The sequence below is a fragment of the Stenotrophomonas sp. PS02298 genome (assembly GCF_029959445.1).
Lineage (GTDB): Bacteria > Pseudomonadota > Gammaproteobacteria > Xanthomonadales > Xanthomonadaceae > Stenotrophomonas.
In genome coordinates this window covers 1-50,735 of sequence record NZ_JASCOR010000011.1, presented here as the reverse complement: position 1 = coordinate 50,735, position 50,735 = coordinate 1, and the positions used below count along the sequence as shown (strand labels likewise).

Here is a 50,735-nt window from a genome sequence, read left to right as displayed (position 1 = left end):
GTGCCGAGCCATGCTCGGCAAGGGGCCTTCCCGATAAAGCTCCAGCCGAGCATGGCTCGGCTCTACAGGGGTTGCGGATCCAACGCAGGCAGCCAAACAAGCCATGTGAAAGGAATTGTTAAAAAGCGCTGGCGTGCCCCTGCCGAAGTCTGTATGATTCGCCCACACCGCGGGAATAGCTCAGTTGGTAGAGCGCAACCTTGCCAAGGTTGAGGTCGCGAGTTCGAGTCTCGTTTCCCGCTCCAAATCGGAAAGGGCCCCCGCAGCGGGGTCTTTTCATGTCGAGGTGGTGTAGTGCTTCGGCGGTGCAATAGTTTGGCCTGGTAGCAGAGTGGTTATGCAGCGGATTGCAAATCCGCGTACGCCGGTTCGATTCCGACCCAGGCCTCCAAGTAGCAAGCAAAAAGCCCTGAGAGATCGGGGCTTTTTTGTTTCCTGCGATTTGTCGCTGGTTGCCAGGTTGCCAGGTTGCCAGGTTGCCAGGTTATCGGGATTCGGCGGTGAAGCGCCCAGTTTGCCGCGCACTATCGAGCGCAGAGCATGGTATCGCTGCACCAACTCGCCCATCGCAATCGGCTGGGCTCCACGGGGCGTTGTGGGCATACCGATGACCATGCAACACGCCCTGCGCTTGAGCCTTGCGGCTTACACCGCCCCTGCAATGCTGGCGCCGGTGAATATCGCCAGCACGCTGCACAGTAGCGTGATGCAGGCAAACACCAGTGGCTTGATTCGCAGTCCAGAGATGACGGCATCGCCATCGTTTGCCGGACGGGCGCGAAGGATCAGATCCAGTGGGTAGTGCTTGCTGGCCATTGCATCGTCACAGGCGTCCATGCAATTGCCGCATTCGATGCAGCTGCTGGAGCGGCCATTGCGGATGTCCAGGCCGATCGGGCAGGCGGCAACGCAGGCGCCGCAATCGGTGCAGTCTCCGAGGTGAACCGGGCTGAAGTTGGGCATGGCGCCGGCAATGGCTGGGTGGGCGGCGCGGAAGACATAGTCGGCCGCAGTGCTTGCATCGAGCAGGCCGCGTGAACGATGCAATACGCTGGCGTTGTCCTGGCCGCGTTCGCCGCGCGGCTCCCCACGTGGCGCGTTGTACTGGATGCAGGGCGTGCGCGCATCGGCAATCAACGGTTGGATGCGGCTGTAGGGGCAGAGATAGCTGCAGACCTGTTCATGCAGGTACACCACGTTTGCCCAGGTCGCCAGGCCGTAGAAGCTGATCCAGAAGAATTCCCAGCCGCTGAGCGTAAGTGTGAGCAAGCCCTGCGCGAGCTCCCCGATGGGCGTGAAGTAGCCCACAAAGCTGATGCCGGTCCACAGCGAGATTGCCGCCCACAGTGCGTGTCGAAGCGGTGTTGCCAATGGCTTCGCCCTGCCTTTGAAATCGGTCAGGCGGGTCAGTCTACGGAACAGGCGGGTCAACACCGTCTGCGGGCAGGCATAGGTGCACCACAGGCGCCCGTAAAGGCTCGTGGCAAGGCAAAGCAGGGCCAGCGCGGCCAGCGCAAACCATAGCAGCGGCAATGACTGCTCCGGTTGCATCGAAATACCGGTAACCTGGAATTGGCGCGCATCAATGTCGAGCAGCAACCAGGGTTTACCGCCCCAGTGCAGCCAAGGCAGGCCATAGAACGCAGCCAGCATTGCCAAGCTGGTGAACTGGCGGAATCTATCGCGCTTGCGAACGATGCCGGCGCTGGCTTCGCCGATGCTGCGCACCGGGTTCATTCGAAGACTTCCTCCTGCTCGCTTGCCGGGCGCATCAGCAGCGCCGTCACCCCGCACGCGCACAACGTGCCCGCCCAGAACATGAAGAAGCCCAGCGAATAGCCAACTTCACGGCTGATCACGTGCTGCGGGAAGCTGATCTGCTGCAGTTCCAGCGGGTCGATGAAAGCAAAAAAGACCGCCGACATCACCGCTGCTGTAAAGAAGCTGGGCCACACCACGGCGCCCAGGCGTTGGATCATTGGCAGTGAGCGGCGGGTGCTGGCGTCGGCAGAAGCGGTCATTGTGGATTCCTGGGTGCCTCGTGGCGAAGGAATAGAATCGGGTGGGCGGCTCGGCGGTATGGCCGCAGCTGGCAGCCCGGTGTGCAAGGCTAGGGGGTGTGCGGATGGGCGTCGTTGATCCTGATCAAGCGGGCCTTGGCCGGGCGTAGTAGGTTCTGACTAGGTGGCAGGAGGTGGGTTGTGCGGGCTGGGCCGGATGTTTGCAGTGAGGAAGAGGTGGACCGGCTGGTGCGGCGCTTCTACGCGCGGGTGCGCGAGGACGCGGTGCTTGGGCCGATATTCGAGGCGCGGGTGCATGATTGGGAGGCGCATCTGCTGCAGCTGATTGATTTCTGGTCGGCCCTGCTGCGTGGAACCTCGCGCTTCAATGGCGCGCCGATGCCCAAGCACCTGGCGATTCCCGGACTGGAGTGGCCGATGTTCGAGCGCTGGCTGGCGTTGTTTGCACAGACCACGGCAGAGATGGGCAACCCGACGATGCAGACGTTGGCCGATGAGGCAGCCGGGCGGGTGGCCGGCTCCATCTGGCGTCGATACCACGCCCCTTCGTTCCCGATACTCTGAACGGATGCCGGGTTGGGCCCGTTCATGAATGGGTGAATTGATCTAACTCAAGGCGATGATGCCCGGGCGGGGGCAAGCTGGCGCCATGAACATGCCGCTGCCAACCTCAAATGCTCTGGGCTGGACTTTCGATGCGGACCTGCTGCGCCGGCATGACCGGCCGGGTCCACGCTATACCTCCTATCCAACCGCTCCGCATTTTCATGATGGTTATGGGCAGGCGCAGTTCTGTGCGGCAGTAGCGCGCAGCAACGCGGCGGGGCGGCCGATGTCGCTGTATGTGCATGTGCCGTATTGCAGCAGCCCGTGTTTCTACTGTGGCTGCAACCGCGTAATCAGCCGCGACCGCAGCAAGGGTGAACGCTATGTCGATCAGCTGCTGGTTGAGGCGGACTGGCTTGCGCCGCTGTTTGCGCGCGAACGCGAGGTCGTGCAGCTGCATCTGGGCGGTGGCACACCCAATTTCCTGGAGCCTGCACAGCTGCGTCGATTGATTGGCGGACTGGAGAAGCTGTTCAATTTCAGCCACAGCAGCGCGCGCGACTTCTCGATCGAACTGGATCCGCGCTCGGTCAGCGTCGACGACATCGGTGTGCTGGCAGAGTTGGGTTTCAATCGCGCAAGCCTGGGTATCCAGGACTTCGACCCGCAGGTGCAGCAGGCGATCAATCGCGTGCAGGACGTGGATGAGACGATGGCCATCATCCAGGCTTGCCGTGACCATGGCATGCGTTCGGTCAACGTGGATCTGATCTACGGTCTGCCGCTGCAGACGCTGGCCGGGTTTGGCCGGACCCTGGACACGGTGATAGCCGCGCGTCCGGATCGGTTGGCGATTTACGGCTACGCGCACCTGCCGCATATGTTCAAGGCGCAGCGGCAAATCCAGGATCGCGACCTGCCTGATCCGGAGCAGAAGCTGGCGCTGCTTGGGCTCGCTGTCGAGCGATTGTCAGCCGCCGGATACCAGTACATTGGCATGGATCATTTCGCGTTGCCGGAAGAAGACCTGTCGCGTGCGCAACGTGCGGGCAGCCTGCATCGCAACTTCATGGGCTATACCACGCACGCTGACAGTGACCTGCTGGGGTTGGGCGTCAGTGCGATCAGCCATATCGATAGCAGCTACAGCCAGAACCCGCGCGATCTCAAGGATTGGGAGGCAAAGATTGCCGAAGGCGGTGTGCCGGTATGGCGCGGGCTGGAGCTGGACGACGATGACATGCTGCGTGCTGAACTGATCCAGCAGTTGATGTGCCACGGCAGCGTGGATGGCCGCGCGCTGGCACGGCGGCATGGTGTCGATTTCGACGTCTATTTCGCCGAGGAGCTGATTGCCTTGCAGCACCTGCAGGACGACGGTTTGGCCAGTTGCGATGATGGCGTGGTCATCGCGACCGAACAGGGGCGGCCCTTGTTGCGCCTGATAGCCATGTGCTTTGACCGTTATTTGAAGGCCGCACAGCAGCCTGCGCGTTACTCGCGCGCCATTGGTTGAGATCACATTGGCGGCGGGTTCAGCGCCCCCGCCAATTTTCGCGATTCACAATTGGGCTGCAATCAGGCACGCTATTGCGATGCCCGGATGGCGAAACTGGTAGACGCATCGGACTTAAAATCCGCCGGCCGCGAGGCCATGCCGGTTCGATTCCGGCTCCGGGCACCATTGCAGCACAAGGGTTTCGTCCATTTGTGCTGCAACTATCGAAAAACGGGGTGTGCAGTTTTTGTGCAGCTCACGCCAATTTCGCCATCGCATCAGCCAGGTGTTCCGGCGCAAGGTGCGCATAGCGCCGAGTCATGGCGGTTGATGTGTGGCCCAGGATCTCGGCGACAGTGTGCAACGGAACGCCGGCCTGCACCAACCATGACGCACACGAATGGCGCAGATCGTGCCAGCGCACCGACTCCATGCCCAGGGCGGAACGCGCAGCCTCCCACGAACTGCGCACCCCATCCTCGGTAATCGGCAGCGGCAGCCTCTTTGCAATCTCCAGCACCTTGGGGTGCAGCGGCACCATCTGTAGGGTGGATGTCTTACTGCTGCGATCGAGCCGGATAAAGCCGTTCTGCACTTCATGCTTGGTCAGGCGGAGCAGGTGGCCACGTCGAATGCCGGTGTATGCAGCCAGGCGCACGTAGTCGCCGGCCAGCGGGTTGGGGCAGGCCTGCGCCAGCGCCTCCACCTGAGCAGCAGTCAGGAACGTCTCTCGGGCCTTCTCTGGCAGCAGGGTGATTGCGGCCGGGCGCTCCACCCAACCCCATTCGCGCCACGCCATGCGTGTGATCTGGCGCAGGATTCGGGCCTTGTGGTTGACGGTTGCCGGCGCTTTGTCCATTTCGGCGGCCTTGATCTCCGCCCATACCTGCGAAACCTCGGACAGCTTCCTGCCTGCGATGTAGGGAAGCAGCGCCCGGCAGTGCGCCTTGGTCTTCGTCGCTGACCGCAGGCGCGGCACGTGGTCCAGCAGCCACTTCTCCAACGCATCGGCAATCAGGCGTTCCGGCTCACGACCAGCCGCAACGTCTTTGACGGAGGCGAGCCACTTTCGCTCGTAGGCTTTCGCGTCCGCGTGGCTCCAGTGCCGAGAAGTCTTGCGATACGTTCGTCCGCCGTAGCAGACGGTGACTTGATAGTGGCCGTTGGAACGTTTGGTGACTGGCATGTACTTAGCTTCCTTTTTGCCCACCAGATTTTCAGGTCGATAGGGTGAATACGATCAGATTTCGCGCTGGTCCCGAGTCGGGAGGCATCCAGCTCGCCGGCATCGATGGCTCGTCTGAGCGTCTTGGTCGATACCCCCGAGCTCTCCGCCGCCTGGGACAGCGTCAGCAACCTCTCAGCCGTGCTCATGGGCTTCTCCTTCCAGCGCCGCGCGGGCGCTCTTGATTCGGTCTTCGTTGGCCAGCTCCTGGGCGCGGAGCCGGATGATCTCGTCTGCGGCCGCGGCCAACTGCTCGCGCAGGAAGTCCTTGGGCGGCTGCTTCATGCGCTTGGCCGGCTTGGGGAATAGCTGTGGGACGGTCATGCGACAGCCCTCTGCCGGTAGGTGTGCGCTATCTGGATGCGTTCGCCGATCCACGTGATCACCGGTACCGCGAAGCTGTTGCCCAGCATCTTGTAGCGCGGGCCGTCGGCCATCGGCTTGCCCTTTGAGTTTGGCACCAGTGTCCAGTCGTCTGGAGCGTCCTGCAGTCGTTCGCACTCGCGCGGGGTCAGGCGGCGGACCTGCATGCCTTGCTGCACTGCCAAGTGGCCACCACCGTTCTGATGGCTGTTGGCGTGACCCATGCTGCGCATCGTGCTGGCGATCTCGCCGACGCCGAACCCAGCCTGGCCGCTCGACTTACAGTCGAACGCCACTGGGACCAGTGGCGTGCCACGTCCAGTACCGTCTTCGCTGGCGTCGAAGCCATCGGCGCGCAGGGTGTGGGATACCTCCGGAATCAGTCGGCCGGTGTATGCGTCCTGGCCGGTGTATGCGCCTGGGTGGGTGTCTGCGCAAAGGGTGCCGCAGGTTTCCGGTACTAACTGACCGCGCTCGCCGTCCTCTGCACCGCGCTCTCCAGCGCTGCGCGTAAGGGTGCCGGCAATTCCTTCCCCCGCTTCTCGGCGCGGCGCAGAATCCCCGCGCAGGCTGTCTGGCTCAAGTAGTACCGGCGGTCGACCGGCCCAGTCTCCAGTATCGAGGACAGCGAACACGCGACGGCGCCGCTGCGCCACTCCGAACCACTGCGCGTCCAGCACGCTCCATTCGACAAGTCCGTTCGGGCCGAGCGCCACGCCTTCGTTGCCCCAGCCGTCACGGGGGACATCGAGTTCGCATCCTGCCAATGCCCCAGCCACGACAGCAAAGTCTCGCCCGCGGTTGCTGCTGAAGGCCCCCGGGACGTTCTCCCAGACGAGCCAACGGGCGCCGCAAAAAGTCCGAGCTGCATTGAATATCCTCAGTTGTTCGTGGAACAGTCCGGAGCGCGCGCCGGCCAGACCTGCGCGGTTGCCAGCGACGGATAGGTCTTGGCACGGGCTGCCGCCGATGACGACATCGATGCGGCCCAGTGCCGCTATCTGCTCGTCGGTGATGTCGGTGACGCTGCCCAGGTTCGGGACATGCGGCAGGCGATGTGCAAGCAGCGCACACGGCGCTGGATCAATCTCGGCAACGCCGACGCATTCCCAGCCGAGTGGCGCCCAAGCCAAGTGCGCGGCCTCCATTCCTGAGAACAGCGACAGGTAGCGAATCGCGCTCATACCGCATACCTCGGCTGCGGCCGCACAGGCCCGAACCACAGGGCAGCGGCGTTGTTGATGCGGACCTGCTCGATGTCAGGCACCAGGTCAGGCAGCGGAGCACGCAACCTCCGCATATCATTCGTGCACGGCACGCACACGCTGGACCGACCTTGCTTCCCTGCGCGGTTGAACTGCTGCAGCGGCAGGGAGCGGACGCATTTGGTGCAGGTCTTATGCATCGCTCGCCTCTTGCGGGCTGGGCAGCAGTTTCTGCTGCTGGACATGCTCTATGACCGACAGGCCGGACGGCAGCAGGATGTGCGAGAGGAACGCCGCCTCGAAGGTCAGCATGCCGATCTCAATGGCCGTGACTTGGCCCTTCACCCAGTCGCGCAAGATGGAGTACACGGCGATACCGCCGATCTTCAGCGCCTTGGCTTCGTGATCGGCACGGGTGCCCCGCATGCGGCTGCTGTACGGATGAGCCTTCAGCCAAGCAGCGCCGTAGCCTTTCGCGCTGGCCTTCAGCTGCACCATGCGCCCGCGATGCTCGAACTGCACGAACAGCTCGCCGGTCTCCCAGTCCTCACCAGTGGCGAACCGTTGGCAGCCGAAGGCGCGGAGCATCTTCTGGATTTCGCCGATGGCCTTGTCGCCGCTGGTTGCGTTCTCGTAGGGCAGGGCCATATCACTTCACCCCCTGCGGGCGGGCGGCGGGGAACGCAGGCAGATCTAGCCACCACTGGTAGGGCGGCTGTTCCTTCGGCATCTGGCTGCCGGGCGGCGCGACTGCGTGAGCATGCTCAACGCAATCTTCGTGCTTCGCCCAGAGCCCATCCTCCAGATAGTCGAACTCGTAGTTCTCTGGGTAGTGCGAGTCTTCGGTGTCCAGCCAGCCAACGACCACTAGTCGGCCTTCCGGTGCCGTCTGGATTGGGTTCCACTCCGGCGCGGCGCGCAGGGCGGCAGTGATTGCGCGGATTGCACGATGCTCCATCTCCGTCAGCATTGCTTCGCGGCGAATGCAATCCGGAACGTGCGTGATGCCGTCGCACTCGTACTCTTGGGCCAGCAACTCCCTGGCGCGCTGCTGGTCATCGGTCATGGGTGCCTCCGAACACAAGAAGAACGCAGTCCACCGGACTGTTATGGCCCTTGCCCTCGTACTCCGGCAGCTCGAACTTCGGTCTGCCTTGGAAGAAGCGAGCGCGAGCCCCAAGCTCCAGTGCGCGGTGAAACCACACGACATTCGTGCGAGCCGGTACGAGAAACACGACCAGTTCGGCCGAAGGGGCCATCTCAACGAACGGGCGGATGTTCGACCAAGGCGGGTTGCAGAACACGCGATGGCCGGTCCAGTCGATGGGGCTATCCGCCGTCGAAGCCAGCGGCAGCAGGCCATTGCCAGGCTCGCTTGCTCCGTCGAGCGTGAACCCATATTCGGCATGCAGCGCATCAAACATCCCGCGTGGAGTCCGCCAGTTCTGGTGACGGCCTTTGCCGTACCAATCAACGTATGCGCTGCCGTCAGCCATTGGACACCCCCGCGCCGTGGCTGGTGGGCTGCTTGTCGATCAGCGACTGGCCCAGATCGGTGATGCGCAGGAACCGACCACCTGCGCCAGTTGATTGCACAATCCCCTTGCGGATCTGCTGTTTCACCCAGCGGTCGAGGTCCTCCTGATAGTTGAATGAGCCAAGCAGCTCAGAGGGGAGCTTGCCGCCGGTGTAGCAGGGAAAGGAGCCCTCAACGTTGGTGCCGGAGGTCCACGCCAGCAGAGCCTTCTGGAGTTTGCCGAGCCTCACGACCCCACCTCGGCGCTGGTGGCCTGCAACTTGAACTCCACGTGCTCGGAGAACTCGCTGCCTTCGGGGGCGGGCTTACGGCTGCCTTCGACCTCGACGCACTCGCCCAGCACGACGCCATAACAGATCTGCGGTGGATCATCGGTCCAGCCGTTTTCGTGCGCCTCGTCCCCTGCATCCGACAGCATCGACTCTGCGCTATCGATAGCTGCCTGCAGCGTGTCGTGTGTGGTGAACTCACCAAGCGCCGGATCAGCCGAGAAGTAACACGCATCGCTGCCGCCCTTGGGGCTGTCCGGCAGTCCGTGTGCGCCAGCGCCGACGTACTGACCGGCTTCCAGCTTCGCCATGCGCTGCGACCAGTCGTGCATGTTCTCGCCGCCCTTGGGGCTGGCGTCGATCAGGGCGAGCAAATGCGCGTAGTTGGGCTTAATTCCAGCGGCACGCTTATCGAACATCACAGCAACAGTTACAGCCTCGCGGAACTGCTCAAGGTCTATCCCCGGCGCTGCGGGGGTGCTTGCAGACAACTCGCGAATGCGTGCGCCCCTGATATCAAGCTGTCCGCGCACAACGGCTGCCAGCTTCTCCAGCCCGTTGCGATACAGCCACTGAGCTGCAAGCTCGCCACTGGCAGGATCATAGGCGTCCAAGTCAGGCTCAACCGGCGCTGCGGCGACGGGGGCGGCTGCATAGCCGTCGATCCCGTATGTGCCAATGATCGCCAGTGCATGGCGGCCCTTCGGCAATCCCATAAGCTGCTCTTCGGGCAAGTCGCTGCCGAGGTCAAGATAACCACCTGCGCCAATGTCGAGATACGCCACCGCCTCCTGCGCTGCGGCGGGCTTCGATGCTTCTGTGGTCGTGTTGGTCATTTCGTGATCCTCAGCTGGATGCGCCGGCCTTCGTGGCGGGCAGAGAATTTGCGGGGCTGAGCTGCGGTGCGCAGCCAGGGATATCGGGTGTGCACACCGGACATAAGCCGGTGCGCGTTGGCATGTCGCAGGTGGCCGCCGAAGCTGGAGATGCGCGCGGCGATCTGCCGCAGATCCGCCGGCGTGGCGCGCACTGTGTCGCCTTGCACGTGCTTCCCCTCCCATTCGGCCAAGGCCCGCTGCAGATGGGCCACGACACGCCGGCGGGCGAGGGTGTGGGTCGGGTAAATGACGTAGCCCAGGAAGTCCAAGCCATCGGTCAACCTGCAGAGCTTCTGCTCGGCCTTTAGCTGCAGGCCAAGTCGCTCCTGCAGGAACGCCTCGATCTGATCGCGCCAGGCTGCCAGTTGCTCGCGGTCATGGTGGAAAAGCACGAAGTCATCGACGTAGCGCAGGTAGCGCTTGGCCTTGAGCTGGTGCTTTACGAACTGGTCCAGTGCGTCCAGGTAAACGTTGGCGAAGAACTGGCTGGACAGGTTGCCGATCGGCAGGCCCCGTCCCACCGGTGCATTCGCGAGCCGCTTATGTGGCGGAACCTGCGCGACCTCGGCAGCGGTTGCCCGGCACTGAACCCCGGCATGCAGTGGAGAGTGGCGCAGAAGCGCGTGGGCGGCCTGTTGGACGCGGGCTGGCACCTTGCGTGCGGTCATGCGCTTGCGCAGCACCTGCCACAGCGTAGGTCGGTGGATGCTGTTGAAGAAGTTGGCCACGTCCAGCTGCAGGTACCAGCCGCCACGCTGACCGCTGTGAACCTGTCGTGTGAACTCCTGGGCCCGGCGCACGGCTGCATGGCTGCCGCGGCCCTTCCGATTCGCGTAGCTGTCGTGGATGAAGCTCGGCTCCCAGATTGCCTCCAGCTGCGGCACCAGCCAGTGGTGTACGACGCGATCGGCAAAGTCGGGGGCGTGGATCTCCCGCGCCTTGGGGCGCAATGCAACGAAGCATGTCGATGGACCTGGCTGCCATTGCCCGGCTAGCAGCTGCCGCTGCAACTCCAGCAGGCCCTCGGCCCACCGGTAATCGAAGCGCAGCTGGTTGAAGCTTGGAACCTTCTGGCGGCGTGCACGCCGCCATGCCTGATACAACTCCTGCAGGCTTACATCTCCCTGAAACTCACCGGCACGACGCACGGCCAACGCGAACCCGTTGTTGTTGCGGTGGTTGTTGTTGACGTTGCCGTTGTTGAAATTGACGTTCCACGCGGACGCCGAAGAACCGGCGACCGCCTCCCCGTACACTTGCGACCATGCCGCACAGCCCGGGTGTGGATAGCGCGGCTTCGTCATGGATTGACCCCCGCAGGGGTGGCACGGGTACTCAGTTTCTGGCCGCACTGCGCTACGCGGTTGGCTTGCGCATTCTGGGCATTGGGAGTGCTGAAGCGGCGTTTCCACCCGCCGGCCTGGGCGCCAAGCTCTGCGGCAAGGCGAATCAGCATTTCGAATCGGCGGAAGCTGTTGAAGGCGCGCAACAGCTTCGCCAGCTGCAGGTGTTGCTTGAGCGCGTCGATATCCCATACCAGCTGCGCCACGAGCTCGGCTTGCCGGGCGCGATCACTCCACGCCCTATTGGCGTTGCTGTAGACGGTCATGGCCTGCCGGCGCAGATCCGCGCCCACCTGATAGCGGTGGTACCGCGGGAACTGGCGCACGGCCTTCTCAATCTCTACGAGCAGGAACTCGGCGGCCTTGATGATCGGTGGCGGCTGGTATCGGGATGTCATGGGTCAGCTCATCAAAGACTCAAATCACTGACCGGCACGACGCACGGCCAACGCGAACCCGAGGCCGTAGCGGGGGCCGTTGAGGACGTAGCCGTAGTAGAAACTGACGAGCCACGCGGACGCCGAAGAACCGGCCTCATCCAGTGACCAGGCGGTGGGAGTTTTGCTCCAGTACCAGTCGTTCTGAATGTCGCGGAAAAAGTCGGTGTTGATCGCAGGTGAATAGCGGGTGCGGTCGATCAACAGGGACAGCTCGTCGATGGTGGGCAGGTCCCAGTCGCTGTGGCCGGCAATCGTGAGGGCCTTGGCAGCGGCTTCGCACTGTTCCAGCGGCACGTCCGTATCGACGATGCTGGTGCCGGTGAAGGTCAGGCCGTGCTCCGGCAGTTCGACGGCGACCCAGTCGGTGGCATCGTTGGGCAGTTGCTGGCCGTCGTCGCCGATCTTGATGAACTTGATGTTGCTCATTCGGTAGTGCTCCAGATGATGATCAAAAAGGCCAATTACTGACCGGCACGACGCACGGCCAACGCGAACCCGTTGGCGCTGCGGAGGCCGTAGTTGACGTTGCCGTTGCCGAAATAGACGTACCACGCGGACGCCGAAGAACCGGCGCAGGGCGTGCTCGTCCAGTGCCAGCGAGGCTCGACGCCGGGGAACAGCGAGGTGTCGATTGCCGGCTCGTGGCGGGTGTCATCTACCAGGGCAGCGAGCTCGGCGCGGGTCGGCAGGCGCCAATCGTTCACGCTCAGCAAAGTCAGTTCGCGGCAGCGGGCTTCGCAGGCTTCCTGAGTCATGCCTTCGTCGGCGTCATCCTTGCTGCCCAGCGACTCAACGGACCACATGAGGCCGGTGCTGTGGTCGATCAGGGCTATGTGGTCGGTGCGGTCGCTGGCTTCCGGCAGCTCGGTGCCGTCGGCCAGAATCTTGGTGAACTGGCGGACGCTGTTCGCCGCTGCGGCAGTGGACACGAAGTCGGCGCTGGACAACTCGGCCAGCAGCGGCGTGCTCGGTGAGGGCGCGTGGATGTTCACCGTGCCGATGTGGAGGTGCAGGCTTTTCACGTGGTGTGTCCTTTCGGGTTGATGGTTGGCCGGCGGCCGGGGAATGAGGTGATGGGGTCGTCGAAGTTGTGGGGCAGCACTTCGGGCTGTTTGCCAGTGCGGGCCATCCACTGCTCGATGGTTTCCGTCTGGATGGTTGGGGTTTGTTTCTGCGGAGTGGGCTCGCCGGCGAGGCGCGCGGTTGCGGCAGCCAGGCGAGCGATTTGGGTGGACTGCTTCTGTGCGCGCAGGGCGGCACGCTCAAGCGCAGCGCGCTGGCGGGCGGCCAGGCGTGCGTCATGCTCACGCTTCTGCTGTGCGATGCGCTGCTCGCGGGCAAGGCGGCGAGCTTCGGCACGCTGCTCCTGCTGTGCCTGCCTCTCGGCGTGGCGCTGCAGTCGGTCGGCGGTGCGCTTTGCGTTGTCGCCACGCGGTAGGTGGCGCGGCGCGTTCGTGGGTTTCGGGTCGCGCAGCCAGCGGTAGCGAAGCGGGCGGCCCTGGATGCGCTCCAGCATGCCGTCGCGTGCCTGGTTGTGGATGATGGAATACATGCGCACTCGGCCCACTTCCGGCGTAAGACCGAGCGCGGTGTAGATCTCGTCTGCGGAGGCTTCACCAAGCTGCTTGACGATCTGCCGCACGCGCTCGCCGATGGAGCGTTTGTCGGCAGCGGTGTCGTCGCGCCATTTCAGATAGGCGGCTTCAGCGTTCTTGTAGGCGGTGGCTTGCTTCTCTGCCCATGCCTGCGCACGAGGACGTACCACTGCGCGGTAGTTGCGCTCTTGCGGCTCGCGCAGAATGCTCCATCGTGGCGGATGGGCGCCTTCGGAGCGGCTGACAATGCCATCCTGCTTCATCGCGCGCATCGTGGAGCGCACTGCTGCGCGCGTGTAGCTGTCGGTGATGCCCATGGCGAGGCAGATTTCGTTGGTGGTCATCGGGCCGCTGGCGCGGAGTACTGCCCGAATGCCCGCAGAGCGATTGGTGGTGCCGCGAATGTCGCAAGGCTGCAACAGGGGCGCGCTCATTCGTCACATCCCTTGCCGATCTCACCACGACGCCCTTCGCCGGCGGCGGTGAACTCGCGCCAGCCCACCCAGCCACGCTGAGGGCAGTGGAAGCCCCAATCGCGAACTACGGGAGAGGTGATGAACAGCGTCCAGCACGGGGAGGGGCCATTGCTGAGCGAGTTCCACAGTTCTACGCGGTGCGCAGCACGTGGGCCGGACAGCTTGAGGCTACCGCGTGTGCGTACGGTGCGCCGATGGATGCCGCCAGCGCTGATGGTGTGCTCCACGTAGCTTCCGCGAAGCAGCAGGGAAGCCCATGCCCAGGGGTGATCGTGCAACGCCCGGTCGTCATCGCTTCTCAGGAACTTGTGCAGATACACATTGGGCAGCCGCATGCTCAGCCAGACGGCGAAGCGCTGCCAGCGGGTGCGCTGGTCCTCCGGAATCGACCGGTACCAGCCGCGCCAAGGGGTGAGGTACCACCGGAGTAGGTAAGCGCCAGCGGGATCGTTGGCGCCAACGACGAAGTCTGCAGGGCGGCGGCCAGCAACGCGACTGATGAGTGCAGTTGAGAGCAGGCCAATCACCTGGCGGCCTCCCGTGCTGCTGCTTCGCCAGCCAGCGCGGCGTACGCGGCGCGGTCCTGGTGGTCGTCGGGGTGGTGTTTGCCGCCGGTTGCGCGGGCGTGTTTCAGCAGTTCCATGAACTGCCAGCCCTGCACCTCGGTGAGGCACGTGCCGTGAAGCGCATTGAAGGCGGCAATCGCACGGCTCATAGAGCGTTCGCCGGTGGGTTGGTCGCGGAGAGGGCCGCGCTGGGCGATATCTGCCCCGGCGGCGGCAAGGATCTGGTCGGCGGTAACGGCGCTCACGCGGCCACCGCCTTTGCGCGCTCAAGCAGGGCCTTGTTGAAAACGTGGTAGTTGCCACGCGCAGCGATGCGCGGATCTGGATTGCTGGTCAGTACCAGTGCATCGAAGGTGGGATAAGGGCGGCTGCCGTCCCAGTCATCAACTATGCTGGTGAGGCCAAAATGCTCTCGCAGCTGCTCGGCGTGTGTGGTCTTGCCGCAGCCTTTCGGACCGCAGACGATTACGGAGCGCTTGCTCACGATGCTTTCTCCATGGCGGCGTGCTGCGCCAGTAGCTGCTCTGCGTGGGCGATACCACGGGCATTGAGCGTTACGGCGTGCGGGAAGTCGGGGTCATCGAACGTCACCAGATAGGCGTCATCGAGCCAGTTGATGACGCGGCGGGTGAAGACTTGGGTGGTTACCGCGCAGCTTGTCTTGATCTCAGCGGGTAGCCCTGCAAAACCGCCGCGTGTGCGGCGAAGGCGCTTGCCTTGAGATGCGTAGGCCGCGAGCAGCGCGGCGATAGCCTTGGGTTGAAGGTGCACTACCGGGCTCCCTGGTGAAGTGCGGCGTAGGCCTGCTCGCGGGCGCGCGGCAGGAGCGATATGGGCACGCGTTTGTGCGTGTGCTGGTCAGTCCAGCGGGCTTCGGCGAGCGCGAAGTTGGGATGCGGCTCGGTCGCAATCCCGCAGCGCTGGCACTCGATGTGGAACATCGGCGGGCACGGCTGGCCAATTGCATGGCCAACGGGTGCTCCGTGGGTTTCCACAATCTGCGGCCGGTGGCCGGGTGCGCAGAGCGGTACGTCATCCGGCAGCGGGCGTGATGTCTGGCGCATGGTCAGCACCTGCCGTCGCTGCAGATAATTGAGCCTGCGACCATTGCAACGGCGATGAGGTTGATCAGCAGGGCGATCAGCATTGCCAGCCCTGAATCCCTGCCTTCCGGGTCTCGATAGTTCCGGTCACGGCTCATGCAGCACCATCCGTCTTTGGCGTGCGCAATGTCTGGCGCGCAGCGCGGGCTGCGCCGGCGACATCATTCAGCACCGACTGTCCCGACAGGCCTTTGGCCTGGGCCTCCCGCACCTGTGCGAAGGCATCGAGATAAGGGAGCCCGGCACGGACGGCATGGGCGCGAACATCGCGAAACGTGCTGAAACTCAGAATGTTTGAACTCATGAGTGCTGTTCCTTGATGGTGATGCCCTGGCGGCTGAGCCAGCGGCAGGCGCGCTTCAGGGCACGCGGGTGGAGCGCGAAGCGCTTGCGGCCCAGCTGCAGGGCGCCGCGATGTGCTGTTGCGCGGCGAGCCGTCGTTACGCCGATCTCGTCCGGGGTTCGGTTGGTGCAATCGGCGTATCGACCGGCCCAGATGAAGCCGGCACAGACCAGGAGCACCAACGTCTGGTTGCCGGTGCCGGTTGGAAACGCGGCCTCAACGGGCAAAGCGGTGGCGCTCATGCGTTTCCCCGGGCATGCACGCGCCTCGCAAGGGCGAAGGCCTGCTTGGAATAGCTGCGCGCCAGATCGGCATGTACCTTCGATGGCCCCAACTTGTCTGCCGCCAAGCAACGAGCGGCGTCGCGGGTGTGGACCTCGCATCGCAGGCCCAGCTGCTGCAGCTGTTGGATGTCAGTGCTTGTAACGTTGACAGTGCTCACTGGCGAACCTCGGCACTGATATCGCGCGCCACTGCTTCGGCGATGCGGCTGGCAACGCCCATGCGACGACTGCGGCGCTTCTGGTTGCGGCTGTGTTCGCCGGCACTGCGCTGGCGGAGAATATTGGCGCGTGCGTGCTCGCGGGCCGCGATGCCCAAGAGGCAGTGAATGACCAACAGCGGCAGTTGCATGCGTGCCGAGTTGGCGTCGATGTAGTTGCGGTTGGCCATAGCTGAGTCCTCAGGGCGTCAAAAAGGCCAATTACTGACCGGCACGACGCACGGCCAACGCGAACCCGTTGAAGCTGCGGTGGAAGTAGCTGACGAAGCCGAGGTAGAAATCGACGAACCACGCGGACGCCGAAGAACCGGCGCACAGGTCGCTCGTCCAGAACCAGCGGGACGGAAAGTCAGGGAATGCGTCGGTGTCGATCGCGGGGCTGTGGCGGGTCAAGTCGACCAGCGTGAGCAGCTGCTGACGGCTCGGCAGGGCCCAGTCTTCGTGGCCGCCCACGCGGCAGCCGGTGGCTGCGTCAGTCGCTACCTGGTGGGTGATGTAGTCGTCGGACAGTGGCTTGGCCGTCCATTCCAGACCGGTGGTGCTGTCGATGACAGTCAGCAGGGCGCCGGCGGCGTCGTGCGTCTGGGTAAAGCGGTTCTGCTCGGCTTTCATGGCGCTCTCCGGAAGAAGGAGGGCGCCGGCGGGTCATTGCGGCCTGGGGAGTGGCCTGCTGCCGGTCAGAGGAGGGGCCGGCAGCCTGGCGACCCGCCGGTCGCCCGCCGGCTTGGAGGGCCGGCGGGGGTATTTGTATGCGCCTTCTGCATATGTGTCAAGCGCATATTGCAGGAAGGCCCATGTTGCGGGTGCAGGGGCGCTCACCTGCCGTTGTCGTTAGGCTGGCGGCTCATGGAACTTGGGGGCTGTTATGGAAGGCTGCTTTGGTGTCGTGCGCTCGGGAATTGTGTGGCTGGTCGGCGGGTCATTGGTCATCGCGTTGGGAGCGGCGTTCTGGTTCGCGGATAGCAGCCCTGGGAGCGGTGAGCCGGTGGCTCCAGCAGAAGCTCGCGAGCGCATAAGTGCTGACGTTTTCACGCCGTATGAAAGGACTCAGTATCCAAAGCTGGCGGCGAAAGTTGGCAACCGCTGGGGTGAGCTGCAGGCGATGCGAGAGGCGGCTGCATCTCAGGCTTTGACGCGGCCAGGATGCCGGGAAGTGACGACGGCTGAGATCAGCGTTGAACGCAGTACGCGCGATCAGGTGCAGGTGTTCGTATATTGCGACGATTCGCTGGACCGCATCGACTACTCCGAATCGGAGCTTTCGGCCGGTCCCAGATAGCGGCCTGGCGGAATCCAGAAGCCGACTGATCAGCCGATCAGCGGCTTCTCGGCGCGGCTGATCACGACGCCGCAGATGCGCGTGCTCTGCGTCACTTTGATGGTGACGTACTGCGGATTCAGCGGCACTAGGAAGTGCTGGCCGCCGTCTGAAATCAGCTTCTTGAAGGTTGTTTCGGGCTCGCGTTCGATCTGTGCAATCACCAGGCTGCCGCTGGTGGCGGCCATCTCCGGTTCAACAATGATCTTCTCGCCTGGAGGGAACGAGGGTTCCCCGCGCGGGTTGATCATCGATTCGCCGACGACGGTGAGCGCGAAGGCGCGGCTGCTGACGCGGGCCGAGGTGTACACAAACTCGGTCGGCTCAATGTGGCAATCCTCGATGTTCTGATCGGTCCATTCGCCGGCCTGCACCCAGCCCAGCAGCGGTACTTGCCGGGCGCGGAACGATGGTTCGTAGGCGGGATGTTGATCCTCGCGCACTGATGGCCCGTCAACTGCCGCCCATATCTCCGATGGGTGGACGCCGAGCGCGGTGGCGAGGGCGACGAGCTGGGAGTCGGTCACGCCCTGACGGCCGTTCTCAATCCGCGAGATGGCTCCCTGATCTATTGATGTGGCCTCCGCGAGCTGCTCCTGCCCGAGGCCGAGCCTCTTGCGGAACTTGCGCACTGCAGCACCGAGGGATTTTCTGTGGTCCATGCCCAGATGATGGGCTGGCGGCATGCGATTATGAATCGCACGCATAACATGGGCTTGACTTGAAATATGTTCTACGCGCATATTTGCGCCCCATGCATAGTCATCTCCGCCCCGCACGAAAGAAACAGGGCCTCACGCAAGCGGAAGTTGCCGCTCGGGTGGGGCGCGATCAGGCCACGGTTGCGAAGTGGGAGCAGGGGAAACACCCCGTCCCCTCCGACATCGCCCCGGCGCTGGCAAAGGTGCTGGGCCTCACGGTTCTGCAGGTGCTCTACGGGGATACCCCGCAAGTTGACGAGGTGGCCTGAATGAACCGCAGCCTGATTCCCCTGCCCGATGACGTTGGCAACACCGAGATCAGTGTGCTGCTCGACGAGCCTCTGATCGAAGGTGCCGCCGGCTTTGAGCCATGCCTGACCAGCGACCAGTGGTCCTCCCTTATCCAGCAGCGTCAGGCCGCCGGCCGCCCGCTGCATCTCGCTGAGGTGCGCTGATATGCGCCGCTTAAACACTGCGAAGACCCTGCGGTTTGCGCTGGCCACCCTGCTGCTGGGCATCGGCATCGGGTTTCTTGTTGCCGGCGGTATTGGCCGGCTGGAAGAAGACCGCGACGACGGCACCCGCACCGGTGAGCACGTGGAACCGCCGAAGCGTGGTGAAGCAAAGCGGGGCTGGGTGGTTGGTCATGGAAAGCGATGCTCTGCGCAATCAGGTGCGCGCGCATGAAGGGCGTCCGTCAGTTTCTGCCGCCCCGTCAATCCGTGGTCTACGCACACACGCGCCGCATGCTCGATGCCACGGCCAGCAACTACACCACGTTCGCGATGGACGTGGCGCAGCGATACCTGGCGATGACCGCGCCGGATGTGCGGCAAGTAAAGCTGCGCACCGGCGAGGGTGCAGACCTGATCAAGGCCATGGAGAACAACGCGCAGATCCTGCGCCGCTACATGGACGGTACGGTTAAGACGCTGCCTGCGGATCTCGAAGACGCCTGGGTAATGAGTCTGCCGGAGCCCTTCCGGGGTGATTGCGAACGTGATCTGGCGCGCCGCCGCGGGATGCTTGCGGTGCAGATGCCAGCAGACGATGAAACAGCGCAGGCGGTGGGCCTTGCTCGGCTTGCGCATGAGTTCGGCGAGCTGATGTCCGCGCTTGCGCCAGCTCTTGCAGACGGAAAGCTGGACGCGGCTGACCTGCCGTTTGCACGGCGGATCCTAGACGAATCGGACGATCTGATCAGCGCGGTGGTGGCCTTGCGCCGCCAAGTGCAGGCCCTAGTGCCCCACAGTGGAGTGATGGCATGAGGCGCAAGCTGGCCCCCGCCCTGAGGGCGCTGATTCGTCGGCGCTGGAAGCCGGCGGACATGCCGGCTTGCCGCGCGCAGATCGCCGCCGCTGCGGCGGCACTGAGCGACGATACGGCGGGTGTACAGGGCGCGGATGCCTTGGCCCTGCGTGAGCAGCTGCGTGCGGATGCGGAGTGGCAGAAGCAGACGGCTTTGCCGCTGGCGTCTGCCCCGGCCCCCTGTGATGGCGTGGAGCCTACGCGCGCGGCTGGTTCAGTAGGGGTGGGTGGCTATCAGGGTTGTTCAGGTTCGCCAGTCGATGGGTCCTCCCTAGGTACCCCTGTCGCGGGTAATTCGGACCCCGTTTCCTGTGTAGATAGCGGTCGGGGAAGTTACTGAACATGGCGGTCAACTATGACGACGTTCTGTCGCAGCTCCAGTCCGCTGGTCTACTGATCACATCAATAGAGCCCACCGGCAAGATGGTCCGCGCCCGAACCGAAGGCGGCGGGCGTGAGAAGCGCGGTTGGTACGTGCTACATACCCTGAACTGCGACAACGGCGACCAGCTGATCGTTGGCACCTACGGAACGTGGCAGGGTAACGAAAACGGCGCACAGAAGGTCGAGCTGAAGAAGCGTGACCAGGCGTTCACTGCAGAACAACGGGAGGCGCTGAAGCAACGGCTGGCAGAAGATCGCAAGCGCGCAGAAGCCGAGCGCCGCCGGCAAGCAGGGCGTGCGGCAGCGATGGCCGCGCGCGTGTGGGGCAAAGCGAAGGAACAGGGAGAGGCTGATTACCTCCACAGCAAGGGTGTCCAAGGGTTCGGCATCCGCTATGGCAAGACCGGTGCAGCCATCCTCCCGCTGCTCGACACGCACGGCAGCGTGCACGGGCTGCAGGTTCTCCGAAGCGCTGCCCAAGCAAAAGCTGCGAACAAACCAGCCAAAGAGTTTTTCCCGCCGGGGTTGGTGAAGAAGGGCCACTTCCATCTGATCGGCGGCACGCCACAGTGGATCCTGCTGGTAGCCGAGGGCTATGCCACCGCGGCCAGCCTGCACATGGCCACCGGATATCCGGTCGTCGTCGCGTTTGATGCAGGCAATCTGTTGCCTGTGGCCACTGCGTTGTCCAAGCACTACCGCGGCATCAAGCTGCTCGTGTGCGCAGATGACGATACGTTGCAGAAGTGCGCCTGCTGCAAAGAACGCTTGGTTCTATCCGATCACCCGATCACATGCCCAACATGTGGCGAAGACCACAAAGCGAAGAACGCGGGCCTACTCGGTGCCGACGCTGCGGCGTTGGCCACCCATGGCGCCACGGTGCTACCGGTGTTCGTGGATGAGATAGGCCGTCGATCACGGTTCATCGACAGTGGTAGCAAAATCACCGACTTCAACGACGTGCATGCCGCCGAAGGCCTGCACGTCGTGCGATCGCAGATCGAAGCCCGCATCACGGAGCTTTCGTGGCGCTCCCCCATAGAGCCTACGCGCGCTTCGATCACCACAACTGGGGGCGCGGGGAAAGCAAATCTCAAGCCCATCGGGTCGATCGAAGAACTGCACGAGCGCTACGCGCTGGTGTATGCGCAGGGAGGGACGGTGTTCGATCGGCAGGAGCACATGTTGCTGTCGCTGTCCGACATGCGTGACCTGTGCCTGCGTCGCGAACTTCATCGGGCATGGATGGAAAGCCCTGGGCGAAAGACGGTGCGTGTGCAGGAGGTGGATTTCGATCCGTCCTGCACAAAACGGAGTGTCACCTGCAACCTGTTCGGCGGCTGGCCTACTGAGCCGAGGCAAGGCAACTGCGACAAGCTGCTGCAGCTGCTTTGGCACATGTGCGGCAACGAGGCAAACCAACGTGCCCTGTACGAATGGGTGCTGTGCTGGTTGGCGTACCCGCTGCAGCATCCGGGCGCCAAGATGAAATCGACAATCGTGATCCACGGCCCGCAAGGCACCGGCAAGAACATGTTCTTCGATGAGTACATGAAGCTCTACGGCGAGTATGGCCGCGTGCTCGACCAGAGCGCACTGGAAGACAAATTCAACGACTGGGCCAGCCGAAAGCTGTTTCTTCTGGCCGATGAAGTGGTTGCGCGCACCGAGGTCTATCACCTCAAAAACAAGCTCAAGGCGCTGATCACGGGCGACCGCATCCGCATCAACCCCAAGAACATCCAGGCCTACGAAGAGGACAACCACGCCAACATGGTGTTCCTCAGCAACGAGGCCATGCCGGTGGTACTGGAAGAGGACGACCGGCGGCATGCGGTCATCTGGACACCAGTGAAGCTTCCCCCAAGCTTCTACGCGGAAGTGATGGCTGAAATTGCCGCTGGCGGAACCGCCGCGCTTCATCACCACCTGCTCAACCTGGACGTGGGCGACTTCACGAACGGCAGCCACCCGCCGATGACCGATGCCAAGCGCGAGCTGATCGGCCTTGGCGTGGACAGCCCTGAGCGCTTCTTCGACCAGCTGCTCGGCAACGACATCCCCGGCCTCAAGCCGCGCCCTGCACTGAGTAAGGAGTGGTACGACGCATACAAGCTTTGGTGCTCAAAAGAAGGCATCAAGAACCCAGCGCCGTCACACAAGTTCATCAACGCACTGGTGCGAAAGCGGGAAGTCACCCATCCAGATCGGGCGCGTAAGCGATACCTGCTCATGACTGAGCCAGAGGGGCCGCACGGCTTCCTGATGATCGGCGACTGTAGCCCCAAAGATGGCAAGACGGAGACGGTGTTCCTTGGCGAACAGGTGGTTCTGTTTCGCTCCCAGCTCAACGACTACCGCGGGGGGCGCGCATGACCTGTGATGTGCGGGACGTGCGGGCAGACGTGCGGGCCAATGTGCGGGCTGAAACCCTTGTGGCAGTAGTCGTGTGCGGGACGTGCGGGAACTCCCCCTCATGCGGGCGCACGCATGAAGCGGTAAACGCCTGCCATACGGTTATCAATCAAATCATTCCTCGCACGTATGTAATCCCGCACGTCCCGCACGTCCCGCACATCTCTTGTGCCGCAACGATTTCGAGCGACTTGGTGCCTGCACGTAGAGGCGCACGTCCCGCACGCATCTTCGCGCGCGCGTTTTTTCCTGCCTATGGCTTGTCGAAAGAAATGAAGAGAGGGGATTTGGCAGTATGAGTGCTGGAACCTTGGTTTCTGGAAAGGAGTTGGCTGCGCACATCGGGTGCCGGCCGTCCTACATCGTCCAACTCAAGCGCGAAGGTCGTGTCGTGCCGGCTGACGGAGGCAAGGGCTATCTACTGGAAGCCTCGGTTGCGCTCTTTCGCGACACCCGCAGCCCCGCCCATGCCGGTGTAGCCCAACGGCACGCCAGCGGCCGCAGCGCGGCCCCAGCCGCTGCTGGCGAAGAGTTGGGGGAGGATGATGACGATGCGATTATCGATAGCTCGGCGGCGCCGGAAGGAAGCTCTCAGGCCCGTCGCTCACGCGCCCTGGCCGACAAAGCCGAGGTGGATGCCAAGGCTGCCCAGCGCGATCTGGACATCAGCCTCGGCCTGTTGCTTGATCGGCGCGACGTAGAGGCCGTGCTCGGCCAGGCTGCAGGCGCATTGCGCGCTGAGCTTGAGCGCATGGCAGACACGCTGGCCCCGCAACTGGCCGCCACGGTTGATGAGGTCCGTTGCCGCGAACTGGTGTGGAACGAAGTCAGCCACAGCCTGGAGGAGCTGAGTCGCGCCTTCCGCGAAGTGGCGCGCCCCGGCGAGGTGACCGCGTGAGCTATATGGGGCTGGCCTGCTCGGCAGAGTCCATCGGCAACGTGCTTTCACGCGCCCTGCAGCCGCGTCGGCCAATGAGCGTCTCGCAGTGGTGCGATGAGCACATGCGCCTTTCGTCGAAGGGCAGCAGCAAAGCCGGAAAGTGGCACACCGCCAACAATCCGCCGCTGCGCGAGCCGATGGACTGCATGTCCGCACGTAGCCCGGTCAAGAGCATGGTCTGCCAGTTCCCCATCCAGTTCGGCAAGAGCCAACTGGCCACCAACGCGCTCGCGTACTGGATGGACTATGCCCCGGCGCCCATCATGTACGCGCTGCCGGGGGAGGTCAGCCAGAACAAGTGGATCGCGCAGAAGCTCAACCCCACGATCGAAGTGGTGCCGGCGGTGCGCAAAGCGCTCAGCAGCACCGCCAGCCGCGACAGCGCCAACCAGCGCACCTTCAAGGACTTCGCCGGCGGTCAGCTGTACGTTGAGCATGCCGGCAGCCCGCAACGCCTGAAGTCCACCACCGCGCGCTATGTCATAGCCGACGAGCTGGACGAGTTCGCCCAGGCGCTGAGCACCGGCGACGACCCGGTCAAGATGCTGGACGGACGCACTAGCGCCTTCCCCAGCACGTACAAGCGGCTCTATATCAGCACGCCCACCATTGCCGGGCTTAGCCGGATCAACCAGCTGTACGAAAAGAGCGACCGCCGTCGCTACCACGTCCCGTGCCCCCACTGCGGGCACTACCAGGCCCTGCAGTGGAGCGGGCTGGTGTGGTCATCGGATGGAAAGGAAGCGTGGTACGCCTGCTGCGAGTGTGGCGCCTCGATCGATGAGCACCACAAGACCGACATGATCGCCGCCGGCCGCTGGGTACCGGAGAACCCCGACTCACCCATCCGCGGCTATACCATCAACTGCCTGTACTACCAGTTCGGCCTAGGCCCGCGCTGGGCGGAGCTCGCAGAGATGTGGCGCGACGTACAGAACGATCCGGCCGCGCTCAAGACCTTCATCAACGACCGCCTCGCCGAGACCTGGGAAGACCCGGCCATGCGCTCGGTGAAGCACTCCCTCGTCGCGGATCGGGCGGAGCCCTACAAACTGCGCGCCGCGCCAATCGGCGTGCTGGCTATCACTGTCGGTGTCGATACGCAGGACAACCGTCTGGCAGTGCACATCATCGGATGGGGCCGCGGCATGGCGGCCTGGACGCTGGACTACATCGAGCTGCAGGGCGATCCCGCGGAAGAGGCCGTGTGGCTCTCGCTCACCGATCTGCTCAACCGTCCCATCCAACGAGTGGACGGCGTGCTCCTGCGGCCAATGGCAAGCGCCATCGACGCCGGCGGTCACCGCACAGAGGCCGTCAAACACTACGTCCGCAGCCGCCTGATCACCCGGCCCATGTGCATCTTCGGCGCCGTGCCAAACAACGCGCCGCTGCTCTCCAAGGGCAAGCTGGTGGATGTCACCTGGCGCGGGCGCACCGACAAGCGTGGCATCACCGTGCACCACGTCGGCACCGTTGCCGCAAAGCATTACCTCTACAGCCGCCTCGGCGCCGACGCCGAGAAGCAGGTGGATGCCCGGCTGGTGCATTTCTCAGATGAGCTACCGGCAGAGTTCTTCCCCGGCCTCGTCTCGGAAATCTACAACCCGGTCAAGAACCGGTTCGAGAAGAAGGTGCAGCGCAACGAGCCGCTGGACACGTGGGTCTACGCCTATGCCGCTACCCATCACCCGGAGCTGCGCCTGCATCGCTACACGCGCGCCGACTGGGATGCGCTGGAGGCACGACTATCCGTCGCTGCCGCAGTGGCCGGGGATTCCCGTGAAACATCACCTCCAGCAAGTGGCAGCACCGCCCGGTCCGTTGATTCCCGTGGAACACCAAAAGCCACCCGCCGCCGCAGCGGATGGGTCGATTCGGAGTGAAGAACAGAATGGCAGACGACATCAAAGTGGATGAACTGGTGGACCATATCCGCGAAAGCTACGCCGCCTCCATCCGCATCGCAGAGCCTGGCATTCCGGCTCACGCGGCGCTGCAGCTGGCCGACACGCTGGTGGCGGTGCAGATGGAGATCCTCGCTGGAAAACGTGTCAGCTACCGCGCGAAAGCGGCAATCGATGGCGATGCCATCACCGAGGACTGGCGCCGCGGCAAGCCGTTGCAAGAGATCATGCGCGACCACGGCTGCAGCCGCGCGGCCGCGTACAAGTACCACCCGAGCAAGCTGCAGCGTCGCGCCTGAAGAAAGTCCACGGTTTTCCACGACGGTGGACAAACCCATCTATATCTTGCGTGTCCATGTCGAACACGCAGCAACGTCTGGACGCTTACTACGCCGCCGAGGTGCGAATCCTCACGGCGGGCCTGAGCTGGCGCCTGGACATTCGCCAGCGGCAGGAAGCAGAGCTCGCGGAGATCCGCAAGGCCATCGCCGCGCTTGAAGGCAAGCTGGCGGCAGAGCAGGGCAAGCGCAGCGGCGGCAGCAGCCTGCGTTACCGCACGGCGGTGTTCAATGACTGACCGCGCCGGCGTCCGCATGAACCTGCTGGATCGCGGCATCGCCGTGTTCTCGCCGAGGTACGCGCAGCAGCGCATGTTCGCGCGTTCGGTGCTTGCCATGTACGAGGGCGGCCGCTCCACCAAGCGGCGCAAGAAGAGCCGCGACAACTCCACCGGTGACCGCCTGGTGGTGCGTGATGCGGCCACCGTCCGCGCCACCGTCCGCGACCTCGAGCGCAACTACGACCTGGTCGATGGCGCCATCACCACGTTGGTGCGCAACATCATCGGCCCGGCCGGTATCAGCATCGAGCCGACCCCGCGCAAGAGTTCGCCGGGCAAGGATTTCGACAGCATCGATGACGACTTCGCCCGCCAGCTGCTGGACCTGTGGCGGCAGTGGGTCGTCTCGCCGGAGGTCACCCGCACGCTCAACTGGGTGCAGTGCCAGGAGCTGGCCTGCCGCAGCTGGCTGCGCGATGGCGAGCAGTTCACCCAGCTGGTGGAAGGCACCGGCAGCTTCATCAAGCACGCCAGCAGCGTGCCGCTCTCCATCGAGCTGCTCGAGGCGGACGTGGTGCCGCTGGATTACGACGACGCCGAAAAGCGCATCAGCGCTGGTATCGAGCGCAACGGCTGGGGCCAGCCGCTGAACTACTGGGTCTACAAGAATCACCCCGGCAACGGCGGCTGGGTGGGCGAGAACAACCTCAAGTCCGTGCCGGCAGATCGCTTCCTGCACCTGGCCGTGCGCAAGCGCCTTTCCGGCCTGCGCGGCATCAGCTTGTTCGCCAGCGCCATCGATCGCCTGATCGACATCAAGGACTACGAAGAGTCCGAGCGCATCGCTGCCCGCATTGCTGCGCGCATCGCCGCGTACATCAAGCGCGACAAGGACATGGAGTATCAGCCGCTGGCCGATGACGGCACCGCGGCCAACCCGGCAGAGCGCGATTTCCTGCTGGAAGCCGGCGCCATCTTCACCGAGACGCTGCCGGGCGAATCCATCGAGATGGTCAACCCGAACCGCCCGAACACCATTCTGGAGCGGTTCCGCATGGCCATGATGCGCGCCGTGTCGCGCGCCATTGGCCTGAGCTACTCCAGCCTTTCCGGCGACTACGACGGCACCTACAGCGCCCAGCGGCAGGAGCTGGTGGAGAGCTACGACGGCTACCGGATGATGACCGGCCAGTTCGTCGCCCGCTTCGTCCAGCCGATCTGGGAGCGCTTCGTCGCGCTGTCCATCGCCTCGGGCAAGTTGCGCGTTCCCGCCGGCATCCGCCCGGAAACCGTCGCCCAGGCCGTGTTCCGCGGCCCGAAGATGCCGTGGATCGATCCGGTGAAGGAAGCCAACGGCATCAAGCTGCTGGCCGAAGCCCGCGTGCAGTCCATCACTCAGGCCATCGCCGAGCGCGGTGGCCGCATGCAGGACGTCTTCGAAGAGATCGCCCGCGAGCGCTTCCTCGCTGCTGAGCTCGGTTTCTCGCTCGATGCGGCCGCCGCCGCGCCTGCAGAGCCGTCGCCCGATCCCGAAGACGAAAAGACGCCCCCGCGCCAGCGCGCCGCGCGTGCCCGCGCCCCCCACACTGGAGACAACGCATGAAGCCCACCCTGTTGGCTGCTGCGGTAATGGCCTCGCTCGCAATGGTTCCGCAGGCTTCGCCGCGTGGCACCACCGAGCGCCCGCATATCGAGCCGCTCATGCGGCTGCAGCCGCTGGCCGGCGCCGACGACGCCTATGAGCTGCTGATCTACGGCGACATCGGCGAAAGCTGGTGGGGCGATTCCGTCACCGCGCAATCCGTCGTGCTGCAGCTCAACGAGCTGCCGGCCACCGTCGCCACCATCAACGTGCGCATCAACAGCTACGGCGGCAGCGTGGCCGATGGCCTGGCCATCTACAACGCGCTCAAGCGCCACGGCGCCACCAAGGCCGTAACCGTCGACGGCGTGGCCATGTCCAGCGCCTCGCTGATCGCCATGGCCGGCGACACCGTGCACATGCCGGCCACCTCCATCCTCATGATCCACGCCCCGTGGGGCGGCATCGCCGGCAACGCGAAAGAGCTGCGCCAGTACGCCGACGTGCTGGATACCTTCGCCGAGGGCATGGCTGACGCCTACGTCGTCAAGTCCGGCAAGAGCCGCGCCGACATCTTGGGCCTGCTGCAGGACGGTGCCGATCACTACTACACCGGCGCCGAGGCTGTGGCCGAAGGCTTTGCCGATGCCGTGGATGAAGACGCCGCCGAAGACGGCGCCGCCGATGAGCAGGCCCGCGCCTTCGCCGCCATCGTCGCCCAGCGTGTGACCGCGCGTGGCGCCTCGCCGCAGCACGCCGGCATGGCCATCGCCGCAGCAATGCGCACGCGCTTCCCGGCTGCCAACGCTGCGCCGGCCTCCGCGCCGCTCACCGTCAACGTCGACCCCGCCGGCATTGCCGCCGCAGCGGCGGCCGCCCTCGCACCGAATCCGCCGGCCGCTTCGGCTGAGCCCACCCCGCCGGCGGATGCCGGTAATCCCACCGGAGACATCACCATGCTCACCCCCGAACAGAAGCAGGCACTGGCCGCCCGCCGCGATGCCATCCGTGCGCAGTTCGCCACGTTCGAATCGCGTACCGATTTGGACCAGGCCGCGCTGGCCACCCTGCGCCAGTCGTGCGAAGACGACACGGACATGACCGCCGAGCAGGCCGGCGCCAAGCTGCTGGCCTTCCTGGGCAGCGCGACCCCGGCCACGCCCAGTGCCGCCGGCGCACCGGCCGCCGCGCCCACCGGCTCGCTCACGCAGGACGAAACCGTCACCTACCGCGAGGGCGCATTCAACGCGCTGCTGCATCGTGCCAACCCGTCCGCGCACAGGCTGGAAGGCGCCGCTGTCCAGTTCCGCGGCATGGACCTGATGGACATGGCGCGCGATTCCGTCGAGCGCGCCGGCCACCGCACGCGCGGCATGTCCAAGCAGGAAATCGCGATCAAGGCGTTGCAGTCCACCAGCGATTTCCCGGCGATCCTCGGCAACACCGTCAACCGCAGCCTGCGCGCCGGCTACGATGCCGCGCCGCGCACCTTCCTGCCGTTCTCGCGCCAGGCCACCCTGCCGGACTTCAAGGAAATCAGCCGCGTGCAGTTGGGCGGTGCGCCCTCGCTGAAGCGCGTGGTGGAGGGCGGCGAGTACGAGCAGGGCAGCATCGGCGAAGGTGCCGAAAAGTACCGCGTGCACAAGTACGGCCGCATCGTAGCGCTGACCTGGGAAACTATCGTCAACGACGACCTGGACGCACTGAGCCGCATCCCGTTCGCGTTCGGCGCCAGCGCCTCGGATCTGGAATCCGATCTGGTCTACGCCATCCTCACCAACAACCCGAACATGGCCGATGGCGTTCCCCTGTTCCACGCCACCCACGGCAACCTGGGCACCGCCGCCAAGCTGGCCGATGCGCTGGACCCGAGCAAGGCCAACCCGCTGGCCGCCATGCGCAAGGCCATGCGTCTGCAGAAGGGCATCGAGGGCCGCTATATCACGGTCAACCCGCAGTTCTTGATCTTGCCGCCGTCGCTGGAAGAAGTGGCGCTCAAGGCCACCAACGCCGCCATCGTCGCCGCCAAGGGCGTGGACTTGAACGTCACCGGCGTGACGCTCACCCCCATCGTGGAGCCGCGTCTGGAAGACGGCAGCGCCATTGCATGGTTTGGCGCCGCATCGCCGGGCGTCATCGACACCATCGAGTACGCCTACCTGGAAGGCCACGAAGGCGTGTTCACCGAAACGAAGCATGGCTTCGAAGTCGATGGTGTGCAGGTCAAGTGCCGCCACGTCTTCGGCGCCAAGGCCATCGACCACCGCGGCTTCTTCATGAACGCCGGCTTGGCGTGATCGGCGATGGGTGCAGGCATGCCTGCACCCCTGTAGTGCGGAACCACTTCCCCTTCTTCAGAGGTCAACCCCATGAACAACGCTCATTCCAGCGGCGACACCATCCAAGTGCCCGCGTCGGCCGCTGTCACCAGCGGCGTACCCTTCATCCTCGGCGCTTTGCTGGCCGTGCCGGTCACCACCGTCGCTTCTGGCGAACTGGTCGCCGCGAAGATTGAAGGCGCCTTCACCTTCCCGAAGCTGAGCACTGCGGTCATCACCGCTGGCGCCAAGCTGCATTGGGATGCCTCCGCGGGCGAGTTCATCGTCGCCGCCAGCGCCACCGGCGACCTCGAGAACTGCGCCGTGGCCATCGCTGCTGCCGGCAACGGCACCGCCACCGTGGTGGCCAAGCTTCTGCCCGGCGTCGGCGCAGTTAAGGCCTGATCCACACCCACCACCCCGCACATACGCCCGGTGTCGTGTGCGGTGGCGGACTTCTATCCGATCCCAGGGGGAACACCGTGAGGCTGACCGAAATGGCCACCGAAACGAGCAACAACGTCGCGCCTATCGTCGCCAAGGTATCGACCTACGGTGGCAGCGCGGGTGCGGTGTTCTTCGGCTTGACCGCCAACGAGATGGCCGCCTTGGGCGGCCTGCTGATCGCAGGCGTTGGTCTGTTGGTGTCGCTCTTCTTCCAGGTCCGCAATGACCGCCGGAACAACCAGCGGCACAAGCTCGAGATGGAGCGCCTGCAGCGTGAGGTGGATCACCATGTCTGAGCGCAGTGGCGTATCTCCGATCCGCGTGGCCGCTGCCAGCTTGCTGCTGAGTGCGGTGGCATTCGCTGGCTGGGTCGCCAAGGAAGGCGACGGCCCCACGGCCGTTCGAACGGATGGACAGGTAGTCCACAAGCCCTACATCCCGACCAAGGGCGATGTTCCGACCATTGGCCACGGCTCCACGCGCTACGAAGACGGCACACCGGTACGGCTTTCCGATGCGCCAATAACCCGTGCGCGTGCGCAGCAGCTCGCGCGCAATTTGCACAGCGAGGAAGAGGCGCGCTTCAAGGCGTCCATCCCCGGCGTTTCACTCACGCAGGGTGAGTACGACCTGTACATTGATTTCATCGGTCAGTACGGCATCGGCAACTGGCGCAGCAGCTCCATGCGCCGCCGCTTGTTGGAAACTCGCACCGCAACGCCGGGCCAGCTGCCGGGCCTATACCGCGCCGCGTGCGACGCTCTGCTGGCGTGGAAGAAGCAGGACGGACGTGATTGCTCGCTCCCGCAGAACTGGGGCCCGAAGGGCTGCAAGGGCGTGTGGACCCGCCAGCAGGAACGCCACGCAAAGTGCTTGGCCGAGCAGGTGGCGCAATGATCACCCGCATCCTCGCCGCGCTGATCCTCATACTGCTCGCGGTTGTTGTGTGGCAGCGCGGCAGCGTGTCCATCGCCCACCGTGCCGCCGACAACGCCGGCGCAGCCCGCGATCGTGCCGAGGGCCAGCGTGACGCTGCCAAGGTTGAGCTGTCCCAGGCGCAGGCCGTCATCACCACCGAGCGTGCCAACGCGGCCAAGGCCAGCGCCGTGGCCGCCCAATACGAAAAGGACAAAGCCGATGCGCAAGCCGCTTCTGATCGCCTTGTTGCTGACCTGCGCGCTGGCAACCAGCGGCTGCATGTCCGCTGGCAGGCAGCCATCGCCACCAGCGAACTGTCCGCAGCCGTCGCAGCCGGCGCCGTCACTGATGGTGGCGCCGACGACCGGCACCAAAGTGCGGGCCGAATTATTGGCGCCGCCGATGCCTGCGACGCGCAAGTAAAGGGCCTTCAAGCCTTCGCCCTGCTGTGTAGCGGGGGTGTCCGGTGAGCCTTGTGCGCATTGCGGTGGACGCGGACAACATGCTGGGCCGCCAGTTCAGTGAGCTGGAGCGGAAGAACCTTGGCTTTGCAGTGATGCAGGCCTGCAACGCCACCGCATTCGAGATCCGCCAGACCTGGGCGCGTACGGCTGGCCGCGTGTTTGATCGCCCCACCGCGTTGACTGTGCGTGCCGCCCAGTACAAGAAGGCTACGCCGCAGAAGTTGTTCGCAGAGATCTACCTCCGCGATGAAGCCTCAAATGGCACCCCGCCGGCCAAGTATCTGCAGGCGCAGGTGGACGGTGGCCAGCGGCGGAAGAAGGGCTTCGAGGTGCTGCTGCAGCAGAAGGGCGCCATGCCGGCCGGCATGTTCGCCGTCGCAGGTAAGGGTGCGCAGCTGGACCGTTTCGGTAACGTCAAGGCCGGCCAGGTGAGCAAGATCCTCTCGCAGCTTGGCGCGCGACAAGACCGATACCAGAACCAGAGCGACACCAGCCAGAAGCGCCGGCGCGCCCGTCGCAAGCGCGGTGGCGAGTACTTCGTTGTGCAGCAGAAGCGCGGCCGGTTGCTGCCGGGTGTCTATGAGCGAATCGAAACCGGTTTCGGCTCCGCAGTGCGCAGCGTTTTCATCTTCACGCGCGATGCGCGCTACAAACCCCGCTACAACATCTTCGCTCTGGCGGAGCGCGAGTGGGACCGGTTGATGCCGTTCTACTTTAACCGCGAGCTGGAAAAGGCGCTCCAGTCGTCCAGGTACCGGGGGCGCTCATGAGCCAGAAGGCCTTTCTGCAGGCATTCGACCAGGCCGCCATCGGCAGCTTCATGGCTGCCGGCATGGCGGACGCCGCGACCTACACGGCGCCAGCTCCCGGTTCCGCGTCTGTGCCATGTGATGTGTTGGTCGATCGCGGTACCCAGGTGTGGGGCGACGACGCGTCACCGGTCGCGCTGGGCGAAATCAGCATCGCGTTCCAGCGTGCACAAGTGACGCCGGAGCGCGGCGGAATCATCGTTGTCGACGGTGACACCTACCGCCTCACTGACAAGCTGAAAGACGACGGCTCCCTTGTGCGCTGGCTGGTGGTGCCTCATGGCTGACCTCTCGCCGCGCCGCAAGCTGCTCGATGCCTTTGTGTTCAACCTGCAGCGCATCAACGGCGTAGAGCCATACCGCACGGCGGTTGGCGCGGTGGCAACGCTGGAGCCGGGTCAGCTGGACCCGGAGCAGGTGGTCGATGGCCTGGCCGTCTACATCGACAAGCAGGAGCGCGCGAGCGACCCCGCCCTGCAGCGTACGCACCGGCTTACCACCGTCGCCATTGTCGTCAAGCGCAGGGGCGATGAGGTCGCCGAGGAGTCCCTCGATGCCGTGCTTGATGACATCGAGCGGGCAATGGATGGCCGTCAACCATCGTGGCCGTCCAGCTTCGGGCAGCCGGCCTACCAGTCCATGGAACCCCTGCGCGCTCCAGCCGGTGCCGATTGGATCGGCGCGCTCATTCGCTACACCTCGAACATCCCCAAGTTGACCCGTTAACCGCCGCCCCGCGGCATCACTGGAGACACACACATGAAAGACCACAGCTACCTGGGCAGCGGCAAACTTCTGATCCGCGAGTACGGCGCCGCCGCCCCGTTCGAGGAAGTGGGCAACTGCTCGGCGCTCACCTTCTCACCGCAGGAAGAGAAGAAGAATCTGGTTGACTACACCAATCCCGGCGGCGGCAACCGCAACGAGGTGGCACGTCTCACCGGTGTGGAAGCTGCCTACACCTTCCACGACTTCGCAGCGGAGAACTTCGCGCGCACCCTGCGCTCGTCTGTCACCACCGTGGTGGCGGGTAATGTCACCGATGAGAGTGTGGTTGCCTACAAGGGTGGTTTCACCCCTCTGGCCAAGGTGGCCAGCAGCATCACCTCGGTGAAGGATGCCACCGCCGCAACGACCTATACCCCCGGAGATGACTACGAGTTCCGCGATGGTGGGATCTATATCCCGGCCGACAGCACCATCCCCGCCCCAGCGTCTGGCGCGGCCAATATCAAGGTCACGTATGCCAATGCCGCGCAGAAGAAAGTCGAGGCGCTCACGCAGTCGGCCAAGCAGTACGAAATGCTTTTCGTCGGACTCAATGAGGCGCAGAGCGGCAAGCGCGTGCGTGTTCATGCGCACAAGGTCAGCGGTGGCCTGCTGGCCAGCATGGGCCTGATCGGCGAAGAGTACGGCGCCGGCGAAGTCACCGGCGGCCTGATGGCCGACACGACGAAGGGTACCGGCCTGTCGCAGTACTTCACCGTCACCATGGAAGACGTGGCATGACGCCTTCCGTATCCGCAGACGTCGACGTGCTGGCTCCGGCCAGCACGTCAGTGGCGTTCGCCGGGATGCAGCTGGAAATCCTGCCGATCCCCGCCGGCCGCATTCCCCCGCTCATCCGCACCGCGCGGCCGGTGATTCAGGCGCTGATCGCCAACAACGTGCTAACCGGCGAAGGCGATGAGCTGGACATCGACGTGATGCAGATCGTCGAACTGATAGGTGACCACGGAGAGCAGTTCTTTGCTGCGCTGTCGATCGCATCGGGCGTTGGCCTGGCTGATGTCGAGGCCGCCGCCATCGACGACGTGGTGCGGCTCACGCAGAAGTGCGTGCGGGTGAATCGCGATTTTTTTACGAAGAACGTCGTACCCCTCCTGGCCGGTATGGCACGGCAGCTGCCTGGGGTTGGGCCGACGCCCTCCAGCTCCTGATCGAGCACGGGCACAGCTTCGGCGAGATCAAGCAGTACACGCTCGGCCAACTTCGGGCCTTCACCGAAGCGGCCGAGCGTAGCCGGCGAAGGAGGCTGGCCGATGACGCGGTAACCGCTCGTGCGGCGCAGTACGACAGCAAAGACTTCAAGGCGTACCTCAAAGGACTCACCGGCTGATGACCAACCCCAACCTCCGCGTTCGAATCTCTGCGGACCTTACCGACATCAAGCAGGGCATCGCGTTGCTGCGCGGTGACTTCCGCAGGTTGAAAGAAGATGCAGCCCGGTCTGGTCCGAACACGGCTGGATGGGTGAACGGGCTGAAGGCTGCGCGTGCGCAGCTGGTGGGCTTCGTTGCCACCTATGCCTCGCTGCGCACGCTCGGCGGCATGGCTAAGGTCTCCGACGAGGCGGCCGGTATCTCCGGCCGCCTTCGCCTGGCGACGAAGTCGCAGGAGGAGTTCAACGCCGCACAGGATGAAACCTTCGCCATCGCCCAGCGCACGCAGGCCAGCTGGAAGGAGACGGTTGGCCTCTACAACAAGGTCTCCCAGTCCGCGGACCAGGTGGGCCTGAGCCAGTTGAAGCAGCTGGAGCTCACCGAGGCCGTCTCGATGGCGCTGGCCATCTCCGGCACTACTGGCGAAGAAGCATCCGGCGTGATGCGCCAGTTCGGGCAGGCGCTCGGCAGCGTCCGTGTGCAGGCCGAGGAGTTCAACTCGATCAACGAGGGTGGCCAGCGCATCGTGCAGTCGCTGGCCAAGCAACTCGGCATCGCCAGCGGGCAGGTCAAGGCCTACGTCAACGACGGCAAGGTGAGCAGCCGCGACCTGGCGCAGGCGTTGCTGAAGGATCAGGCCGTTCTGCGGGCCGAGTATGAGCGGATGCCGAAGACCATTGGCGGCGCGTTCACGCAGATCCGCAACTCGATTGTGCGCTTCATGAACGACCAGAACGAGGCTACCGGCTCCGCACAGGCGTTCGTCGGCATCCTCGGCGACATCGCTCGCGACTTGCCGCAGTTTTTCGAACCCGTTTTGGTGCTCATGCAGCAGGTGGCCGCCAACTTGCGCGATACCGAAAGCGCCGCAGATGGCCTTGGCAAAAAGACCAGCTGGCTTGCCGGCCTGGGCGAGTTCCTCGCGAGCGTGTTCCGCGTTGTTGCCGCCGCCGGCATTGTGGTGAAGAACGTGGTGGAGATCATCACGGTCGCGCTTACCGCACTTGGGTCCGTGGGATTCAAGGTGGCCGAAGGGCTGGTGAAATACGTAGGCGGGGCGTTCCGGAACATCAGCAACAGCTGGCAGGCGCTGAAGGATGGTGGCCCGATCGCGGCGGTGAAGTCTTACGCCGATGGCGTGGGCGGGATCATGGACGATCTGACTGCGCAGCGCCGAAGCATGGTGGCTGGGTTCCAGGCCGCCAGCGACATGATCCGCAGCGACGCCAAGGACTTGGCCCGCGGCGTCACCGGTCTGTTCGCGCAGATCGATGCAACAACCGCCCGAGTGCGCGGCAAGGCGTCGGAAACCGGCGGTGACGGTTCGGGTGGCGGCGGTATCGGTGGCGCCGGCAAGGCCGTGGCGGCCTCCAACGCACTGATGCGCGATTCCGTTACCCGGGCCCTTGCCGAGCTTGACCGGCTCTATGCCGAGAACGAAATCGGCATGCGGGAATACTTCGCCACGCGGCTAGAGCTGCAGCAGCAGTCCATCGACCTTCAGATCGCCCAGGCGCAGGCGGAGCTTGCCGTCACGAGGGAAGCCGGCAAGCGGCAGAAGCTGGAAGAACAGATCATCATTCTGGAGCGCGATCGCGCCGACATTGCGGCCAAGGGTGCGCACGACCAGAAGAAGGCCGAGGACGAGCTGGCGAAGTCACTGGGCGATGTGAAGTTGCGGCTCATGGAGCTGGACGGCAACACCGGCGCCGTGGAGCGCGCGAAGCTCGAAGCCGAGTATCAGCAGTTGTTCAAGCGGCTGGACGCCGACAGTGACGCAGCTGGCCGCAAGATGGTGGAGAACCTGATCGACCGGCTGGTATCCAAGGCCAAGGCCGATGAGCTGCGGCAGGCTGGCGAGAACATCGCCAACGCGCTGCAGGGGAAGGAAGCATCTATCGGCGCGCAGGTGGCAGGCGGCATGTTGGGCTACAGCGAAGGCGAACGACAGATTGCCGCCGCACGTGCCAAGGCCCTTGCCGACTTGCAGGCATTGCGCGTTGCCGCCGGTGCTGCGTTGGCCGACATGAAGGAGGGCACGCCAGAGCACGCGGCAGTGCTCGCCGGTATCGGGGCTATCGACGTGCAAATCGGAAGCATCACTGCGTCCCAGCAAGTATTCAAACAGAAGATGGAGGATATCGCCAGCTCGTCTTTTGGTGACTTCCTGGCCGACCTTACGACTGGCGCGAAGTCCTTCAAAGAGGCATTTGCAGACATGGTAAAGAGCTTCGTGGCTGGCGTTGCGCGAATGATTGCGCAAGAGCTGGCATTGCGAGCCATCAAGGCTGCGATGAGCGCATGGGGTGGAGGTGGTGCCGCAGCAGGCGCTTCGGTTGCGCAGCAGCACACTGGTGGAATGGCAGGTCAAAGCGCAGTAAAGGTACGTGTCAACCCGATGTTATTCGGCCACGCGCCCAGGTATCACAGCGGTGGCATAGCGGGCCTCAAGCCTGACGAAGTGCCGGCCATCTTGCAGACAGGTGAGCGCGTTCTGTCTCGTCGCCAGAATGCAGCATATGAGGCAAATCTCACGGCGAAGGATGGCGGCGTGGTTACCACCCCCATCGTTGCCATAGGCGACGAGGCGGTTGCCAACGCTTTGGCGGGCTCCGCGGGTGAGAAGGTGGTGCTTACCCATGTGCGCAACAACTTGGAGGGCCTGCAGCGTGGCTGATGCGGTAGTGTGGCCATTCCCCGGTGCTGGCGACCTCAACTGGCAGGCCGAATGGCTGACAGACGTGATGCAGCCGCCAACTGGTGGCGGTCAGTACCGCGCATTGCGTGCAGCGCCGCGTGTGGTGGTGACCATGGACGGTCTGGTCAGTGGTGCCGATCGCCAATGGCTGGAACAAGCGCTTGCGGAGCGGGGCTGGGGCCAGTGGTGGCTGCCGTTGTCCGGCGCCGGCGCTGTGCTGGCCGCTGATGTCTTGCCGCTGTCAGACGGCCTGCCATTGGGTGATGGGCTGGGGCTTTTCGGCCCCGGTCGTGCGCTGTTGGTTGATGAGAACAACCCGCGTAACCATGAAGTGGTGGACGTGGATGCATTGGTCGATGGCAGCCTTCATCTGTCAGCCCCGCTGGGTCGTGCCCATCGCGCCGGAACCCGTGTGCTGCCCTTGGTGCGTGCCCGCCTGTTGCGCCTGCCTGATCTGTCGCGCTTCACCGGCAACGACCTGCCATGGCGCGCCGAGTTTTCCCTCCTCGATGACCTGCCCATTGTCGCGGATGCCGGGGATGAGCATTACCGTAGTCACCCGTTGCTATCACTGACGGTGGATTGGTCGGTCGATCCCACCTGGCAATCCTCGCGCATGGCAGTGATCAGCGACGAAGGCGTGGCCCGACCATTCATTTACGACACCCTTGGCCGTGCGCTGTCAGTCCACGGTCGGCAGATCACAGCTGTGGGCCTGTCGCAGGTGCGCCAGTTGCTGTCCCTACTGTGGGCGCTAGCGGGCCGTGCCACTCCGATCTGGGTTGCTAGTCTTGGCCAAGACATGAGCCTGGCCGCCAATGCTGCCAGTAACGCCAGCAGCATCGATGTGGCGTGGTGTGGGCTGCCGACCGGTTCCCTGCCGGCTGGGCGCCGCGATGTGTGCATCACTCTGGCCGATGGCAGCCAGCTATTGCGCCGGGTGACCGCGGTCAGCCAACTGGGCAACGGCAACCACCGGCTGGCCCTGAACGCGACGCTGGGCAAGGCGCTCGCTCCGGCCGCCGTGCGCCAGCTCGCCTGGCTGTCGCCCTGCACCCTCGGTGCCGATGTGGTGCGCATCAACTGGTGGAGATACGACGTGGCCAGCGTGCAGCTGGTCTTCAATGAGGTGGCCGATGAGCTTTGACCTGCGCGAGGTATCTCGCTGGTTCGGCCGACCTGTGCACCTGTTCCGTTTCGCATGCGGGCCGCTGGTTTGGCACTTCGCTCATGCCGACAGGGATGTGCCGCTGGGTGATGTCACTTGGAAGGCGGCAAACATCAGCCGCAGCGCGCTGCGTGATTCGGTGGAATACGCAAAGAACAACGTCACCCTGACGATGGATTGCCTGCTGGATCCATCGGCTATTGACACTCCGCCGACTCAGTCGCTGGGACGCCTGTGGCGCCCGTATCCACCCTCGGCGCCGGTGTTTGTCACCTGCCTGGCGATGCACCGTGGCGATGATGCACCGGCGGTGGAGTGGCACGGCCGCGTGATTGCGCCAAAGTACACCGATGCTCAACTGGAGCTGGTGTGCGAGCCGTCGCACCGCAGCGAGCGCCGCACCGGTCTGCAGCTGCGCTGGCAGCGCGCCTGCCCACTGGCCCAGTACGGGCAGGGTGTCGGCATGTGCAACCTGGACCCGGCAGCCTGGGGTGTGGCCGCAGTTCTGGAGCAGGTTCAGGGCCTGAAGCTCGTCGCGGCCGGTTTTGCCGAAAGTGCCGAGACCCTGGCCGGTGGCTATGTGGAATGGACGCGCGAAGACGGGCTGCTAGAGCGCCGCTCGATCATGTCCCACGATGGATCGACCATCACTATTCAGTACGGCGGCCACGGGCTGGAACCGGAACTGGAAATGACCGCCTATCCCGGCTGCGCCCACACCTTCGCTGCCTGCAAGAGCTTCGGCAACAGTGACAATTTCGGCGGCAGCCCTGACCTGCCCGCCAAGAATCCCATGGGAGGCAATCCGGTATGGTGAGCCGGTCGCGACTGCGCCACACCGGCTGGCTGCTGCGTTACTGGGTGCTGGACAAGCATCGCGATCGCCTGCGTCCTGCGGCCATGTGGCTTGCTATGGGGGTGGCCTTCATTGCTGGTCTGGATGCGGCCGGCGTCTGGACCAGTGCCAGAGCGCAGGGTCAGCAAGAGGCCTGGGTGCAGGTGGTCTGGCAGATCGCCATCATGGTGGTGTCGGCGCTCATCAGCTATTCGATGCGCCCGAAGATCGAGAAGCCCAAGCCGCTGGACGCCAATGTCCCGGTGGTGGAAGACGGCAAGGCCATCATCACCGTGTTCGGCACAGTCTGGGTGGATGACAGCGTCATCCTTGCCTGGAAGAACCTTGGTACCGAAGAGATCAAGTCCAAGACCGGCAAGAAGTGGTCGCCTGGCCTGCTGCCCGGCACCACCAACCCTATCGAATCATGGCTGGACAACAAGTGGAACGTCAGCGGTCTGGCCAATGTGACCGATCCGCTGGGCGGTGGCACCTCCGGTGGTGATGACGACGAAGACGACGAGGGAGGCGTGGGTGAACTCTGAGCATTACCGTGGGCTGGTTGTGACCCGTGAGCACATGCGCACCGTGCCCGGCTTCAAGGCAAGGGCGGGCTACTGCGCCAGCGGTGGGCGTGCATGGTTCGCCCGCCATGGGCTGTGCTGGTCGCAGTTCCTGCACGAGGGAGTCGCCGCCGAAGTCATGCACGCCACCGGTGACCCGCTGGCGGTGGCGCTAGTTGAGCATGCCGCAGCCGTGCAGGGTTGGCAGGGTGGGGAGGTAAGTCAGTGAGCGGTGGAAAGAACAAACCCCAGACCATCGGCTACTGGTACCGGCCGCTGATCCACTTCGGGCTGTGCCGTGGCCCGATCGATGCCTTGTTGGAAATCCGTGGTGGTGACCGCACCGCATGGAATGGGGTGGTCACTGAAAGCACCCGCCTCTATGTGGATGCCATGAACCTGTGGGGTGGGGAAAAGAGCGAGGGTGGCATTGCCGGCTATTTAGACGTGATGTTCGGTGAGCCGGAGCAGCAGCCCAACGACTATCTGACCAAGCACCTAGGGTCGCGGCGCGGAGCTTGCCGGGGCAAGGCCTCCATCGTGTTCCGTGGTGGTCGCTGGGGCGCCATGAACCCCTACCCCAAGGCCGCATCGTTCAAGCTCCGCCGCATCACTCAGGGCTGGGATGAGGGGTGTTGGTATCCGGGAACAGCACAGATCGCTCTCTTGGAAGGCCTGCCAGAGTTCTCCCTGCAGTGGCGCAAAACAGCCGCCGCGCCTTATTTGTTTTCCGCGCCGGGTGATGTTGCAGGGTGGTCGCCACAGCCGGCGGACTACGACGATGTGATCGACACAAGCTCGTCAATTTCCTGGTCTGGAGGCGTGAGGGGAGCTGTTGGTATCGCGTGGTTGCATATCACCTTCCCCAAGGGGGTTACGCGCTCATTCGCGTTGGATATCAAGACCAACTACGACGATTCTGGGTGTGTGGTGGGTGTTCACGGCGTCAGCCTCGGACCATCCGCGCCGCCGGCCGCCGTGAGTGGTTACCCCATGGCGGAAGGGGTGAATATCGTCATTCCGGCAGTGCGGGTCGGCTTTGAATGCTGGGTGGCGTTTGCCTGCGTGGATGGGAAAAACATCTTCACTGGTGAGGACTACGGTTCGCCTACTAACCATCGCATGTTGCATAGCTCGACGGCGGTGATTGCCAGCGAGTATGCGATGAACCCCGCCCACATCCTCTACCAGTCGATTACCGACAGTCGTATGGGAGGTGAGTCTCCGGCCTTGGTGAATGAGGCGAGCTTCCGTGCGGCCGCTGACCGGCTTTTTGCTGAGGGTTTCGGACTGTGCACGGCCTATGACCCGGACCAGGAAACCTTGGTCGACTTCCGCCAGCGCATCTGCAATGTGGCTGGCTTGTCGTGTTCGCGCAGCCGCGCAGACGGGCGCTGGCATCTGGACCTTATCCGGGGTGCCGGTGATGCAGATGATCTGCCGGTGCTGGTGGATGACGACATTCTCGACTTTCAGGAAGAAGTGACCGCCCTGGACGATGCAGTCAACCAGGTGGTGGTGGAGTGGTTCGACTCGGTTGCCAAGGAAAAACGCACCACGGCTCCGGTGCAGGCGCTGGGGGCTATTCAGACCGCGGGAGGGGTGATCAGCCAGACCAAAACCTTTCTAGAGATTCCGGTTGAGTCACTCGCCCTGCGTGTGGCCGACCGTGAGCTGCGCAACCTGGCGACACCCGGCCGCCGCATCAATCTGACCTGTGTCCGCACGCCATGGGCATGGCGGGCCGGCACCTACTTCCGGCTGCAGGCCCCGCGCCGAGGCATCGCCGACATGGTCTGCATGGTGGGTGAAATTGATGCGGGGACCTTGCGCTCTGGTGCCGTGCGTATCGTGGCGCTGCAGGACGTGTTCGGCATGGCAGATTCGGTCTATGTGCAGAGTGACGAGCCGGCCATCGAGCTCAACGAGCTGAGGCCCTCGCTGCACCAGCGCCTGTTCGAAATTCCTTATCACGAACTCGCTCAGGCCATGACTCCTGCCGAGCTGGCTGCCCTGCCCGAGGATGTGGGCTACATGGCGGCCGTGGCGGTACGTGCCAACGGCGGTGACCGTTATGCCCTCTACACGGCAGGGCCCGGTGAGGCGCTGAGCGGGGGCTACGCCGGCAGCTGGTGCCCGGCCGCTGCCGTCAGTGGCGGCGATGACGCGCGCGCTAGGGTGTTTACCGTGGCCGCGCAGGATGGCCTGGATCGTGTGGTGATCGGCAGTGCGGGCCTTTGGGGTGATGAGATCGTGCGGTTAGATGCCATGGACCCGGTGGCGGGCACGATGACATTGGGGCGTGGCTGCGGTGATACCGCGCCTCGCGAGCACCCGGAAGGCGAGCTGATCTTTTTCTATGACGACTTCATGGCCGTGGACGGCCGCGAGTACGTGCACGGCGAGACCGTCACTGCCAAGGCGCTGACCCAGGGGCCGAATGGTGTGCTGTCTGCCGGAATGGCTCCCATGCTCAGCGCCACCATGGCCAGTCGACAAGTGCGTCCCTATGCTCCCGGTCGCCTTCGGATCAATGCCGCGCTGCCGCCTGCCGAGGTGATTGGCGCGTTCGACGTTAGCTGGGCCCACCGAGACCGCCTGCTGCAGGCCGACCAGCTCATCGATGCCGAAGCGGCCAGTATCGGCCCGGAACCGGGCACGACCTATACCGTGCGGGCTTTTGTGGACGACGTGCTGTCCGATGAGCAGGCGGGCATCACAGGAACCACGGCCAGTGTGCCGGTGCTCAGTGGCAACGGCGCCGGCCGGGTGGAAGTGTGGGCCGTCCGCGACGGGCTGGACAGCTGGCAAGCCGCTACCGCTCGCTTCGATTACCGCGCCATTGCCCTGCGTTCGTATGCCGACCAGGACGGCACCACCTACGCCGATCAGGCCGGCATCATTTATCAGGGATAAGCCATGACGACCAAGCGATTTGACGACAACCCAGCCTTGAAGGCCTACGCCGGCACCGAGGTAATTCCGCTACAGGCGTTGGATGGCGGAACCGATACAGCCGACAGCGCGGTCGCGGCAGGTGATGATGCCAAGATCAGCCTGCGTGATCTGGCGGGTCTGAAGATCAACACCGTGCCGGTTTCCAGCGGCACGGCCACCATCAACTGCGGCCACGGGCTGTCGCGCCGTCACCAACTGAGCCTGACCGGCACAGTTTCCCTGACGCTGGCTAATGCGGCCCCGTCCGGCTATGCGACCGAAGGCGAGCTGCGGATCGTGCAGGACGCCACCGGTAGTCGCACTGTGACCTTCCCCGCTGGCTGGAAACCGTTGGGTGGCAGTGACACCACCGTGGCCAGTGCTGCCAATGCCGTGACATGGTTGACGTTTGTCAGCTACGACGGCGGGGCCACTGTGAGCTATGCGATGCAGGAGAGTGCATGATGCTGCGGCGGGTGATGATGGCGGGGACTGCTGTCTATCCAGCCCCGGCGTGGCCGTCCGATCCCAGCCTTCCGTCCATCTCCGGATTGGTTGCTAGGTACACAGCGGACACGCTCGGACTCAGTGACGGGGCGGCGGTTGCGTCCTGGCCCGATCAGACCGCCAATGCCTACACATTGACCCAAACCACGGGTAGCAGGCAGCCCACGTATCGCGCCAGCTGGGCTAATGGGCTGCCGGCCGTTGAGTTCGATGGTACTGACGACGCCCTGCAGCGCGCCTTTGGCACGACGTACGCCCAGCCGAACACCATCGTCCTGCTGTGCTCGCTTCCAAGTGGCGGCGCATCGTACTCAGATGCCTACCCATGGGTGGATGGAGCGGCCAGCACCAATCGAAACTGGCTGGGTCACACCACGGTAATCGGTCGTGGCGGCGTTTGGGCTGGAACCTCCTTTGTAAGCGGTAATCTGACGCTAACAGAGGGCCTTCACGTATTCCGTGGACTCTACTCTGGCGCAAGCTCTGCATTCTCAGCAGATGGGTTCCTGCAGACTATTGGTGATGCCGGGACAGGAGCTTGTGGCGGAATAACCCTGGGTGCCCGCTACGACTTGGCCCGGAATACCAAGGTGCTTGTGAACGAAGTGCTGGTGTTCAACAAGGCGCTCAGTGATTCGGAGATGCTGGAGCTTGTCCGCTATTTGATGCTGAAGGTGGCGCGCGGCCCTGTTGTTGGGCGCGGCTCCTTCGGTACAGCCGAAAAGTGGGCCTACGGTTGCAAGAGTTCGGTGAACGGCCACATCTATGGCGCGCCGTACAGGAACACCCAGCTCCTAAAGATCAATACCACTACGGGCGCAGTTGCAGGTTTCGGAACATACGGGAGTGGTGCGGATAGCTGGATAGGGTCAATTGAAGCCCCAAATGGATACATCTATGGGGTTCCCGCGGGGCAGTCGAACATCCTCAAGATCGACCCGGCCACAGACACCGCAACGATGTTCAGCAGGGGGGATGCGGACGGGAAGAAGTACTACGGCGGCGCACTTGCGGATAACGGCAAGATCTATTTCTGTCCGTTTGACAGCACCAAGGTTCTGGTGCTCGACCCGGCAACCGATACCACCTATGGCATTCCCGGGGTCGTTTTCACCAATACCAACGTAAACGGCCAGTGGGGTTGGTTCGTGAAAGCTGCGAGCGGGAAGCTGTACGCCTGCCCGCGCTATGACAACCGTATCTTGGTTGTTGACCCCTCTGATGATTCGCTATCCTACATCAGCAGCGGGGTTCTGGCTGGAGACCGGAAATTCTGCGGCGGGGTCGTCGGGGCGAACGGCCACATCTACTTCGTGCCGAGAAGCGCCACCGCCTGCATGGCCCTCGACCCGGCCGCCGGTGTGGCGCGTACCTTCGGCACGCTTCCTGCGGGTATGGACAAGTGGACGTGGGCCATCGCGCGCGGGCCGTACGTCATCTTTGTCCCGCGCTATCAGTCGTCGGACTTCCTGGTCATTGATACGCGCAACGACAGCTTGACCTTCCTGCCATCGCTTCTGAACCTCACTGACAAGTTCGTTGGAGCAGTGGATGGGGGTGACGGGAACCTCTACATGATCCCGTACACATCTCCTCAAGTCGGGGTCATGAAATTGTCTGACCTTCCATCATAGCCTTGGCGATGGCCTCTGCCCGGACCGAGTCACGGGTCTTCCTGAGCGGGATATCCACAAGGCGGACCACCAGCCAGCTGGCCGCCATAGAGATTGGAATCGCCATCAGCGCGATGGTCCAGCTTCTAATCTCTGTAGGTTGGCCGAGCGTGAGCCACGCTACGTATCCGGCAGGGTAGTGGATCAGGAACACAGGGTAGGACAGGTCCCCGAGCCAGCGATCGACTTTGCCCAGCGTCCCGCCGGTACGGAGTCCATGGAAGGCAAGCACAACAACGGCGGCGATAATGATCACCCCGTAGTAGAAGGGATTGGATGTTGCCGACCTGTCGTATGTGCTGGCCGACCATGTGCAGAGGAAAAGTGCGATTGCAGCTATGAGCAGCACGGGCAGGTTCTTCTGTTGCGTCATCCATGGGGGACGCAATGCAGTCAGCTTTGAGCTGAAGCGGTAGGCGATAGATCCGGCGCTAAAGGCCAACATCGCTGCGCTGACTGGATAGTAGCGGGCTGCCGAGTCTGGAATATTGAAAACGGCATAGACGTGGTAGGCGGCGGATGCGAGCAGCGCCAGCACGCTGAGCTTCAGGGACCGCGCCGCGAATGCCCAAAGCAGGAAATAGCAGCAAATTTCAACCGCGATTGACCACGTGGAGGGGATCAGCCGGAATTTGAAGTTGTTCGGCTCGTCAGGAAAGAAGGTCCACGGCCAGATGAGAATATTGCCGATCACGTCGGTTACCCGGCCAGCCCATACCCAGCAAGGGTGGAACTCATCCATTCGCGGCAACGTCAGCCACATAGCGAGGGTTGCGATGGCAAAAACGTAATAGGACGGGTAGAGCCGGAGGACTCGGTTTGTTGCGAATGACCTAAAGTCAAATTTGTACGTCTCGACCAGGATCATCGTTATCAAGAACCCGCTGATCACGTAGAAGCACTCGACGGCAAACTGGCCGAGATTCCGTACCTCTCCAAGCATTCCGCCGCTCAGGTGGAACACAACAACGCACAGTGCAAGAAAAAACCGGAAGCTTCCGAGCATGTTCGCCTATCCAAGTTGGCTGGGCCGATTATGCCCAAAGTGGACTCTTCGGTGGTCAATCCCAGCCCCTGAGACGGCCCGGCGCGATGCTGGGCCATGCTCCCGAACCCCTACCGATGGCTCGACAACCCCGACACCTGCTACCTGTGCTTCAACTACGGGACCGTGGCGGTCCTGAAGCTGGAGGCGGGAAGGGTGGCTGGAACCCTCAACTGGCAGGGCCGGTCCTTCTGGTTCAAGGCCGGCTCCTACCGCCAGGGAAAGATGTGGGTGGAGCGATGGATCGCGGCACGGGGCAACGATCTGCCCAGCCGACCGGTGAAGCCACGCCGTCGATCGCGGGAGAAGGCGGTGCTGCAGGCGCTGATCAGCAAGCGGCCGGCGGCCGAGGTGAGGGTGCCAAGGTAATTTCCCTGTGCAGCTTTTGTGCAGTCGATGTGGGAAAATGACCCCGTTTAGTCGACTTGCGTCCCAATTGAATCAATCAGTTAGGGTAGCCTGTGTGACTTAAAATCCGCCGGCCGCAAGGCCATGCCGGTTCGATTCCGGCTCCGGGCACAATGACTTAGGCGACTTTTGTCGCCTTTTTCATTTCCGCAATATCGACGGGTGTTCCGCTATCTTCCCGTCTTGAAACAGCTTGCCGCTGCAATGCCTGTGCGTGGTGTTCGATCATCCTTGCCGACGATTCCTCGGACGGGTGTGCTAGTCCGATGCTCTGTCGAATTCTGGTCAATGGTGCCAAAGTCCCAAACGTACCGGTTTGCTGCCACAGGCCGGCTCGGGATTCAGGCGGTGGGCACTGGGTCGACGGCACATTGGCTCCTCGCGTGCCGTACGAAGACTGAAGCAAACCGCAGCGGGATGCTTGCGTGCGATTGCTGGGGGGAAGCTTCAGGAGGTGTCCTGGGCCGCGCAACCACTGTGGCGGGGCAGGTGCAGGTGTTGTCGTGCGAGGATGTGTTTGTTCTCCTGGGCGCCCCCCAATGTGCGCTACAGGGGGGCGAGCTTGTGCGGGTATCGCAACAAGGTGTCTACGATGCGGTGGTGCTGGCCTCCGTGCCTTCGATGAGGCCCGGATCCGTGCCCTCGGTGTGCCGGGCATGGTGGTCTACGACGTGAAATCGGCCTGGCCGAGGCAAGCAGTGGACGACCGGTTGTAGAATCCGGCATCCGTGTAGTTCGAGGACGGTAATGCATCGTTATCTGGTTTATGTGCTGGCACTGATCCTGCTGCCAGTATCACTGGCGCTGGCTACCCACTGGCCTGCTTGGTACTGGGGCGTTGGCCTGTTCGGCCTGATGGCGGCGCTGGGCACCTGGGATGTGTTGCAGCGGCGCAGCGTGCTGCGTCGCAACTACCCGGTGTTGGCGCATTTCCGCTACGGCTTCGAGTCCATCGGCCCGGAAATCCGCCAGTACTTCGTGCAGAGCGATCTGGAGGACGTGCCGTTCTCGCGCCAGCAACGCCAGCTGATCTACCAGCGTTCGCGCAATGAGATGGATGTGGTGCCATTCGGCACGCTGCGCAGTGCCTATGCCGTGGACTACGAATGGATCAACCATTCGCTGTCGCCGACCAGCATTGCGCACCACGATTTCCGGGTGCTGATCGGGCCTGATTGCGCCAAGCCTTACTTGGCCAGCGTGTTCAATATCTCGGCGATGAGCTTTGGTTCCTTGTCGGCCAATGCGATCCGCGCGCTGAACAAGGGCGCGAAAATGGGCGGCTTCTGCCACGACACCGGCGAAGGCTCGATCTCGCCGTATCACCGTGAAAACGGCGGTGATCTGGTCTGGGAAATCGGTTCGGGCTACTTCGGCTGCCGCGATGAAAACGGCCGCTTCAGCGAAGAGCGCTTTGTCGAGAATGCGAGCTCCGATCAGGTCAAGATGATCGAGATCAAGCTGTCGCAGGGCGCAAAGCCGGGACATGGCGGCGTATTGCCGGCGGCGAAGGTCAGTGCCGAAATCTCCGCGACCCGTGGTGTGCCGATGGGTGTGGATTGTGTATCGCCGTCCAAGCATTCGGCATTCTCCACGCCGATTGAGCTGCTGCAGTTCGTTGCGCGTCTGCGCGAGCTGTCCGGCGGCAAGCCGGTTGGTTTCAAGTTGGCCATCGGCCATCCGTGGGAATGGTTTGGTATCGCCAAGGCGATGCAGGAAACCGGAATGCTGCCGGACTACATCGTGGTCGATGGTGCCGAAGGCGGTACCGGGGCGGCACCTGCCGAGTTCATTGACCATGTCGGCGTGCCGATGAACGAAGCGCTGATCCTGGTGCACAACACCCTGGTCGGGCTTGGCCTGCGTGACCGCATCCGCCTGGGTGCGGCCGGCAAGGTGACCACGGCGTTCGATATCGCCCGTACCATCGCCTTGGGTGCGGACTGGTGCAATGCCGGGCGCGGTTACATGTTCGCGCTGGGTTGCATCCAGTCGCTGAGCTGCCACAACGACAAATGCCCGACCGGCATTGCCACCCAGGACCCGAGTCGCTGGCGTCATCTGGAGCCGGTCGACAAGGGCCAGCGCGTGTTCAATTACCACCAGAACACGATGCGCGCGCTGCGCGACCTGCTTGGTGCTGCTGGTCTGCGCGATCCGTCCGAGCTGGGCCCGGAACACATCCTGCGTCGCGTATCGCCGGTGGAGATCCGCTCACTTGCCAGCCTGTACCGCTATCTGGGGCCAGGCGAATTGTTGAACAAGGTGCCCGAGCACACCGTGTTCCGCGAGTATTGGGCCGAGGCGCGTAGTGATTCGTTCACGCCGCCGGCCCGGGTTGCGGCGTTGCGTACCAGCAAGATGCGCTGATCACCCCTGCTGGTGATTTTGTGGGAGCGGCGTGAGCCGCGAAGCCCGCGGCGATGAAGCCGCGGGTTTCTTTGCAATCGGATTGATATTTGGCTTCGCGGTTTGCGCCGCTCCTGCAAGCTGCGGCGTTATCGGTAAGGCCTCTGCCGACCATGGGTCGGCACTACAGCCAGCGGATCACACCTTCTGCGGCACGCTGGCCGCTGGCATAGCAGGCGGTCAGCAGGTAGCCGCCGGTTGGGGCTTCCCAGTCCAGCATTTCGCCCGCGCAGAACACGCCTGGTTGCGCGATGAGCATCAGCCCGTCATCCATCGCTTCGAGCTTCACGCCGCCAGCCGTGCTGATGGTTTCGGCCATCGGTCGCGGCCGTAGCAACCGCAAGGGCAGGCGCTTGAGCGTGCGTGCGACGGCTTCCAGATCGCTGCCGGCATCCTTGCCCAGGACTTCAAACAGCAGTCCGGCCTTGGCCGCATCCAGCCCGGCAGCGCGGCGCAGGTGTTCGCCGAAGCTGCGGCCCTTGCGGGCGCGGCCCAGATCGGCAAGCAGGCGTGTTTCGTCGCGGCCGGGTACCAGATCCAGTTCCAGCGTCACCGCACCATCGCGATTGAGGGCTTCGCGTAGATCAGCGGCCAACGCGTAGATCAGGCTACCTTCAATGCCGTACTGGCTGACCACGCACTCTCCCTGCAGCGATTGCGGCTGTCCCTGCAGATCGGTCCAATGCGCAACCACAGGCTTGATCGGTGCACCGGCATGGCGGTCGCGGAAGTGCGCCGTCCAGTCGATGTCGAAGCCGCAGTTGGCCGACTGCAGGGGCGCGGTATCGACGCCGCGTTCCTGCAGCACCGGCATCCAGCTGCCGTCAGAGCCCAACTCAGGCCAGCTGCCGCCGCCCAGCGCCAATACCGTGGCATCGGCGCGAACAGCGATATCGCCATCGGCGGTGGCCATGCGCAGGCTGCCGTCCGGGTTCCAGCCAAGCCAGCGATGCTGCACGTGGAAACGCACACCTTGTTCCTTCAGTCGGCGTACCCAGCCACGCAGCAACGGCGCGGCCTTGCGGTCAACCGGGAACACACGGCAGGAACTGCCGACATAGGTTTCCACGCCAAAACCCAGCGCCCAGCGGCGCAGGGCATCGGCATCAAAGCCGTCCAGCCAGGTGGCGATTTCGGCCTGACGTTCGCGGTAGCGGCTGTCGAACAGCGGGCGCGGGTCGGAATGGGTGAGGTTGAGTCCCCCCTTGCCGGCGATCAGGAACTTGCGCCCGGGCGAGCCCTTGGCCTCGTACAGGTTGACCGTGAGGCCAGCGGCACGCAGGTGCTCGGCGGCGAACAGGCCGGCCGGGCCGCCGCCAATGACGGCAACGGTCTTGTCAGCGAGGTTTGACATCGAGCAGTTCTACATCGAACACCAGCGAAGAGCCGGCCGGGATCGGCCCGATACTACGGTTGCCATAGCCGTATTCGGCAGGAATCATCAGGGTGCGTTTGCCACCGACCTTCATGCCGGCGACGCCCTCGTCCCAGCCACGGATGACCTGCTTGTCACCGAGGTTGAAGCTGAACGGCTCACCGCGATCCAGCGAGCTGTCGAACTTCTCGCCGTGCTTGTCGGGCTTGCGCTCGTCGTAGATCCAGCCGGTGTAGTGCACGCTTACCTTACTGCCGGCCACGGTTTCAGCACCGGTGCCGGGCTGGGTGTCGATCTGCTCGAACTTGGCAATGGTGCCACCCGGAGGCGGGCCCGGCGGGGTGCAGCCGACGGCCAGCAGGGACAGCAGCAGCGGGATGAACAGACGACGCATGGCGCGCTCCGTTGGAAAGGGGCGTGCAGGGTAGCGCATCGCTGCCGGGTATCATTGCGGCATGGCCAAATTGCTGCTCAATCTACGTAATGTCGGCGACGACGAAAGCGCCGAGGTCGGCGAACTGCTCGATCGCAACGGCATCGCCTGGTACCGAACTGAACCCAGTCCCTGGGGTATTTCCAATGGCGGCATCTGGCTGCGCGAGAACGATGATCTGCCGCGCGCGAAAAGCCTGATGGCGAGCTATCAGGCTGAACGCGGGCAGCGCGTGCGTGAAGAGCGCGCCGCCGCGCTGCGGAATGGCAGTGCGGAGACGTTCGGTTCGATGCTGCGCAACCGGCCATTGTTTGTGCTGGCGGTGCTGCTGGGCATGGTGGTTGTTTCAGCCTTGGTACTGCTGCCGTACTTCCTGCTGCGCGGGTGATCGCTCTCAGCTCCCTCCCTTGCTCCGCAGGAGGAGGGGAGGGTTGGGGAGGGGGGGGCTTTTGGGGCCCTCTGGCATTGCCAGTTTCGCGGGGTTCGCCGCTGCGACAAACCCCCGTGACGTGTGGGCGGGAGCGTGACCGGTAGTGCCC

61 protein-coding genes, 3 tRNA genes and 1 pseudogene are annotated in these 50,735 nt (G+C 63.9%); 37 read left to right on the top strand and 28 right to left on the bottom strand.

The features are described from left to right. Positions 1-169 precede the first annotated feature (169 nt). Both QMX78_RS03500 and QMX78_RS03495 read left to right on the top strand, forming a co-directional pair. Positions 170-245: transfer RNA gene (locus tag QMX78_RS03500), tRNA-Gly, on the top strand. A gap of 72 nt (positions 246-317) precedes the next feature. After that, a tRNA-Cys gene (locus tag QMX78_RS03495) sits at positions 318-391 on the top strand. A 254-nt stretch (positions 392-645) separates the two neighbouring features. Here the strand turns inward: QMX78_RS03495 and QMX78_RS03490 are convergent. Together QMX78_RS03490 and QMX78_RS03485 are read right to left on the bottom strand one after the other, a co-directional pair. Beyond that, on the bottom strand, positions 646-1,737 hold the full coding sequence (locus QMX78_RS03490) for a 4Fe-4S dicluster domain-containing protein (RefSeq protein WP_282266570.1): 1,092 nt from the start codon (positions 1,735-1,737) through the stop codon (positions 646-648). After that, on the bottom strand, positions 1,734-2,021 hold the full coding sequence (locus QMX78_RS03485; protein ID WP_282266568.1) for a hypothetical protein: 288 nt from the start codon (positions 2,019-2,021) through the stop codon (positions 1,734-1,736). The genes QMX78_RS03490 and QMX78_RS03485 overlap by 4 nt, the downstream gene beginning before the upstream one ends. 180 nt (positions 2,022-2,201) lie before the next feature. Between QMX78_RS03485 and QMX78_RS03480 the strand changes: the two genes are divergently transcribed. The 3 genes from QMX78_RS03480 to QMX78_RS03470 all read left to right on the top strand — a co-directional run bounded on the left by QMX78_RS03480 (position 2,202) and on the right by QMX78_RS03470 (position 4,251). Continuing rightward, a complete protein-coding gene (locus QMX78_RS03480; protein ID WP_282266566.1) occupies positions 2,202-2,585 on the top strand; it encodes a group III truncated hemoglobin in 384 nt (127 codons plus the stop codon). An 85-nt stretch (positions 2,586-2,670) separates the two neighbouring features. Next, positions 2,671-4,083 (top strand): oxygen-independent coproporphyrinogen III oxidase, encoded by a 1,413-nt coding sequence (gene hemN, locus QMX78_RS03475; protein WP_282266564.1) that lies wholly within the window; start codon positions 2,671-2,673, stop codon positions 4,081-4,083. An 81-nt stretch (positions 4,084-4,164) separates the two neighbouring features. Then, positions 4,165-4,251, top strand: a tRNA-Leu gene (locus QMX78_RS03470). A gap of 70 nt (positions 4,252-4,321) precedes the next feature. Here QMX78_RS03470 and QMX78_RS03465 read toward each other — a convergent pair. The 22 genes from QMX78_RS03465 to QMX78_RS03360 form a co-directional block, all read right to left on the bottom strand. Then, entirely contained in the window at positions 4,322-5,251 is a 930-nt protein-coding gene (locus QMX78_RS03465; RefSeq protein ID WP_282266561.1) for a site-specific integrase, read from the bottom strand. A gap of 174 nt (positions 5,252-5,425) precedes the next feature. After that, positions 5,426-5,614, bottom strand: coding sequence for a hypothetical protein (locus QMX78_RS03460; protein ID WP_282266559.1), 189 nt, complete (start codon positions 5,612-5,614; stop codon positions 5,426-5,428). Next, a complete protein-coding gene (locus tag QMX78_RS03455) occupies positions 5,611-6,837 on the bottom strand; it encodes a DNA cytosine methyltransferase (RefSeq protein WP_282266557.1) in 1,227 nt (408 codons plus the stop codon). Before QMX78_RS03455 ends, QMX78_RS03460 begins: the two co-directional genes overlap by 4 nt. Before the next feature lie 213 nt (positions 6,838-7,050). Next, positions 7,051-7,506, bottom strand: coding sequence for a hypothetical protein (locus QMX78_RS03450; RefSeq protein ID WP_282266555.1), 456 nt, complete (start codon positions 7,504-7,506; stop codon positions 7,051-7,053). Between the two features lies 1 nt (position 7,507). After that, positions 7,508-7,924, bottom strand: a complete 417-nt coding sequence (locus tag QMX78_RS03445) for a hypothetical protein (RefSeq protein WP_282266554.1) — start codon at positions 7,922-7,924, stop codon at positions 7,508-7,510. Continuing rightward, positions 7,914-8,354, bottom strand: a complete 441-nt coding sequence (locus QMX78_RS03440) for a DNA N-6-adenine-methyltransferase (protein WP_282266553.1) — start codon at positions 8,352-8,354, stop codon at positions 7,914-7,916. Before QMX78_RS03440 ends, QMX78_RS03445 begins: the two co-directional genes overlap by 11 nt. Beyond that, positions 8,347-8,625, bottom strand: coding sequence for a hypothetical protein (locus QMX78_RS03435; protein ID WP_282266552.1), 279 nt, complete (start codon positions 8,623-8,625; stop codon positions 8,347-8,349). Before QMX78_RS03435 ends, QMX78_RS03440 begins: the two co-directional genes overlap by 8 nt. Continuing rightward, positions 8,622-9,500 (bottom strand): hypothetical protein, encoded by an 879-nt coding sequence (locus QMX78_RS03430; RefSeq protein ID WP_282266551.1) that lies wholly within the window; start codon positions 9,498-9,500, stop codon positions 8,622-8,624. Before QMX78_RS03430 ends, QMX78_RS03435 begins: the two co-directional genes overlap by 4 nt. Then, positions 9,497-10,846: a reverse transcriptase domain-containing protein gene (locus tag QMX78_RS03425; RefSeq protein WP_282266550.1), complete on the bottom strand. Its 1,350-nt coding sequence runs from the start codon at positions 10,844-10,846 to the stop codon at positions 9,497-9,499. The genes QMX78_RS03430 and QMX78_RS03425 overlap by 4 nt, the downstream gene beginning before the upstream one ends. Beyond that, a complete protein-coding gene (locus tag QMX78_RS03420; RefSeq protein WP_282266549.1) occupies positions 10,843-11,283 on the bottom strand; it encodes a four helix bundle protein in 441 nt (146 codons plus the stop codon). Before QMX78_RS03420 ends, QMX78_RS03425 begins: the two co-directional genes overlap by 4 nt. Before the next feature lie 24 nt (positions 11,284-11,307). Beyond that, positions 11,308-11,751 carry a DUF1566 domain-containing protein gene (locus QMX78_RS03415; protein WP_282266548.1) on the bottom strand — a complete coding sequence of 148 codons (444 nt, stop codon included), beginning with the start codon at positions 11,749-11,751 and terminating at the stop codon, positions 11,308-11,310. Positions 11,752-11,786: 35 nt separating this feature from the next. After that, positions 11,787-12,347: a DUF1566 domain-containing protein gene (locus QMX78_RS03410; protein ID WP_282266547.1), complete on the bottom strand. Its 561-nt coding sequence runs from the start codon at positions 12,345-12,347 to the stop codon at positions 11,787-11,789. Further along, complete coding sequence (locus QMX78_RS03405) at positions 12,344-13,354, bottom strand: hypothetical protein (protein ID WP_282266546.1); 1,011 nt, start codon at positions 13,352-13,354, stop codon at positions 12,344-12,346. Before QMX78_RS03405 ends, QMX78_RS03410 begins: the two co-directional genes overlap by 4 nt. Further along, positions 13,351-13,923, bottom strand: coding sequence for a hypothetical protein (locus QMX78_RS03400; protein WP_282266545.1), 573 nt, complete (start codon positions 13,921-13,923; stop codon positions 13,351-13,353). Before QMX78_RS03400 ends, QMX78_RS03405 begins: the two co-directional genes overlap by 4 nt. Beyond that, positions 13,920-14,207 (bottom strand): DUF6378 domain-containing protein, encoded by a 288-nt coding sequence (locus QMX78_RS03395; protein WP_282266544.1) that lies wholly within the window; start codon positions 14,205-14,207, stop codon positions 13,920-13,922. The genes QMX78_RS03400 and QMX78_RS03395 overlap by 4 nt, the downstream gene beginning before the upstream one ends. Continuing rightward, positions 14,204-14,446, bottom strand: a complete 243-nt coding sequence (locus tag QMX78_RS03390; protein ID WP_282266543.1) for a hypothetical protein — start codon at positions 14,444-14,446, stop codon at positions 14,204-14,206. The genes QMX78_RS03395 and QMX78_RS03390 overlap by 4 nt, the downstream gene beginning before the upstream one ends. Next, entirely contained in the window at positions 14,443-14,733 is a 291-nt protein-coding gene (locus QMX78_RS03385; RefSeq protein ID WP_282266542.1) for a hypothetical protein, read from the bottom strand. The genes QMX78_RS03390 and QMX78_RS03385 overlap by 4 nt, the downstream gene beginning before the upstream one ends. A 295-nt stretch (positions 14,734-15,028) precedes the next feature. Further along, the gene (locus QMX78_RS03380; RefSeq protein ID WP_282266541.1) at positions 15,029-15,163 is read right to left on the bottom strand and encodes a hypothetical protein; all 135 of its coding nucleotides are present in this window, start codon (positions 15,161-15,163) and stop codon (positions 15,029-15,031) included. Continuing rightward, entirely contained in the window at positions 15,160-15,369 is a 210-nt protein-coding gene (locus tag QMX78_RS03375) for a hypothetical protein (RefSeq protein WP_282266538.1), read from the bottom strand. Before QMX78_RS03375 ends, QMX78_RS03380 begins: the two co-directional genes overlap by 4 nt. Continuing rightward, a complete protein-coding gene (locus QMX78_RS03370; RefSeq protein WP_282266536.1) occupies positions 15,366-15,650 on the bottom strand; it encodes a hypothetical protein in 285 nt (94 codons plus the stop codon). The genes QMX78_RS03375 and QMX78_RS03370 overlap by 4 nt, the downstream gene beginning before the upstream one ends. A gap of 196 nt (positions 15,651-15,846) precedes the next feature. Beyond that, positions 15,847-16,080: a hypothetical protein gene (locus QMX78_RS03365; protein ID WP_282266534.1), complete on the bottom strand. Its 234-nt coding sequence runs from the start codon at positions 16,078-16,080 to the stop codon at positions 15,847-15,849. A gap of 31 nt (positions 16,081-16,111) precedes the next feature. Next, on the bottom strand, positions 16,112-16,522 hold the full coding sequence (locus QMX78_RS03360) for a DUF1566 domain-containing protein (RefSeq protein WP_282266533.1): 411 nt from the start codon (positions 16,520-16,522) through the stop codon (positions 16,112-16,114). A gap of 541 nt (positions 16,523-17,063) precedes the next feature. On the opposite strand from QMX78_RS03360, the gene QMX78_RS03355 reads away from it, so the two are divergent. Then, a complete protein-coding gene (locus QMX78_RS03355) occupies positions 17,064-17,189 on the top strand; it encodes a hypothetical protein (protein ID WP_282266532.1) in 126 nt (41 codons plus the stop codon). 29 nt (positions 17,190-17,218) lie between these two features. Here QMX78_RS03355 and QMX78_RS03350 read toward each other — a convergent pair whose 3' ends face one another. After that, a complete protein-coding gene (locus QMX78_RS03350; RefSeq protein ID WP_282266531.1) occupies positions 17,219-17,971 on the bottom strand; it encodes a S24 family peptidase in 753 nt (250 codons plus the stop codon). A 227-nt stretch (positions 17,972-18,198) separates the two neighbouring features. Between QMX78_RS03350 and QMX78_RS03345 the strand changes: the two genes are divergently transcribed. From QMX78_RS03345 to QMX78_RS03215, 27 genes are all read left to right on the top strand, one after another. Next, on the top strand, positions 18,199-18,384 hold the full coding sequence (locus QMX78_RS03345; RefSeq protein ID WP_282266529.1) for a hypothetical protein: 186 nt from the start codon (positions 18,199-18,201) through the stop codon (positions 18,382-18,384). Position 18,385: 1 nt separating this feature from the next. Then, positions 18,386-18,616 (top strand): hypothetical protein, encoded by a 231-nt coding sequence (locus QMX78_RS03340; RefSeq protein ID WP_282266526.1) that lies wholly within the window; start codon positions 18,386-18,388, stop codon positions 18,614-18,616. Further along, complete coding sequence (locus tag QMX78_RS03335) at positions 18,613-19,197, top strand: phage regulatory CII family protein (RefSeq protein ID WP_282266524.1); 585 nt, start codon at positions 18,613-18,615, stop codon at positions 19,195-19,197. The genes QMX78_RS03340 and QMX78_RS03335 overlap by 4 nt, the downstream gene beginning before the upstream one ends. 382 nt (positions 19,198-19,579) lie before the next feature. Next, the gene (locus QMX78_RS03330) at positions 19,580-22,000 is read left to right on the top strand and encodes a DUF5906 domain-containing protein (protein WP_282266522.1); all 2,421 of its coding nucleotides are present in this window, start codon (positions 19,580-19,582) and stop codon (positions 21,998-22,000) included. 334 nt (positions 22,001-22,334) lie between these two features. Beyond that, positions 22,335-22,937: a hypothetical protein gene (locus QMX78_RS03325; RefSeq protein WP_282266519.1), complete on the top strand. Its 603-nt coding sequence runs from the start codon at positions 22,335-22,337 to the stop codon at positions 22,935-22,937. 74 nt (positions 22,938-23,011) lie between these two features. Further along, complete coding sequence (locus tag QMX78_RS03320; protein ID WP_282266517.1) at positions 23,012-24,865, top strand: phage terminase large subunit family protein; 1,854 nt, start codon at positions 23,012-23,014, stop codon at positions 24,863-24,865. A gap of 8 nt (positions 24,866-24,873) precedes the next feature. Next, positions 24,874-25,185 carry a hypothetical protein gene (locus tag QMX78_RS03315; RefSeq protein ID WP_282266515.1) on the top strand — a complete coding sequence of 104 codons (312 nt, stop codon included), beginning with the start codon at positions 24,874-24,876 and terminating at the stop codon, positions 25,183-25,185. A gap of 56 nt (positions 25,186-25,241) precedes the next feature. Continuing rightward, the gene (locus QMX78_RS03310) at positions 25,242-25,463 is read left to right on the top strand and encodes a hypothetical protein (RefSeq protein WP_282266513.1); all 222 of its coding nucleotides are present in this window, start codon (positions 25,242-25,244) and stop codon (positions 25,461-25,463) included. Further along, positions 25,456-27,048, top strand: a complete 1,593-nt coding sequence (locus tag QMX78_RS03305) for a phage portal protein (protein ID WP_282266512.1) — start codon at positions 25,456-25,458, stop codon at positions 27,046-27,048. Before QMX78_RS03310 ends, QMX78_RS03305 begins: the two co-directional genes overlap by 8 nt. Beyond that, entirely contained in the window at positions 27,045-29,324 is a 2,280-nt protein-coding gene (locus QMX78_RS03300; protein ID WP_282266510.1) for a ClpP-like prohead protease/major capsid protein fusion protein, read from the top strand. Before QMX78_RS03305 ends, QMX78_RS03300 begins: the two co-directional genes overlap by 4 nt. 72 nt (positions 29,325-29,396) lie before the next feature. Further along, on the top strand, positions 29,397-29,750 hold the full coding sequence (locus QMX78_RS03295; RefSeq protein WP_282266509.1) for a capsid cement protein: 354 nt from the start codon (positions 29,397-29,399) through the stop codon (positions 29,748-29,750). Positions 29,751-29,842: 92 nt separating this feature from the next. Continuing rightward, positions 29,843-30,088: a holin gene (locus tag QMX78_RS03290; protein WP_282266507.1), complete on the top strand. Its 246-nt coding sequence runs from the start codon at positions 29,843-29,845 to the stop codon at positions 30,086-30,088. Further along, positions 30,081-30,689: a lysozyme gene (locus tag QMX78_RS03285; RefSeq protein ID WP_282266506.1), complete on the top strand. Its 609-nt coding sequence runs from the start codon at positions 30,081-30,083 to the stop codon at positions 30,687-30,689. Before QMX78_RS03290 ends, QMX78_RS03285 begins: the two co-directional genes overlap by 8 nt. After that, on the top strand, positions 30,686-31,180 hold the full coding sequence (locus QMX78_RS03280) for a lysis system i-spanin subunit Rz (protein ID WP_282266504.1): 495 nt from the start codon (positions 30,686-30,688) through the stop codon (positions 31,178-31,180). Before QMX78_RS03285 ends, QMX78_RS03280 begins: the two co-directional genes overlap by 4 nt. Continuing rightward, positions 31,177-31,944: a hypothetical protein gene (locus QMX78_RS03275; protein WP_282266502.1), complete on the top strand. Its 768-nt coding sequence runs from the start codon at positions 31,177-31,179 to the stop codon at positions 31,942-31,944. The genes QMX78_RS03280 and QMX78_RS03275 overlap by 4 nt, the downstream gene beginning before the upstream one ends. Beyond that, positions 31,941-32,270 carry a hypothetical protein gene (locus QMX78_RS03270; protein WP_282266500.1) on the top strand — a complete coding sequence of 110 codons (330 nt, stop codon included), beginning with the start codon at positions 31,941-31,943 and terminating at the stop codon, positions 32,268-32,270. The genes QMX78_RS03275 and QMX78_RS03270 overlap by 4 nt, the downstream gene beginning before the upstream one ends. Further along, positions 32,263-32,709, top strand: a complete 447-nt coding sequence (locus tag QMX78_RS03265) for a hypothetical protein (protein ID WP_282266498.1) — start codon at positions 32,263-32,265, stop codon at positions 32,707-32,709. Before QMX78_RS03270 ends, QMX78_RS03265 begins: the two co-directional genes overlap by 8 nt. Before the next feature lie 33 nt (positions 32,710-32,742). After that, positions 32,743-33,492: a hypothetical protein gene (locus tag QMX78_RS03260; RefSeq protein ID WP_282266496.1), complete on the top strand. Its 750-nt coding sequence runs from the start codon at positions 32,743-32,745 to the stop codon at positions 33,490-33,492. After that, entirely contained in the window at positions 33,489-33,923 is a 435-nt protein-coding gene (locus QMX78_RS03255; protein WP_282266494.1) for a hypothetical protein, read from the top strand. The genes QMX78_RS03260 and QMX78_RS03255 overlap by 4 nt, the downstream gene beginning before the upstream one ends. 178 nt (positions 33,924-34,101) lie before the next feature. Continuing rightward, positions 34,102-36,822, top strand: a complete 2,721-nt coding sequence (locus tag QMX78_RS03250) for a tape measure protein (RefSeq protein WP_282266492.1) — start codon at positions 34,102-34,104, stop codon at positions 36,820-36,822. Continuing rightward, the gene (locus QMX78_RS03245; RefSeq protein ID WP_282266490.1) at positions 36,815-37,990 is read left to right on the top strand and encodes a hypothetical protein; all 1,176 of its coding nucleotides are present in this window, start codon (positions 36,815-36,817) and stop codon (positions 37,988-37,990) included. The genes QMX78_RS03250 and QMX78_RS03245 overlap by 8 nt, the downstream gene beginning before the upstream one ends. Continuing rightward, positions 37,980-38,828 (top strand): phage BR0599 family protein, encoded by an 849-nt coding sequence (locus tag QMX78_RS03240; protein WP_282266488.1) that lies wholly within the window; start codon positions 37,980-37,982, stop codon positions 38,826-38,828. The genes QMX78_RS03245 and QMX78_RS03240 overlap by 11 nt, the downstream gene beginning before the upstream one ends. Continuing rightward, the gene (locus QMX78_RS03235; protein WP_282266486.1) at positions 38,825-39,391 is read left to right on the top strand and encodes a hypothetical protein; all 567 of its coding nucleotides are present in this window, start codon (positions 38,825-38,827) and stop codon (positions 39,389-39,391) included. Before QMX78_RS03240 ends, QMX78_RS03235 begins: the two co-directional genes overlap by 4 nt. Next, positions 39,381-39,638, top strand: a complete 258-nt coding sequence (locus QMX78_RS03230; protein ID WP_282266484.1) for a hypothetical protein — start codon at positions 39,381-39,383, stop codon at positions 39,636-39,638. The genes QMX78_RS03235 and QMX78_RS03230 overlap by 11 nt, the downstream gene beginning before the upstream one ends. Beyond that, positions 39,635-42,325 carry a hypothetical protein gene (locus tag QMX78_RS03225; RefSeq protein WP_282266482.1) on the top strand — a complete coding sequence of 897 codons (2,691 nt, stop codon included), beginning with the start codon at positions 39,635-39,637 and terminating at the stop codon, positions 42,323-42,325. The genes QMX78_RS03230 and QMX78_RS03225 overlap by 4 nt, the downstream gene beginning before the upstream one ends. A 3-nt stretch (positions 42,326-42,328) precedes the next feature. After that, positions 42,329-42,811 carry a hypothetical protein gene (locus tag QMX78_RS03220; RefSeq protein ID WP_282266480.1) on the top strand — a complete coding sequence of 161 codons (483 nt, stop codon included), beginning with the start codon at positions 42,329-42,331 and terminating at the stop codon, positions 42,809-42,811. After that, positions 42,808-44,487, top strand: a complete 1,680-nt coding sequence (locus tag QMX78_RS03215; protein WP_282266478.1) for a hypothetical protein — start codon at positions 42,808-42,810, stop codon at positions 44,485-44,487. The genes QMX78_RS03220 and QMX78_RS03215 overlap by 4 nt, the downstream gene beginning before the upstream one ends. Here the strand turns inward: QMX78_RS03215 and QMX78_RS03210 are convergent. Further along, complete coding sequence (locus QMX78_RS03210) at positions 44,459-45,532, bottom strand: acyltransferase (RefSeq protein ID WP_282266477.1); 1,074 nt, start codon at positions 45,530-45,532, stop codon at positions 44,459-44,461. The two genes, QMX78_RS03215 and QMX78_RS03210, sit on opposite strands and share 29 nt — an antisense overlap. Before the next feature lie 96 nt (positions 45,533-45,628). Here QMX78_RS03210 and QMX78_RS03205 point away from each other — a divergent pair, with 96 nt between their 5' ends. The 3 genes and pseudogenes from QMX78_RS03205 to QMX78_RS03195 all read left to right on the top strand — a co-directional run bounded on the left by QMX78_RS03205 (position 45,629) and on the right by QMX78_RS03195 (position 48,349). Continuing rightward, the gene (locus tag QMX78_RS03205) at positions 45,629-45,940 is read left to right on the top strand and encodes a hypothetical protein (RefSeq protein ID WP_282266475.1); all 312 of its coding nucleotides are present in this window, start codon (positions 45,629-45,631) and stop codon (positions 45,938-45,940) included. A gap of 621 nt (positions 45,941-46,561) precedes the next feature. Beyond that, positions 46,562-46,695: pseudogene (locus QMX78_RS03200) on the top strand (nucleotide sugar dehydrogenase); the annotation flags it as partial. A 31-nt stretch (positions 46,696-46,726) separates the two neighbouring features. After that, entirely contained in the window at positions 46,727-48,349 is a 1,623-nt protein-coding gene (locus QMX78_RS03195) for an FMN-binding glutamate synthase family protein (RefSeq protein WP_282266473.1), read from the top strand. Between the two features lie 163 nt (positions 48,350-48,512). Here the strand turns inward: QMX78_RS03195 and QMX78_RS03190 are convergent, their stop codons facing one another. Together QMX78_RS03190 and QMX78_RS03185 are read right to left on the bottom strand one after the other, a co-directional pair. Beyond that, entirely contained in the window at positions 48,513-49,742 is a 1,230-nt protein-coding gene (locus QMX78_RS03190; RefSeq protein ID WP_282266471.1) for a TIGR03862 family flavoprotein, read from the bottom strand. Further along, positions 49,726-50,157, bottom strand: a complete 432-nt coding sequence (locus QMX78_RS03185; RefSeq protein ID WP_282266469.1) for an FKBP-type peptidyl-prolyl cis-trans isomerase — start codon at positions 50,155-50,157, stop codon at positions 49,726-49,728. The genes QMX78_RS03190 and QMX78_RS03185 overlap by 17 nt, the downstream gene beginning before the upstream one ends. Positions 50,158-50,218: 61 nt before the next feature. Here QMX78_RS03185 and QMX78_RS03180 point away from each other — a divergent pair, with 61 nt between their 5' ends. Further along, on the top strand, positions 50,219-50,584 hold the full coding sequence (locus QMX78_RS03180) for a DUF6164 family protein (RefSeq protein WP_282266467.1): 366 nt from the start codon (positions 50,219-50,221) through the stop codon (positions 50,582-50,584). Positions 50,585-50,735 lie beyond the last annotated feature (151 nt).

Excerpts from the sequence above, each read along its gene's own strand:
- QMX78_RS03195 (WP_282266473.1), top strand. The coding sequence starts at position 46,727 with ATGCATCGTTATCTGGTTTATGTGCTGGCACTGATCCTGCTGCCAGTA.
- QMX78_RS03305 (WP_282266512.1), top strand. The coding sequence starts at position 25,456 with ATGACTGACCGCGCCGGCGTCCGCATGAACCTGCTGGATCGCGGCATC.
- QMX78_RS03345 (WP_282266529.1), top strand. The coding sequence starts at position 18,199 with ATGAACCGCAGCCTGATTCCCCTGCCCGATGACGTTGGCAACACCGAG.
- QMX78_RS03290 (WP_282266507.1), top strand. The coding sequence starts at position 29,843 with ATGGCCACCGAAACGAGCAACAACGTCGCGCCTATCGTCGCCAAGGTA.
- QMX78_RS03420 (WP_282266549.1), bottom strand. The coding sequence starts at position 11,283 with ATGACATCCCGATACCAGCCGCCACCGATCATCAAGGCCGCCGAGTTC.
- QMX78_RS03285 (WP_282266506.1), top strand. The coding sequence starts at position 30,081 with ATGTCTGAGCGCAGTGGCGTATCTCCGATCCGCGTGGCCGCTGCCAGC.
- QMX78_RS03325 (WP_282266519.1), top strand. The coding sequence starts at position 22,335 with ATGAGTGCTGGAACCTTGGTTTCTGGAAAGGAGTTGGCTGCGCACATC.
- QMX78_RS03310 (WP_282266513.1), top strand. The coding sequence starts at position 25,242 with ATGTCGAACACGCAGCAACGTCTGGACGCTTACTACGCCGCCGAGGTG.
- QMX78_RS03260 (WP_282266496.1), top strand. The coding sequence starts at position 32,743 with ATGAAAGACCACAGCTACCTGGGCAGCGGCAAACTTCTGATCCGCGAG.
- QMX78_RS03300 (WP_282266510.1), top strand. The coding sequence starts at position 27,045 with ATGAAGCCCACCCTGTTGGCTGCTGCGGTAATGGCCTCGCTCGCAATG.
- QMX78_RS03210 (WP_282266477.1), bottom strand. The coding sequence starts at position 45,532 with ATGCTCGGAAGCTTCCGGTTTTTTCTTGCACTGTGCGTTGTTGTGTTC.
- QMX78_RS03190 (WP_282266471.1), bottom strand. The coding sequence starts at position 49,742 with ATGTCAAACCTCGCTGACAAGACCGTTGCCGTCATTGGCGGCGGCCCG.
- QMX78_RS03295 (WP_282266509.1), top strand. The coding sequence starts at position 29,397 with ATGAACAACGCTCATTCCAGCGGCGACACCATCCAAGTGCCCGCGTCG.
- QMX78_RS03455 (WP_282266557.1), bottom strand. The coding sequence starts at position 6,837 with ATGAGCGCGATTCGCTACCTGTCGCTGTTCTCAGGAATGGAGGCCGCG.
- QMX78_RS03405 (WP_282266546.1), bottom strand. The coding sequence starts at position 13,354 with ATGAGCGCGCCCCTGTTGCAGCCTTGCGACATTCGCGGCACCACCAAT.
- QMX78_RS03440 (WP_282266553.1), bottom strand. The coding sequence starts at position 8,354 with ATGGCTGACGGCAGCGCATACGTTGATTGGTACGGCAAAGGCCGTCAC.
- QMX78_RS03180 (WP_282266467.1), top strand. The coding sequence starts at position 50,219 with ATGGCCAAATTGCTGCTCAATCTACGTAATGTCGGCGACGACGAAAGC.
- QMX78_RS03340 (WP_282266526.1), top strand. The coding sequence starts at position 18,386 with ATGCGCCGCTTAAACACTGCGAAGACCCTGCGGTTTGCGCTGGCCACC.
- QMX78_RS03375 (WP_282266538.1), bottom strand. The coding sequence starts at position 15,369 with ATGAGTTCAAACATTCTGAGTTTCAGCACGTTTCGCGATGTTCGCGCC.
- QMX78_RS03485 (WP_282266568.1), bottom strand. The coding sequence starts at position 2,021 with ATGACCGCTTCTGCCGACGCCAGCACCCGCCGCTCACTGCCAATGATC.
- QMX78_RS03270 (WP_282266500.1), top strand. The coding sequence starts at position 31,941 with ATGAGCCAGAAGGCCTTTCTGCAGGCATTCGACCAGGCCGCCATCGGC.
- QMX78_RS03380 (WP_282266541.1), bottom strand. The coding sequence starts at position 15,163 with ATGAGCCGTGACCGGAACTATCGAGACCCGGAAGGCAGGGATTCAGGG.
- QMX78_RS03360 (WP_282266533.1), bottom strand. The coding sequence starts at position 16,522 with ATGAAAGCCGAGCAGAACCGCTTTACCCAGACGCACGACGCCGCCGGC.
- QMX78_RS03425 (WP_282266550.1), bottom strand. The coding sequence starts at position 10,846 with ATGACGAAGCCGCGCTATCCACACCCGGGCTGTGCGGCATGGTCGCAA.
- QMX78_RS03250 (WP_282266492.1), top strand. The coding sequence starts at position 34,102 with ATGACCAACCCCAACCTCCGCGTTCGAATCTCTGCGGACCTTACCGAC.
- QMX78_RS03450 (WP_282266555.1), bottom strand. The coding sequence starts at position 7,506 with ATGGCCCTGCCCTACGAGAACGCAACCAGCGGCGACAAGGCCATCGGC.
- QMX78_RS03415 (WP_282266548.1), bottom strand. The coding sequence starts at position 11,751 with ATGAGCAACATCAAGTTCATCAAGATCGGCGACGACGGCCAGCAACTG.
- QMX78_RS03330 (WP_282266522.1), top strand. The coding sequence starts at position 19,580 with ATGGCGGTCAACTATGACGACGTTCTGTCGCAGCTCCAGTCCGCTGGT.
- QMX78_RS03445 (WP_282266554.1), bottom strand. The coding sequence starts at position 7,924 with ATGACCGATGACCAGCAGCGCGCCAGGGAGTTGCTGGCCCAAGAGTAC.
- hemN (WP_282266564.1), top strand. The coding sequence starts at position 2,671 with ATGAACATGCCGCTGCCAACCTCAAATGCTCTGGGCTGGACTTTCGAT.
- QMX78_RS03465 (WP_282266561.1), bottom strand. The coding sequence starts at position 5,251 with ATGCCAGTCACCAAACGTTCCAACGGCCACTATCAAGTCACCGTCTGC.
- QMX78_RS03350 (WP_282266531.1), bottom strand. The coding sequence starts at position 17,971 with ATGCGCGTAGAACATATTTCAAGTCAAGCCCATGTTATGCGTGCGATT.
- QMX78_RS03255 (WP_282266494.1), top strand. The coding sequence starts at position 33,489 with ATGACGCCTTCCGTATCCGCAGACGTCGACGTGCTGGCTCCGGCCAGC.
- QMX78_RS03280 (WP_282266504.1), top strand. The coding sequence starts at position 30,686 with ATGATCACCCGCATCCTCGCCGCGCTGATCCTCATACTGCTCGCGGTT.
- QMX78_RS03215 (WP_282266478.1), top strand. The coding sequence starts at position 42,808 with ATGATGCTGCGGCGGGTGATGATGGCGGGGACTGCTGTCTATCCAGCC.
- QMX78_RS03320 (WP_282266517.1), top strand. The coding sequence starts at position 23,012 with ATGAGCGTCTCGCAGTGGTGCGATGAGCACATGCGCCTTTCGTCGAAG.
- QMX78_RS03430 (WP_282266551.1), bottom strand. The coding sequence starts at position 9,500 with ATGACCAACACGACCACAGAAGCATCGAAGCCCGCCGCAGCGCAGGAG.
- QMX78_RS03240 (WP_282266488.1), top strand. The coding sequence starts at position 37,980 with ATGAGCTTTGACCTGCGCGAGGTATCTCGCTGGTTCGGCCGACCTGTG.
- QMX78_RS03265 (WP_282266498.1), top strand. The coding sequence starts at position 32,263 with ATGGCTGACCTCTCGCCGCGCCGCAAGCTGCTCGATGCCTTTGTGTTC.
- QMX78_RS03185 (WP_282266469.1), bottom strand. The coding sequence starts at position 50,157 with ATGCGTCGTCTGTTCATCCCGCTGCTGCTGTCCCTGCTGGCCGTCGGC.
- QMX78_RS03460 (WP_282266559.1), bottom strand. The coding sequence starts at position 5,614 with ATGACCGTCCCACAGCTATTCCCCAAGCCGGCCAAGCGCATGAAGCAG.
- QMX78_RS03365 (WP_282266534.1), bottom strand. The coding sequence starts at position 16,080 with ATGGCCAACCGCAACTACATCGACGCCAACTCGGCACGCATGCAACTG.
- QMX78_RS03370 (WP_282266536.1), bottom strand. The coding sequence starts at position 15,650 with ATGAGCGCCACCGCTTTGCCCGTTGAGGCCGCGTTTCCAACCGGCACC.
- QMX78_RS03490 (WP_282266570.1), bottom strand. The coding sequence starts at position 1,737 with ATGAACCCGGTGCGCAGCATCGGCGAAGCCAGCGCCGGCATCGTTCGC.
- QMX78_RS03205 (WP_282266475.1), top strand. The coding sequence starts at position 45,629 with ATGCTCCCGAACCCCTACCGATGGCTCGACAACCCCGACACCTGCTAC.
- QMX78_RS03315 (WP_282266515.1), top strand. The coding sequence starts at position 24,874 with ATGGCAGACGACATCAAAGTGGATGAACTGGTGGACCATATCCGCGAA.
- QMX78_RS03220 (WP_282266480.1), top strand. The coding sequence starts at position 42,329 with ATGACGACCAAGCGATTTGACGACAACCCAGCCTTGAAGGCCTACGCC.
- QMX78_RS03335 (WP_282266524.1), top strand. The coding sequence starts at position 18,613 with ATGAAGGGCGTCCGTCAGTTTCTGCCGCCCCGTCAATCCGTGGTCTAC.